Raw genomic sequence first — 56,644 nt, forward strand, 5'->3', positions numbered from 1 at the left:
GGACACGATCGTGCATTCGGACCGGGGCAGTCAGTTCAGGTCTCGGAAGTACGTCCACGCTCTGAAGAACGCTGGCCTGCGCGGCTCGATGGGCAGGGTCGGCGCGTGCGGCGACAACGCCGCGATGGAGTCCTTCTTCGCGCTGTTGCAGAAGAACGTCCTGAACCGGAAACGCTGGGAGACCCGCGAGGAGCTCCGCCTCGCGATCGTGGTCTGGATCGAGAAGACCTACCACCGACGACGACGCCAAGCAGCCCTCGGGCGACTGACCCCGATCGAGTTTGAGACCATCTACTCAGCAGCAGACGCTGCCTGAGAACCACCCACCCCGAGTGTCAACCAGAGCCTGGGCAGTCCCCTTCATGTTCATAGATTCTTCAGTGTTTACCTTCGTGTTCTGCTTCTGGTGACGTTTCACGGCAGGGGTTGGGTGCCGCGTGACGGTATGGGTCGCCTGCCCCGTAGCGGCAGCGGTCGTGCCGCGTGACAGCACACCTGAGCCGCGGTTGGTGTCGCGCAACAGCTTCTCCAGGGGTCCTCTACGAACCGTGTACGTGGTGGCTCCCCCGGGACTTTCGCTGGCGGCAAGGATGCCGCGCTCCTTAAGGGCACCGCGAACGTCGTAAAAGGACGTTCGGCCAAGCCCAGTCTGTTGTTGCAGCACGCCCGCGCGGGCGTAGGACTTTTGATTCTTGTGACTGACGATGACGAAGAGCAGGGTCTTTTCCTGGGTCGTCAACGGTGCCTCCCGGATCAGAGCGGGCAAGGGGTAATCACTGAACCTGAGCTTCGGCTTGCGCATTGACGTGGTCACGACGGTCCACTTGCTGACTGCACGTCCCCAGGCCCGTCGGCGATCAGACGTTGCAGTTCGCTGCGAGGAATGAGGGTTCGGCTGCCGATGCGGACGACCCGGATCTCGCCGCGCTTGGCCAGTCGCCAGATGGTGGTGCGGCTGACGTTCAGACGGCGGGCGACTTCCGCCTGATCGAGCAGGTCGGGTTCCACCGGTGGTCGGGGCAGGCCGGTGGTCATGCCCATCACCAACGGTTGGTGACGGCCGTGGCGCTTGGCGGTGGTGGCGGTTCTTCGCATGGTGCGGGTCCCTTCTTGAATGGCTGCTGGGCGGCTGTGGTTACAGGCCCAGGGCTTCTGCGACCGCTGCGGCGGCGGCCTGTGCGGCGGCGTCGGTGACGTGTCCATAGGTGTCTGCGGTGATCTGTATCGACGCGTGGCCCAGGTTGGAACTGACTACCTTCAGCGGGACGCCGTTCAGCAGGGCGGTGGTCGCATAGGTGTGGCGTAGGGCGTGCACGGTGACGTCCGGTAGCCCTGCGGCGGTGGCGGCCAACTGGACGGTCCGTAGGACGTTCTGGGGTTCCACAGGCCCGCCGAACGCGGTGGTGAACACGTACCCAGCCCGTGGGCCGCCGCCGTCGTCGTGCCACAGGTTGCCTGCCACCAGCCGTTCAGCGGCTTGGGCTGTCCGCCATCGCTGCAGCAGGGCGACCATGGCGGGGCTTAGGGCCACGCTGCGGCGACTGGCGGCGGTCTTGGGGGTGGACACCAGCAGGTGGCCGTTGCGGCGCACCAGGGACCCGTTGACGCGCGCTGTGCCCTGGTCCAGGTCGATGTGGGCCCAGGTCAGCGCTAGGGCTTCGCCGCGTCGTAGGCCGGTGCCCAGGATGAAGGACAGGATCGGGCCGTAGCGCAGTGTCGCGGCGGCGGCGATCAGGGCCGGAACTTCGTCGGGTCGTAGGAATCGGGCTTCGTGGCGGGTGACCTTGGGTTGCTTGACCCGGTGTACCGGGTTGGTGGCCAGCAGCCCGTTGACGACGGCGTCGTCCAGGGCGATGCGCAGGGTGGTGTAGCAGTTGCGGCGGGTGGCATCTGCGCGCCCGTCGGCTTTCATGGTCAGTATCAGTCGGTTGATGTCGTTGACGTTCAACTGGTCCAGCCGGACGTCGCCCAGGACGGGGATGATCCAGACGCGGGCGTACCCGGCGTGCATGGTCTTGGTGGATTCGGCGCGGTCACTGGCCTGCAGGAAGGTGGTCACCCATTCGCTCAGCCATTGGGCAAGGGTTCGCGATGAATCGCGGACCGGGCCGTCGCGGCGTAGCCGGTCACGGGCAGCATCGGCGTTGGCACGGGCTTCAGCCTGGGTGGACCCGTAGAAGTACAGACGTTTCCCTTCGTGACGGAACGTCACCGAATAGCGGCCATCAGTGCGCTTCTTGTTGCGTGGCACCTTGCCACCCCCCTTCGCATCTGATCGACGCTGCAGGGCGACACGATCTGACACCCCACGCGCCCGACGACCTAGGGGCAACCGGTTGTCAGGTTGGTGGTCTACGCCCGACGACCAGGCAGACGATCACTGCCGGGACCGCGGCTGGCGGGCCTGTGACCTGGGCTTTCACACGGTGGCAGCCTGGAACGGCAGGGGCGACCTGTGGGGTGCATGCCCACGAACCGATGGTTCACGCTGTTCGTGCTTGTTGCGGCCATGTGATCCGTACACCGAATCGCGCCCCGCCCCGGGTGCACCCCACCGCGGGGGCCTTGGCCTGCGCTGATTTAGTCGTGTGCCGTTGCGCCGTTAGCCGGAGAAAAGGTCCAACTGGGGTTCGTCGGCCTCGTCCGATTCCTCGCCTTCGGGCACCCACACTTCGATGTCTATGGGAAGAGCCGACAGGTGTCGCTCGATCAATGGCCAGACCTGCGACCAGGCCAGGCCACCGTTGCCGCAGCCGAGGGGTGGCAACGCGAGACTTTTGATGCCCCAGTCGCGATACTCCGCAGCAAGGACCTGCAGTCCGTTTTCCACCCACTCCAGGCGAGAAGGGTTACGCCAGTGGTCCTTCGTCGGGAAGTTCAGTACGAGTTCGAGGCTCGGCTTGTTCCGCTTCGGGTCCGCCGCGAAGACGTACGGCACGCCGGGGTGCACTTCATTGCGGCGGCAACGCTGTTCGTAATCCGCGAAGTTCGCCAGGTGGGCGTTCTTGAACTTAAGCGCTACACCCTTGCCCATGATGCCCACGCAGTTCACTGTGTTCGTGATCGTTTGCATGCGTGACTGCATGATCGTTTCACTACCGATTCGGCGTCTGCTGAGTGTCACTCGCACGTCTCCCTGATTGCCGCGCAGCAGCGGGTGGATACCTGGGTTAACCCTATCGACTCCGTCGCACCTGGGAGTTCGTTACAGGTGGTGGCCGTGGTTAGTCTTCGAAAAACAGTGTGCCGTCAACCTCTCCCGGCCACTGCGGTGCTGCTTGCCGCGCCTCGTGGAGGATGCGCCGTGACGGTGCGCGGACCCCCATCACGCACCGCGGTGGGATCGATCGGGGGACGAGCACTTCTGCCTGCATGATGCGCTTCGCCTCCTCGTGCACGTCCCCGTTGGGGGTGGTCCAGGACCGGGCGTAGATGCGATCAAGGTCGATGTGGGCCAGCCCTTCGAGCCCGGACCAACGCTGGGATCGGGATGAAGCGGCGTTCCCGTCCGAGACCAGCACACCTGGCAGGTCCAGCACTGCCGGGGAGACCCGCAGGACGACCAGTTCTCGATGTTCCCACTTGTGCAATCGGATCAGCATCGCGTTGCGCGGATTGAAGTACAGACTCGCGAAGCGGTGCAGGTCCTCGCGGTGTTCCTGAACTCCGAGATCAGAGACGTCGTCGTGATCGATTTTCGCCGCCTCGTCATGGCAGAGAATGCCCCGCGAAACGATGCTCTTCAGATTCTTGATTGACGTAATGTTGTACAGATACCCGATGCGGGCCCTGACCTCGACCGCACGCCTACGGTCTCGGTCCTCTTGACGGGCCTGTTCGGCATAACGTTCGCGCTCGGCCTCCTCATGCAGTTGTCGGAGTGCCGCTTCTTTTGCCCGTCGATCATTTTCCAGGGCCGCCGCCGCCGCTTGCCGAAGGCGCTTGGACTCCACTTCTGCGCGCTGCGCTGCCGCTTGGACGCGCTGCGCTGTCGCTGTGACCGCGTTGAGCCACAGGTCTAGAAAGTCTGTCGAGCCCGTGCCGGGATGGTCGCGCCACAGCATCTCGGCTGTCTCTTCGACCAAGTCGTTTGCGTGCGGGCCCAACAGCGCGACGCGCCGGTCAATGTTGAAGGCCATCTTCAACTGGGCGTTGCTGGCGTCGGTTCCTGAGAGCGAGCACCAGAGGTTCCACTCTCGGTTCAACGACTTGGCCCCCTACGCGCTCTGAGCACGGACTGAAGCCATGTTGCCATCGTGGTGCCGACTCGGAGGGCGAACCGGTTCGACACCATCGGGGAACGTCATCCGCCCAGGCCGCGGGCAGCCTGCCGTTCACTACGTGCCAACCGCTGCAGTATCTGCAATCTGGACGGCCCCGCCGCTGAAGGAGGGAGGGCTGACACTCGAGACCTGGTGCCCCGCGGAGGTCAGAGACCAGACGGTGGCCAGCCTCACGGGTTTGGGCACCTCTGTCGCCTATCGTCAGCCATGCTGACGAGTCGAAGGAGAAACAGTGAGCGATCTGAGTCAAGCCATATTCGCGCTCGCCCGAATTGGTCCGGGGGGCGCTCAGCCGTTGGGAACCGCGTTCGCATGCGGACCCCGTCACGTCGTGACCTGCTTGCACGTAACCGGCGGTGACGACCAAAACTTGATCATCATTCCCCCGCGATTGTCATCTCTTTCTGATTACCAGGACACGACTGACATGTCACTTCAACCGGCCCAAGTCAAGATTGTCGCAGCCGATCCGATCCATGATTTGTGCGTGCTAGAAGTGCCTCTCGAGGCGGACTGGTCTTTTTCGTACCAGATAATGTCGGCCGATGCTGTTCAGCCGGGTTCACCAGTCACGACGTTCGGCTTCCCTCATGCCGACTCGGGCCGCGTCGTTCTCACACGTCAAGACACGACGGTCGGTGCTCGAATACTGACCGGGAACCCCCAGATCAAGTCGAAGCACCTAATTTTGAATGTTCAGGCACGCCCTGGCCAGTCGGGTGGGCCCGTCTTCGACGCCGCCTCGGGGAATGTAGTCGCCGTTCTTGCAGGGAGCTATGCAGCCGGAGGCGGAGGCCAGATAAGCCTCGGCGGGGTAGACCCCGCAACTTTGCATACGACAACGCAGGCCATTTCTGCCGAGTACATAACAGGGATGGTTCCGTGAGCGCGCCAGTCCTTGACTTCCACGGCGACGTCGCCGAGTGGACGGCTGCGCTTCCCGAATATCAGCAGCACCTAATCGCGGAGATCGTGGCCGCTGACCCAACTCTGGAGTCCGCGATCGAGGTCTGGCTTTCGGCAGGGATATCAACCGACCTAGCACCCTTCGGCGCAGAAAGGGCTCGGTCGGCGTACTACGAAAAATTTCTGGACGAATTGCACGACGTCTTATGTGTACCCAACAAGTACGAACATGAGAAGGGTCAGCTGCAAGAGCAGGCCAAGATTGGTCAGGCGGCTGTGGTCTCGCTTCTGACTGCCGTGATTGTGCCAGTCCTGGGAGCGGCAGCTCCAATTATCGCGCCGGCCATTGCCATCACCATGATTCTAATTTCGCGAATGGGCCTAAATGCGTGGTGCGCCGTACAGACCGAACGACGCGAAGACAGGTCTACCAATTAAGTACATCGACCGCGTGCCTTCGATCCCCACCCCGACCTGAGGGGTGCCTCACCGTTCGGCGGGATGCAGGGCGTTTTTCCATGCGTTACGTCTGGTCGGTCCCACGCATGCGTCGTGAGCACCGCCAAGAGGTCCTTGGAACCTGGCCCATCCGCCACAGATTCGCCCCGTGCGGACGGCTCACGAACTGTTCAGGTGTTGCGTGCGGCCCTGCTTTGGGCGGGTCCAGACGCAGCGGAAGGCGCTCAGACTTGCTCCGAGCGCACGCCCTCAGCCTCTCGGGCAGCCAGGGCCAGTAGTGCAGCGAGACGGGCCTCGACACCTACGGCGTGCCGTCACGGTCGAGGGGTCGGCGTGGGAGGTCTGGTCGGCGGGTCATCTGGATTCCCTTCTCTGCTTCGGCATGGGCGTCTCGCGCCAGCGTCGTTGGCCCGCGGTGCGGCATGTCGGCTTAGGGGCCGGGGTCGCTTCATCGGTCATGCGTCGGGAGACCCGGACCGGGCTATCCACGAAGTCGCTTCCACTGCTCCGCACGCTCCGGAGTGACGGTGAAGTACATCTCGTTGGAGCGACTGGGGTTGAAATGAGCCGTCCCCCAGAGTCCCCAGTACGGGGCACTGCATCCAGGAAAGCGTGCGCCAAGACTTCGACCCATCTGGGTGGGCACGTTCTTCATCACGGAGTAACTCACGCCCAGCGCGTCGGCCAACTCGCGAGTGCTGAGTGCTGCGTCCTTTCCCGGATTCGCAGAGAGGTGATCGAGCATCTGAATCACGGTCTTACTCGATTTTGTGCCCATCTTCAGGAAGTCGATCAGTTTCTCATCAGTCCAGTCGTCCCTTGGGGCATCGGCACTCAAATCAGGAGGCGTCGGATCGACTGTTCGAACGGAATCAACGGTGGAGGCAGTGGAGCCCTGCGGAGCAAGCCGCTCCGCGATGAACGCGAGAACGGCGGGGACGTGCTCGTTCGGGACCGGAACGTACTGAAATGGTGAGGCGGAGTTGTTCTGCGGAGTGACCGACATGGCGTTTCCTTCGGCTGGAGTAGGTGTGTCAAACAGACTACCACTCTTTGGAGTACATATGGAATGCCTTCTCCATGCGATTTTGCTTCCGTTAGGCGGTAGTAGGCGTTCCCGCTACAAGTTTGGTCTGACCCACCACGAGCACGTGGCCAGTCCACTTCCGCGCAGCGCGTGCCTCGACCCAAGGGCCCCACCTGGTCGGCCGGGGACGTCGGTAGTCAGATTGGTAGTCAACGCGCCTAAGACATGCAGAAAGCCGCCCCCCGGATGTCCGGGGGGCGGCTTCTGACCTGCGGTTTTACCTTGTAGCGGGGGCAGGATTTGAACCTGCGACCTCTGGGTTATGAGCCCAGCGAGCTACCGAACTGCTCCACCCCGCGTCGCTGAACGCAACGTTAATGCATGCAGGGTGAGGCAACAAATCGGGCTACTGGGCGGCGCCCTCCGTGGCCCCATCGGCCGCGTCGCCGCCGGTCGCGCCGGTCGCGCCGGTCGCACCTGTGGGGCGGGTGCTGGCCAGGGAGACCGCGTCGGAGATCAGCTGACGGGCCTCCTGGACCTTCTCGGCGTAGGTGACGGGGTCACCGTCGGTCAGCGCCTGGTCGGCGTCAGCGAAGGCCGCCTCGGCCTGAGCCAGCAGATCCCGGATCTGCTGGTTGATGGTCTGCGTCGGCTCCGGGTCGCCCGGGTTGTCGGGACCCGGCGGGATCACCGGCTCCGGGTCGGTGACGGTCTCGGGGTCGACGTTGAGGGCGTCGGCCAGGGCCGCCGTCATGGTGGCGCCGATGCCGACCTCGTCACCGTAGGAGACCAGGACGAAGCGGAGGATCGGATAGCTCGACGTGGAGCCGGCGCGCACGGCGTAGACGGGCTCGACGTAGATGAGCCCGTCCTGGACCGGCAACGTCAACAGGTTGCCGAAGAGCGGCGGCGACTGGCCCGACTGGAAGGGCAGCAACGCCTCGCGGACGTTGTCGTCGTTGCTGAACTCGTTGGCGATCAGACCGGGACCCTTGGTGTTCTGGTCGGTCAGCTCGCGCACCGTGATCTTGCCGTAGTCGGGCGAGGTGGCATCGGAGTTGACCGACACGAACGACGCCAGGTTGCTGCGGCCGAACGGCACGAACGTGGAGGTCAACGACCAGGTCTCCTGGGACGTGGCGCCGTCGGCGCCGACGGCCTCGTCGACGAAAAGACGGTAGGGAGGCTGCAGGTCACCCTGGCTGTTGGGGTCCTCGGGGACCTCCCAGCGGTCGTCACCCTGGTACCACGCGGTCTCGTCGGTGATGTGGTAGCGGGCGTACTGGTAGCGCTGCACCTTGAACAGGTCCTCGGGGTAGCGCAGGTGCTCCAGCAGCTCGTCGGAGATCTCGGACTTCGCGACCACCGTGTCGGGGAAGGCGCCCATCCACGCCTTCAGGATCGGGTCCTCCTCGTCCCACTCGTAGAGCGTGACGGTGCCGTCGTAGGCGTCGACCGTGGCCTTGACCGCGTTGCGCATGTAGTTGATCTCGTCGGTCGGCAGCGTTGCCAGTCCGGTCGTGTTCTGGAGCGAGTCCTGCGTCATGGTCTCGAAGGACTCACGCTCGGCGCTCGCGTAGCGGTCGGTCGTGGTGTAGCCGTCGACGATCCAGACGACCTTGCCGTCCACGACGGCCGGGTAGACGTCGTCGTCGATGGTCAGCCACGGCGCGACCTTCTCGACCCGCTCGCGCGGGGTGCGGTTGTAGAGCACCTGGCTGTTCTCGTGGACCCGGCCCGACAGCAGGAAGTTGGGCTCGCCGAACTTCACCGCGTAGAGCAGCTGGCGGAAGGTGGAGCCGATGTCGACGCCACCGTCGCCGTCGTACGTCGTGGTCTGGTCCTCGTCCTGGTTGGGACCGGCCAGGCTCAGCTCGACGCTGCCGGAATCCTCGGACTGCTCGCCGACCACGGAGTAGTCGGGGCTGTCCTCACCGAAGTAGATGCGGCTCTCGTAGCCGCCCGTGGCCTGGCTGAGCTCGTCCTGACGCGAGCCGTCCGGGTTGGTCTGGTTGCCCTCGGCCCACTGGATGTCGGTGCCGGGGCTGTTGTCGTCGGACCCGCGCTGGTTGGCGTAGGCGGCGATGACGCCGTTGCCGTGGGTGTAGACGGTGTGCAGGTTGGACCAGTTCTGGTCTCCGGCGTTGAGACCCGACTGGTCGAGCTCGCGCACGCCGAGGACCAGGGCGCGGTCGACGCCGTTGACCTCGTAGCGGTCGACGTCGAGGACGTCGGCAACCGAGTAGTAGGCGCGACCCTGCTGGTTCTGCTCGAAGGTCTGGCGCACCAGCTGAGGGTCCACCAGCGGAACGGAGGCCGACTCGGCGCTGAGGGTGCTGGCGGCGTCGGCGTTGGCCGTGGAGTTGCTGGTGTAGGCCTCGCTGTCGATCGACTCGAGGTCGTAGGCCTCCCGCGTGGCCTCGATGTTGGCCGCGATGTAGGGCGCCTCGCGGTCGGCCTCGGAGGGCTTGACCTGGAACTGCTGGACGATGCCGGGCCAGATCATCCCGAGCAGGATCGCCGACAGGGCGAGCAGCGCGAGCCCGACCGACGGCAGCATCCAGGTGCGTCGCCAGACGTTGAGGAAGAACAGCACCGCGCAGATCAACGCGATCCCCATCAGGATGCTCTTGGCGGGGAGCACGGCGTTCTCGTCGGTGTAGGTGATGCCGGTGATCAGGCGCCCGCCCTGGTTGACCAGGTCGAAGCGGTCGAGGTAGTAGTCACCGGCCTTGGCCAGCACGAACAGTCCGAGCAGGACCGAGAGCTGGACCTGGGCGGCACCGGAGAGTCGGTCCCGGCTCGCCTGGAGCCGGACGCCGCCGTAGAGGTAGTGCGTCACCCCGGCGGCGATGAGCCCGACGACCAGGGCCGCCATCGTGAAGTCGACCATGAAGTGCAGCCACGGCAGGTCGAAGACGTAGAACCCGATGTCGCGCTTGAAGTAGGCGTCGGTGGTGCCGAAGTCCTGGGAGTTGCGCCACAGCATCCACGTGCGCCACTGGCCGGCCCCGGAGGTGCCGGCGAAGATGCCGAGCACCACCACGATGCCGACGACGAGCCAGGTGCGGATCGGGGTGACCGCGTCGCGGTAGCGGTCGAGGTTGGTCTGCTCCGGCGAGGAGGGACGAAACAGCGGTCGGAAGCGGTAGGCCAGCACGATGTTGACCGCCACCACCACCGCCATCAGGACCCCGAAGCCGAGGAAGAGCCCCGTGCGCGTCCAGAAGAGCGTGCTGAAGACGCTGCCGTAGCCGGCGGCGGCGAACCAGAGCCGATCGGTGTAGAGGGCCGAGAACGTCGTGAGCCCGAAGAAGGCGACGATGAGGACGACCGCGGTGATCACCAACGCGCGGGAACGCCGGGACGACGACCTCGTGGTCGTGTCGCGGGGGTCGTCGTCGAACAGCTCGCTCACTCGTTCTCCTCTTGTTCTGACGGTTCATCCGTCAGTGTCGCGCTCAGCAGTCCCAGCAGACCAGGGACCAGGTCGATGCCCCCGACGACGGATTGGTCGTCGTCGTGGGCACGCAGCCTCAGTGCACAGTACGTAGAACCGTCCCGAGTAGTTCCCGCGACGATGCGGACCTCTTGTCGGTCCGGGTGCTCACGGGCGAACTCCTGGGCGGCTGACCCCTCCTCCGGGATGTCGGCATCGACGTCCGGGGGCAGGACGAGCCGCTCCACCACGGCGGCACAGCCGTGGACCCCCGGCGGCCACACGATCGACTCCAGGGCCCGCTCCAGCTCGACCGCGGGGTCGAGCTGGTCCTGCTCGATCGCGGTGAGCGAACCCCGCTCGGAGGAGTGGTCCAGCCCCATCATCGAGGCCAGCGCGGGCTCGTGCTCGACCAGCTGGACGGTGGGGACGAGGGCGTAGAGCCGGGCCGGCTGGTCCCACCCGCCCTCGGCGATGTGGCTCTCGATCTCGAGCACGGCCGAGGCCAGCGCCGGGTCGGTGTCGAGGGGGTCGGTCATGCTCATGAGGCGTCCTCGCAGGAGGGCAGGTCGACGTCGGGATCCTCGACCCAGTCCTGGATCGCCTTCAGCGCGATGGGCATCGTGGTCGCCTTCACCAGGCGCATGTCCTCGTTGTTGGCACCGAGGGCTTCCTCGCAGTTGTCCGAGGGCACCAGGAACAGCTCGGCGCCGTCGTCACGGGCACCGGCGATCTTCTGCTGGATCCCCCCGATCGGGCCGACCGTGCCGTCGCCGGCGATCTCCCCGGTCCCGGCGACGACCTTGCCGCCGGTGAGAGAACCCGGTGTGAGGGTGTCGTAGATCGCGAGGGAGAACATCAGGCCAGCACTCGGTCCCCCGATGTCGGGATCGATGTTGACCCGCACGTCGAAGGGGAACAGGTAGCCGATGCCGGGCGTGATGCCGATCCGCAGCTCCCCGTCGACCTTGCGCGGGACGATGGAGACGTCGTAGTCGGTGCGCACCCGTCGTACCTTGAAGTCGACGGACTGCCCCGGCTCGGCGCTGTTGATGGCCTCGACCAGCTGCTGGGGGTCCTTCAGGGGCGCGCCGTCGACCTCGAGGATGATGTCGCGCACGAGGAGCTTGCCCTGCGAGGGAGATCCTGCCTCGACGAAGGCGACCTCGACGGCCGACTCCGGCTCGTAGCCGAGCTCACGCAGCGCGACGGCTGTCGCGGCGTCCTGGGAGGTCACCATCGACACGGCGCCCTCGCGGTCGTTGGACTCCGGCGTCTCGTCCTCGCCGTAGACCGCGTCGTAGGGGTAGACCGCGTCGTCGGACTTGGCCCAGACGAACATCAGGTCGAAGAGGTTCTTGCGCAGCTTGGGCACCGACACCAGCACCGTGGTCATGCGCAGCTGACCGTCGTCGCGGTAGGTCTTGGCGCCGTCGACCTGGATGATCTCGGCACCGGCGTCCTCCGCGAGCACGTCGACGGTGTAGCCAGGCGCGTAGGTGACGTAGGGCAGCGGCAGGAACGCGGCCGTGACGAGGAGCGCGAGCACCAGCGGTCCCGCGATCAACGCGGCGATCAGGCGCTGGCTCATGGCGCCCACCCTCTCATCCCCGCCAAGCACGGCAAGGAGCGGATCAGGGTCAGGAGACCCGTCGCCGCGACTGCTCGTCCGGCGGCTCGACGGCAGGCCGATCGGCGGCCACCACCGGCAGGACGGACGGCAGGACGGGACGAGGCGCGCTCGCGCGCGAGGGTCGTACGGCGATCCCCGTGCTGCGATCGGGCTGACGCGTGGGCGACGGGGTCGTGGCGCCGCGGCCAGAGCGGCCCGGCACAGGGCGACTCCGCTCGAGTGCCTCCCCCAGCCGACGCACGGCGACGTCGCGATCGACCTCACCGCGACCCTCACGCCCCAGCCAGCTCACCCACGCCATGGCGACGACCGTCACCACGGCGGGCGGCACGAGCCAGAGCAGGATGTCCATGCTCGTCAGGGTAGATCGCCCCTCGGAAGGATCCGCTAGGGCGCGCCGACCCATTCCTCGGTGCCGTCGACGAACGCCTGATGCTTCCAGATCGGCACCTCGGCCTTGAGGGTGTCGATCAGCGTGCGCGAGGCGTCGAACGCCTGGCCGCGGTGGGAGGCGGCGGTGGCGACGATCACCGCGATGTCGCCGATCTCGAGGTGACCGACCCGGTGGACCGCCGCGACCCCGTGGACGGGGTGGTCCGCGGCGACCTGCTCGCAGACTCCACGCAGCCGCTCCAGCGCGGTGGGATGGGCGGAGTAGTCGAGTCCCTGGACACCCCTGCCGCCGTCGTGGTCGCGCACGCGGCCGACGAACACGGTGACCCCGCCGTCAGTGGGGTCGTCCAGCACGGCCATGACCTCGTCGATGCTGAGGGCGGTGTCGCGGATCTCCACGAGCCGCACGACTGACGCGCCGACAGGTTCGCTCACGAGATCACTCACGGGGCGACCCTACGGCCTTGCCGGTTCGCAGTACCGTGGGCTCATGAGCACAGGATCAGGAAGCGGCTCCGGCGAAGGGCCCGACGACGGCCAGAACCCCTTCAAGGGCACGCCGTTCGAGCAGTTCTTCTCCGGAGGCATCCCCGGCCTCGGTGGCGCCGGTGGCGCCGGCGGAGCCATGCCCGACCTCAGCGCGCTCTTCGGCCAGATCCAGGCGATGATGCAGCCCTACGACGGCGCCCTCAACTGGTCCGTCGCGGAGGACATCGCCCGCAAGTCCGTGGCCCAGTCCCCCGACCCGACGCCGTCCCAGCGCGAGAAGGACGCGGTCGCCGACGCCATCCGCCTGGCCGATCACTGGCTGGACGAGGCGACCGGCTTCCCCTCGGCGGTCACCACTACCGCCGCCTGGAGCCGCGCCGACTGGATCGTCCAGACCCTGGAGGTGTGGAAGGTCCTCGTCGAGCCCGTCGCCGAGCAGTCCGTCAAGGGCGTCAGCAGCGCCCTGCCGCCCGAGGCCCAGGCGGCCGCAGGGCCGATCCTCGGCATGCTCGGCAAGGCGATCGGCGCCATGCTCGCCAACCAGGTCGGCTCCGCGCTCGGCGGCCTGGCCGGCGAGGTCCTCACGGCCTCCGACATCGGACTGCCCCTCAGCGCCCCCGGTCGCGCCGCTCTCGTGCCGGCCAACGTCGCGACCTTCGCCGAAGGCCTCGACGTCTCCGAGGACGACGTCGTCCTCTACCTCGCTCTGCGCGAGGCTGCCCACCAGCGCCTCTTCGCCAGCGTCCCGTGGCTGCGCGACCACCTGCTGGGTGCCGTCAAGGACTACGCCGGCGGGCTCGAGATCAACGCCGAGGGCCTCCAGAGCCGCATCGAGGAGCAGATGCGCGGCATCGACCCGAGCAACCCCGAGTCCATGCAGAAGCTCATCGAGGGCGGCCTCTTCGACCTGCCCAAGTCGCCCGCCCAGCAGGCGGCGCTGGAGCGCCTCGAGATCGCGCTGGCACTCGTCGAGGGCTGGGTCGACGAGGTCGTCGGCCAGGCCACGGAGTCCCGCATGCCCGCCGCACTGCGCCTCCAGGAGGCCGTACGACGGCGGCGAGCGGCCGGCGGTCCCGCTGAGGAGACCTTCGCCGCACTGGTGGGGCTCGAGCTGCGCCCACGCCGGCTGCGCGACGCCTCCACCCTGTGGGGCTCGCTGCGCCAGCGTCAGGGCACCGAGGCCCGCGACGGCGTCTGGACCCACCCCGACCTGCTGCCGACCTCGGCCGACCTCGACGACCCGCTGGGCTTCCGCGAGGACGCCGCCGCCCCCGAGCGCCTGACCGAGGACGACTTCGACACCGAGCTGCGCAAGCTGCTCGACGGCGAGTGACGCTCCACGCCGACGCGCTCGACACCCTGCGCGGCTGGTCGGCGCCGACGGCCGAGCAGGACGAGGTGCGTCGACGCTACGTCGCGCACCTCGAGGCCCGGCCGGACGCGATGACCCGTGTGTGCCGCCCTGACCACCTGACGGCCAGCACCCTCGTGCTCAGCGCCGACCACACCCACGTGCTGCTCACCCTGCACGCCAAGGCGCGTCGGTGGTTCCAGCTCGGCGGCCACTGCGAGCCCGACGACACCACCCTGGCCGGTGCGGCCCTGCGTGAGGCGACCGAGGAGTCCGGACTCAGCGACCTGGTGCTCGACCCGGTGCCGGTCCAGCTGAGCGAGCACGCCGTACCGTTCTGCGGCGAAGGACCTGACGGCCCGGTGCACCACCTCGACGTGCGCTTCGTGACGGTCGCGGCGCCCGACGCCCACCACGAGGTCAGCGACGAGTCGATCGCCGTGGGCTGGTGGCCCGTCGACGCGCTGCCCGAGCCGGACCCGGACCTCGTCGAGCTGGTCGTCCTCGCGCTGGCTCGGGTCACGTAGCGGCGCTCAGTCCGATCCCGGCGGCGGCTCCATGCGCACTGCCGCCGACCAGCCCTCGAGGTAGCCCTTGGCCTTCTCGGACTGCGGGTAGCGGTCGACCCAGCCCCAGAACGCCGCGTCGTGGCCCGCCTCCAGCAGGTGCGCGAGCTCGTGGACCAGCACGTAGTCGATGACCCACGCCGGCATGCCCTGGAGCCGCACCGAGAGCCGGATCGACCGGTCGGCGGGCGTGCACGAGCCCCAGCGGGTGTTCTGGTTGTCGACCCAGCGCACCGACTCCGGCACCGCCATGCCGCCAAGGTAGTCGTTGCTCAGCCTCCAGGCCCGCTCGCGCAGGTCGTCGTCGCTGAGCAGTCGGCGCTGCTCGGAGCGCGCGATGCGCTCCACCATCGTCTCGACCCACTGGGCCTCCTCGCGCCGGGTGAGCGAGGCGGGGATGAGCACCACGATGCGGTCGCCGTCGCGGTAGGCGGAGACCGTACGGCGGCGCCGACTGCTGCGGCGTACCTCCACCTCGGGCTGTCCCATGGAGGGAATCTACTTCCGAGCCCAGCTCAGGAGGCGCTCCTGAGGCCACGTGTTGACGATGCGATCGGGCTCGACCCCGGCCGCCTCGGCCCGCGCACAGCCCAGGACCAGGAAGTCCAGCTGGCCCGGTGCGTGGGCGTCGCTGTCGATGGAGAACACGCAGCCGGCGTCGCGGGCGAGCTCGAGGAGCCGGGTCGGCGGATCGCGCCGCTCAGGCCGGGCGTTGATCTCGACAGCCACGTCGTTCTTCGCACAGGCCTCGAAGACCGCGCGGGCATCGAACTGCGACTGGGGCCGCACCCCACGTCCACCCGTCACGAGCCGGCCGGTGCAGTGCCCGAGCACGTTGGTGTGCGGGTTGCGGACCGCACGGACCATCCGGCGGGTCATCTCACGCGCGTCCATCGCGAGCTTGGAGTGCACGCTGGCGACGCGGACGTCGAGCCGGTCGAGCATCTCGTCGGTCTGGTCGAGGGCCCCGTCGTCGAGGATGTCGACCTCGATGCCCTTCAGCAGGGTGAAGCCGCTGCCGGCCAGGTGGGTGTTGACCGCGTCGACCACGTCGAGCTGGCGGGTGAGCCGCTCGGCGCTGAGGCCGTGGGCGACCCGGAGCCGCGGGGAATGGTCGGTCAGCACCAGGTAGTCGTGGCCGAGCTCGATCGCGGTGAAGGCCATCTCCTCGATCGGCGAGCCGCCGTCGGACCAGTCGGAGTGGGAGTGCAGGTCACCGCGCAGCCGCGACCGGAGATCGTCGCCGGCCCCGCCGTCGGTCAGCGGGCCGGCCAGGTCGCGCTCCGCCTTGGCCAGCCGCTCCGGCACCTCCCCGCCCACCGCTGCGGCGACGACCTTCGCCGAGCTGGCCCCGATGCCGGGCAGGTCGGTCAGCGTCCCCTCGACGACGTGGCGCTCCAGCTCGTCGGGTGACAGCGGCAGGATCGTGGCGGCGGCCCCGCGGAACGCCTTGACCTTGTAGGTGTCCTCGCGGGCCCGCTCCAGCAGGAACGCGATCCGGCGCAGCGCGGCGACCGGCCCGGCGTCGTACGCGTTCATCGGACCCACCCTCCTCGACGGACTGATTCTCTTCCACAGCCCGTGGAAGACCATTGTGGCTGGTCAGGGCGTCGTACGCCGGCGTCCCGGGCGTGTCCTCCACAGGCTTCTCCCGCCGATTCGGCCCCTTCTCCACGGGCGATGGCTGTTCTCCACCTAGTTATCCACAGGTCTGTCCACAGGCGCTTCGCCGAAGTCGTTGACCTGGGACGGGTCGGGTCCTAGCGTTCGGGACAGTTGAGGCCCCCGGGCCGCAGGTCGACGTTCGCAAGGGGAAGGCGAACGTCGTGCCGGTGGACCGGGGGCCTCGTCTTCGTGCTCCTGCTCTGCTCGGTCAGGAGCTCAGTTGCCGGTGAAGACCGCCGGACGCTTCTCCTGCGCGGCGCGGATGCCCTCCTGCAGGTCGGCGGTCGCGAGCGTGATCGGCTGGGCCATCGCCTCCCACTGCAGGCAGGCCTCGACGTCCTGGTGACCACCGTCGGCCAGCGCCAGCTTGGTCAGCCTGCTCGCGATCGGCGCGGTGGCGGCGATCCCGGCGGCGACCTCGAGCGCGTCGTCGAGGAACGTCTCGCGCTCCATCACCCGCGACACCAGGCCCAGCGCCTGCGCCTCCTGGCCCTCGACGATGCGACCGGTGAGCAGCAGGTCCTTCGCGACCGCCTCCCCGACGACGTGAGGAAGCAGGTAGGTGCCGGCCATGCCGGGGTGCATGCCGAGCTTGACGAAGGGCAGCCCCATCTTGGCGCCGCTGGCCGCGAACCGCAGGTCGCAGGCCAGCGCCATGCAGAGCCCGGCCCCGATCGCGGCGCCGTTGATCGCCGCGATCGTCGGCACCTCCAGCCGGCGGATCGAGAGCCAGGCCCGGTAGAACGCCAGCATGCGGGTGCGCAGGTGGTCGACCGACGCGTCGGGCTCCGAGGCGATCCAGCTGGTGTTGCCCCCGGAGCAGAACGCGGCGCCCTCCCCCGTCACGACGACCGCCCGCACCGAGGCGTCGGCGACCAGCTCGTCGATGGCCTCGACCCACGACGTGGTCATCTCGTCGGACATCGCGTTGCGCATGTCGGGGTTGTCCAGGACCAGCAGGGCGACGCCCTCGGAGGGGCGCTCGAGGCGCAGGTGGGTGAGCTCAGTCATGGCCCGACCCTACTGAGCGGGGCCCCTCGGCGCCGTGAGGCGTTTCACGGGTGATCTCAGGCGCGCCGGGCGCCTGCTGCGCCTGCGCGCCCTCGTGTCGTAGGGTCGCATCGGCTCGAGGGCACCCGTCCACGAGCTTCCGGCGGGCTTCCCCATCCATCCCCGTCGCGACGACCGAGCGAAAACCTAGTCAAGGAGGCCGTCATGGCGGAGACCTGGAGCGGCGAGTTCTACTGCGTGAAGTGCAAGGAGAAGCGCGAGGCGGAGGGCGAGGTCAAGGTCAACGACAAGGGCACCCGCATGGCCAAGGCCGTGTGCCCCGTCTGTAGCACCAACCTCAACCGCATTCTCGGCAAGGCGTGAGCTCTTAGCGACACGCGCCACACGCTTCGCGGCGGTGCCACCCCTCCCGGGTGGCACCGCCGCTGGCATTGCGGGGAGCCCTGTCGAGGCGACCTGTGGAGGGGCGCCGCCGCTCGACGACCGGCGGTGCGAGGCTGGCTCGATGGCACTCCTCCCTTCCTTCGCCGGGCTGCCGGAGCAGCCTGCGCTGAGGCCCGGCATCTCCGTGACCCGTCACGACGACCACCACCTCCAGGTCGGGGTCGACCCACCCCAGCGGGTCGTCGTACCTGACGTGCCGGCGGTACGCCGCCTGCTCGATGCCCTGGCCGGGGCCACGGCGCTGCCGGGACCGGACGAGCAGACGTGGCCGGTCCTGCGGCGGTTGTGGGAGGCGGGCCTGCTGGTCGACGCCCGGAGCGTCGCCGCCTCGATCACCCACGGCCCCGCCGCCGCGGTGCGGGCGGCCTGGGCGCAGTTCGGGCTCGGGGCGGGCGACCGCCTCGGGGCGCGGGCCGCTGCCCGCGTGCGGGTGGCAGCCGAGGACGACGCACGTGCCGACGTCTCTCGGCTTCTGCGCGCCTCCGGGGTGCAGGTGGTCGAGGAGGGCGCTGCGGACGTCTGGCTGATAGTCCACGACGGCGAGGTCCCCCGCGCCTCGGTGGACGACCTGGTGCGGGAGGGCGTCGCGCACCTGCTCGTCTCCGGCGCTCTCGGCTCGGTCGTGATCGGGCCGTTCGTCCTGCCGGGGGTGACCGCGTGCCTGCGCTGCGTCGACGCCCACCGGGCGGAGACGGACCCGCGCCGGGCCCTCGTGGTCGAGCAGGTCGTCTCCCGACCACCTGCTGCTGTCCGCGACCCCGCGCTGCACGCTCTCGCCCTGGCCTGGGCGACACGGGACCTGCTGCGCTTCGTCGAGGGCGACCAGCCCTCGACCTGGTCCGCGTCCTTCGACCTGGGGCCTGTGGCCGCACCGGAGCGCCGTGCGTGGACCCGGCACCCGCACTGCGGCTGCTCCTGGGACGAGACGCTGGTCAGCCAGGCCGGCTGACGCGCCTACCAGTGCTCGCGGTCGAGCTGGCCCTCCATCGAGCGCACGTGCTCGCGCGAGCAGGCGGCGCAGTAGGCGACCGGACGGCCGCGCTCGACGGCTGTGGTCCAGGTCAGGGCAGCCGCGGCCTCCGCCTCATCGCGACCGCAGAAGTCACAGGTGCGCATGGGGTCAGGCTAGGGCGTTGCCGATCGCTCCTGGCAGGAACACGGTGAGAGCCGGGCACGACGAGGGTTCGTCGTGCCCGGCTCCCGTGGTCACCCGCGATCAGGGTGAGGGTGATCGGGGTCGATCACCCAGGTCCTACAGAGCGCGAGCGAGGGCGAGGCGGGCCTGCTGCGCTGCCCGCTCAGCCTTGCGGCTGAGCCGGACGGCACGGGCAACGCGGTTGCCCGTGCGCAACTGCTGCGCCTCTCCCAGGCGCGCGCTCATCTGTGCGCGGGCCAGGTCTTCGTGCATCAAGTGAAACATGTCGGTACTCCGGTTCAGGAAAAGGGGCATGGTGAGGGTGTGCTCCGAGAAGGTGCGCTGGAAGGGATGGCGAGCGCTTACGCGGCCGCCTCGTTCTTGCGGGGCCGCCCACGGGGACGCTTGCGGGGGATCACTACTCCTTGCAGGAACAGCTCACCTCCCCAGACGCCCCAGGGCTCACGCCGTTCGAGGGCTCCGCTGAGGCACAGGGCCTGGACGGGACAGTCCTGGCAGAGGGCCTTGGCGCACTCCACGTCGCTGGGCGACTCCGCGAACCACAGCTCGGGGTCGTTCACCCGGCAGAGCAGCAGGTCGTGGTCGACGTGACCGGCCTGGTCGTGCAGCAGACCCAGGGACAGGTCGGGCTGCTCGCTCTTCGAGAGAGCCCCAGCGGTGCGGTCGAGAACGCTGATGGTCATCATTTCACCTCCTTCTCGGTGACCTGATCGCGGTGCGTGGTGCGTGGTGCGGGATCTGGGGCCTGGGTGCGAGAAACACAAAGGCCGCGGATCCCTGGGTGGGATTCCGCGGCCTGGAGGTGCCGGTCTGATGAGGGTCAGACTGGTGGACTCCAGGCGTGGACTCCCGGGACGTAGGCGGCGATGCCCATGTGTCCCTTGGGTGCGACGGCGCGCAGGCGGGCGATGACCGGGATGCGGAGATCGACAGAGCGCTGGCCCGTCACCCAGGTGGTGCCGAGGACAACGTGGCCGCACACGGGCATGCCACAGTCGGACGCGGTCGTCTGGATGGACGGGTTCGTCGTGATGATGTTGGTGATCATGCGGGCCACCTCCTTCGGATCTTCAGGCGCCGACCTTGTCAAGGTCGTGCTGCGCGATTGCTTGGTGACGGAAAGTTACCCCGCCCCCGATGTCATGAGCAAACGATTTTATGACTATTTCCGAGCTTTTCTTCCGGGGCCGTTCTCGAACGGCCTCTCAGGCGACCCGGCCCGGCCACCGACCCTCAGGACGAGGCGTCCATCAGCGCGAGCACGTCGTCGCCGTAGCGCTCGATCTTGGAGGGACCCACGCCGCTGATGCTGAGCAGGTCGGCCTCCGAGCGCGGCTTGTGCTCCGCGATCAGCTGGAGCGTCGCGTCGGTGAACACGACGAACGCCGGCACCTCGTCGTCGCCGGCGCGCTCCTTGCGCCACTCGCGCAGGCGCTCGAAGAGGGCCTCGTCGTAGGACGCGGGACAGCCGCTGCACCTGCCGCGCTTCTTCTCGGGGCCGGTGCGCAGCGGCTTGCCGCACTCGCGACAGCTGGCGACCTTGCGGTTGACCGGAGCGTGCTCGACCCGGGTGGACGCCGGCAGCAGCGGGTCGAGGAAGCGGGACGGCTTGCGACGCGCCGCCTGCCCGGGGTTGCGAGCCTGGGCCCAGGAGAGCGCGAGGTCGATGCGGGCGCGCGTCATGCCGACGTAGAGCAGGCGGCGCTCCTCCTCGATCGCGGCCGGGGTGTCGGCGTAGGTGATCGGCAGCGTGCCGTCCTGGAGCCCGCACAGGAAGACCGAGTCCCACTCCAGCCCCTTGGCGGCGTGGAAGGTGGCGAGGGTGACGCCCTCGGCGACCGGAGCGTGCTGCTCGGTCGCGCGGCGGTCGAGGTCGTCGACGAAGGCGCCCAGCGTGGCACCGTCGGCCCGGGCGAACTCCTCGGCCTGGCTGACCAGTGCTTGCCAGGACTCCCAGCGGTCGCGGGTCTGGCCGCGCGAGCCCGGCGCCTCGACCGTCCAGCCCATGCCGGCCAGCGTCGCCTTGACGGTGTCGACGAGGCCGTCGTCGCCGGCCTCCCCCGACCGGGCGGTGCCACGGATGCGCGTGACGGCTTCGCGGACCTCGGGCCGGTCGAAGAAGCGGGCAGCTCCGCGGATGACGTAAGGAATGCCGAGGTCGGAGAGGGCCTCCTCGTAGGCCTCGGACTGGGCGTTGATGCGAAAGAGCACCGCAACCTCGGAGAGCGGGCGTCCCTGGTCGCGCAGGGCCTGGATGCGTCCGGCGATCTTCTGCGCCTCGGCCACCTCGTCGGGGGCGGGGGCATAGGTCACGGCGGGACCCGCCGGTCGCTGGGCACGCAGCTCGACGCCCTTGCTGGTCGAGCGGGCGAGCAGGATGTTGGCCGCCGTGACGATCTGGGGGGTGGAGCGGTAGTTGCGGACCAGCTCGATCGAGGTGGCCTGGGGGAACTTGGTGGTGAAGCCGGTGAGGTAGTCGGCGTTGGCGCCGGCGAAGGAGTAGATCGTCTGCGCCGGGTCACCGACGACGCAGATCTCGTCGCGACCCCCGAGCCAGAGGTCGAGCAGCGCCGACTGGAGGGGCGAGACGTCTTGGAACTCGTCGACGACGAACCACTTGTACTGGCGACGGACCTGGGCAGCGACCCGCTCGTCCTCGGCGAGGATCCCGGCGGTGAGGAGCAGCACGTCCTCCATGTCCATCCGGCCCTGGTCACGCTTGACCTCCTCGTAGGCAGCGAACACCCGACCCACCGTGTCGTGGGCCTGGCCCGTCACGGAGCGACCACGCTGCTCGGCGATGCGGGCGTAGTCGTCGGGCTGGACGTTGCTCACCTTGGCCCACTCGATCTCCGAGGCGAGGTCGCGCAGCAGCGCCTGGTCGGTGGAGAGCCGCTGTCGACGCGCAGCCGTGGCCAGCAGGCCGATCTTGGACTCGATGATGCTCGGCAGCTCGGTGCCGTGGACGTGAGGCCAGAAGTAGCGCAGCTGGCGCAGGGCCGCGGAGTGGAACGTGCGGGCCTGGACTGCCCCCGCGCCGAGCTGGCGCAGACGACCGCGCATCTCCCCCGCCGCCCGGGTGGTGAACGTCACTGCCAGCACCTCGGAGGGAGCGTAGACACCACTGTGGACGCCGTGGGCGATGCGGTGGGTGATCGCCCGGGTCTTGCCCGTGCCGGCACCCGCCAGGACCCGCACCGGGCCGCGCAGCGTCTCGGCCACGCGACGCTGCTCGGGGTCGAGCGCGGCGAGCAGGTCGGCTGCTCGGTCGATGCCCCTCTCGGTGTCCTGCGACATGGTGGAACAACTCCTGGTGCGAGGTGGTTGGATCGGGTGAACACGACCCTAGACGGCGGAGGCGACAGTCCCAGATGAGCAGCTTCACGATGTACACGACCCCCTGGTGCGGTTACTGCCACCGACTCAAGAGCCAGCTCGACCGCGAGGGGATCGCCTTCGACATCGTCGACATCGAGCAGCAGCCCGAAGCAGCCCTGATCGTAGAGTCGGCCAACAACGGCAACCAGACCGTGCCGACCCTGGTCTACACCGACGGCAGCGCCCAGACCAACCCGTCCCTGGCCCAGGTCAAGGCGAAGGTCGCTTCCCTGTGAAACGACTTCGTCGTTCCATTGGGAGTACTCGCTGCGCTCGTACTCCCAGGCCCAGCTAGTCACCAGCTCCCGGGGAGCGGGCCGCCGTACCAGTGCTCGACCAGTGAGCGGCTGATCGAGACGCCGCCGGGGAGCACGAGGGTGCCGCTCTCGGCCTGCTCGTGCATCTCGGTGCGAGTGAACCAGGCTGCCTCCTCGATCTCGTCCTGGTCGACCTCGATCACGGTCGACTCGGCGCGACCGATCATCGCGAGCATCAGGCTGGCCGGGAGCGGCCACGGCTGGTTGCCGAAGTAGGTCACCTCGCCGACCCGGACGCCGACCTCCTCCGCGACCTCACGGCGTACGGCGTCCTCGAGGGTCTCCCCCGGCTCGCAGAAGCCGGCCAGCGTCGAGAACCGGCCCTCGGGCCAGACCGACTGCCGCCCCAGCAGGCACCGCTCGTCGTCACTGCCGGGCTCCCCTGCGGTCACGAGCATGATGACCGCGGGGTCGGTGCGCGGGAACTGCGGCTTCCCGCACCGCGTGCAGTGCAGCTCGTGACCGGCAGCGGCTGAGACCAGGGAACCGCCGCAGCGCGGGCAGAAGCGCGTCGCCCAGTGCCACTCCGCGAGCCCGAGGGCGTGGAAGACCAGCGGGGCCATGTCGGTGGCCTCGCCGCCGAGCGCCGGCAGGAGCCCTCGCAGCGGGAGCCAAGCCCCCTGCTCGGCCTCGGCCAGCGCGGAGTCGGTGATGACGGCGAACCACGTCTCGTCGTCGCGCTCCCCCAGCAGCACCCGCACTCCCTCGGGCGCCTCCTCGGGGCGCACCCACGCGATCGCGCCATCGCGCGGGCGCACCCGGGTCCCGGACACCACGAGCACCCGCGTGCGCACGGCGGACCAGCGCTCGTCCAGCCATGCGTCGTCCTTGCGGCGCAGGCCGGAGCGGTCGTGGGCGGGCGTCGAGAGCAGGAGGTGGGGATACGTCACGGTGCCGAAGTTAGTCCTAGGGTCATCAGGCATGAGCACCCACATCGGCGCCGCGGCAGGCGACATCGCTCCCTTCGTCCTGATGCCCGGCGACCCGTTGCGCGCGCAGTGGATCGCCGAGACGTTCCTCGACGACGCCCGCTGCTACACCCAGGTGCGCGGGATGCTCGGCTTCACCGGCACCTGGCAGGGCCAGCGGGTCTCGGTGCAGGGCAGCGGCATGGGCCAGCCGTCGCTGGCGATCTACGTCAACGAGCTGTTCACCGACTACGCCGTGGAGTCGGTGATCCGGGTCGGCTCCTGCGGGGCGCTGACCGAGCGACTCGCGGTGCGCGACCTCGTCATCGCCTCCGGTGCGTGCACGGACTCCTCGATGAACCGGATCGCCTTCGAGGGCCTCGACTACGCACCCGTGGCCGACTTCGGGCTGCTGCGCGACGCGGCGGCCGCCGCCGCGGCCAGGGCCGCGACCAGAGGTCCGGGCGGTCCCGCTGTGCACGTGGGGCTGATCTTCAGCAGCGACTCGTTCTACGCCGCCCGGCCCGAGCTCGCCGCGCGGATGGTCGACTACGGCGTGCTGGCCGTCGAGATGGAGGCCGCCGCGCTCTACACGCTGGCCGCCAGGCACGGCCGTCGTGCGCTGGCGATCTGCACGGTCTCCGACCACATCGTCACCGGCGAGGAGACCACGTCCCACGAGCGCGAGCAGACCTTCGGCGAGATGGTCGAGATCGCGTTGACCGCGGGCCTGGTCTCCGGAGCCCCAGGGACCTCAGGGGCATAGTCGACGTTTCCAGGGTGTTGGGACGTGCGTGGAGATCCTCGACGCAGTGGTCATCGGCGCCGGCCAGGCCGGCCTGTCCGCGGCCTTCCACCTGGCCCGTCTCGGGATGAGCCATGTGGTGCTCGACGCCGACGAGGCACCGGGTGGCGCGTGGCAACACCGCTGGGACTCGCTGACGATGCACGACGTCCACGGGATCGCGGCGCTGCCCGGGTCGACCGCCCCCGGCGACTCGGGACTGCGCGCCAACACCGTGCTGCCGTCGTACTTCTCCGCCTACGAGCGCGTGCACGCGATCCCCGTCGTCCGTCCGGTCGCGGTCGACCGGGTCGAGGACCAGGACGGGTTGCTGGTGACACGGGCCGCTGACCGGTCGTGGACCAGCCGGGCGCTGGTCAACGCGACCGGCACGTGGAGCCACCCGTTCGTGCCGCACTACCCCGGCATCGCGACGTTCGGTGGGGAGCAGCTGCACGCGGCCGACTACCCCGGCCCGGAGCACTTCCGCGGTCGGCGCACCCTGGTGGTCGGCGGCGGTGCGTCAGCGGTCCAGCTCCTCGGGGAGATCGCGCCGGTCACCGACACGCTGTGGGTCACCCGCCGGCTGCCGCTGTGGCGCACCGACGACTTCACCCCCGAGGGCGGACGCGCTGCGGTGGCGCTGGTCGAGGACCGCGTCCGGCGCGGGCTCCCGCCGGCGAGCGTCGTCAGCGTGACCGGGCTCGCGCTACGCGAGCAGGAGCGAGAGGCCTCACTGCTGGGTGCCTACGAGCGGCGGCCGATGTTCGCCGAGATCCAGCCGGACGGCGTCCGGTGGGCCGACGGCAGCACCTCACGCGTCGACGTGATCCTCTGGGCGACCGGATTCCGCCCGGCGGTCGGCCACCTCGCTCCCCTGCGCCTGCGCAGCCCGCACGGCGGCATCCAGCTCGACGGCACCACGGTGGTCGCGAACCCCCGCGTTCAGCTCGTGGGGTACGGCCCGTCGGCGAGCACCATCGGCGCCAACCGCGCGGGGCGGCAGGCGGCACGCGGCGTTGCCGGCCGGCTCACCGCGGATCGCGCTGAGCCGGTCAGGGACGCAGGCTGAGGATCGCCTCGAGCTCCTCGCGCCCCGGCAGGTCGGGCGGCAGCACCAGCTCTTCGTTGCGGACGTAGTAGAACGCCGCGGCGACCCGCTCGAGCGGCACGTCGTGGAGCTCGGCCCAGGCCAGGCGGTAGATCGCGAGCTGCAGCGCATCGGCGGTCTGGGCCCGGTTGGTCTTCCAGTCGACGAGCAGGAACCCCTCGCCGGCTGCCGTCGTCTCGGCGTAGACGGCGTCGATGCGACCGCGCACCACCTGGCCGCCGAGCACCAGCGAGAAGCCGCTCTCGATGGCGAAGGGGGTGCGGTCGCCGAAGGGGCCCTGCTCGAAGGCCTCGATCAGCTGGTCGAGGTCGGCCTCGTCGTCGATGCCAAGGTCGCCGCGACCGGGCAGGTCATCGGGGTCGAGCAGCGGCTGCTGGCCGAACCGCGCCTCGACCCAGGCGTGGAAGAGGGTGCCGAAGCGGGCCGCCGGGGACGGTGGCCGCGGCATCGGTCGGACCAGGTCGCGGGCGAACCCGTCGGGGTCGTCGCGCAGTCGCGCGAGCGCGGTGGCCGACAGGCTGGAGGGCAGGGGGACGGCCACGTCGGTCGAGCGCTCGCGGCGGGCCTCGGCGACCAGCCGGTCGAGCTCGTCGTCCCACGTGCCGATCCGGGACAGCGCCACGAGGTCGAGCTCCTCGTCCTCGACTGCCACCTTCTCGGGGTCGGCGAGAGCCTCGGCCACGAGCTCGGCCGCCGCGATGCGGCGCAGGGCCTCGGCGGTCCGCTCGGTGACCGGCCAGGGGAACTCCCGCCGGCCGAGGCGCAGGGGGTTGGGGGTGCCTTTGGGCGGGGTGTCGCGCCACTCCAGCGGTGCGACGCCCCAGGACGCCATGGTCGCGCGGATCGTGAGCTGGTAGGGCGAGGGACCCAGCGGGCTCTTGCGCTCCTCGTTCCACACGTAGGAGGACACCGCCAGCCGGTGCCGGGCTCGCGTCAGGGCGACGTAGGCGAGCCGGAGCTCCTCGGTGGCCTCGTGCTCCTTGGTGTCCTGCTGGAGGCGGGTGAGCCCGGCCTTGTCATGGGTGCGGAGCACCGGGAGGTCACGCGCGTCGCCGCGCAACGGGGTCGGGAGCAGCTCGAGGCGCGTCGGCCACAGGCCGCGGCTTCGGGTGACGGGGAACTTCTCGAGGCAGGCGCCGACGAGGAACACGATGTCCCACTCCAGGCCTTTGGCGCGGTGCACGGTGAGGAGCTTGACCGAGTCGGCCTCGCTCGGGGTGGCGACGTCCATGCCGTTGCCGAGCTCGTCCTCGGCCTCGAGCCAGGCCAGCAGCGACGGCAGCGTGACCGTGCCGTCGATGGCCTGGAAGTCGGCGACCGCTTTGACGAAGAGGTCGAGGTTCTCCCGTCGGGCGCGGGCCGCCTCGCTGACCGAGGACGCCAGCTCCACGTCGATGCCGCAGGTGTCGATGATGCGCCGGACCAGCTCGAGCAGCGGCTCGCCGGCGTGGGCACGCAGCTGGCGCAGCTCGGTCGAGAGCAGGGCGAAGCGCTCGCGCGCGGACCCGGAGTAGGCGGCCTCGCCGGGGTCGTCGAGGGCGTCGGAGAGGGCAACCACCTCGGTGGGATCGGCACCGGCGACGGCCTGGGTCAGCTCGTCGGCCAGGCTCAGCCCGGCACGGGCGGGGCGTCGGGACCCGGCGAGCAGCTGAGCCCGCTTGCCGAGCAGTGCGAGGTCGCGTGGTCCGATCGCCCAGCGGTGGCCGGTGAGCAGCGTGAGCACCTCCGCGTTGGCGGTGAGGTCGTCGATGAGCGTCAGCGTGGCGAGGACCTCGGAGACCTCCGGCAGGCGCAGCAGCCCCTTGAGACCCACGATCTCGACCGGGATCCCTGCCGACGACAGGCTGTCGAACACGTCGGCAGCATGGTTGTTGTCGCGCACGAGGACACCGATCTCGCGCCAGTGCGACCCGTCGGCGTCGCCGCGGGAAGCGATCACCTGGTCGGTCAGCCAGGCGAGCTCGTCGGCGTAGGTCTCGTGGACCAGGGTCTGCACCGCGCCCTCGGCGTCGGTGCCGCTCTCGAGCGGCTCGACCTGGGGGAACTGGCGGTAGAGCGGCTCGGCGATCCGGTTGGCGACCTGGAGGATCCGCTGGTCGGAGCGACGGTTGACCGTGAGGTGGAACGTCGTGACGTCTCCCCCGTTCTCGCGGCCGGCAGGCGGGAAGTCCTCGCCGAAGCGCAAGATGTTGGAGACCGACGCACCCCGCCAGCCGTAGATCGCCTGGTTGGGGTCCCCGACGGCGGTCACAGGATGGCCGTCGGCGAAGAGCCGGCGCAGCATCAGGGCCTGGGCGACCGAGGTGTCCTGGTATTCGTCGAGCAGGACGATGCGATATTTGCCGCGCTCGACCTCGCCGACGACGGGGTGCTCGTCGGCCAGCCGCGCCGCCAGGGCGATCTGGTCGGAGAAGTCCATCAACCCCAGGGTCGCCTTGAGCCGGCGGTAGTCGTCGACCAGGAACAGGGCCTCGGCCCGCCGGGCGACGGCGCTCGCCACCTTGGCGTGGTCACTCTTGTTGCCGGCGAGACCGACGTCGAAGCGCGGCCACTGGTCGGCGTCGAAGGCCCGCAGCCGGTCGACGTCGACCAGGTGCTCGCTGAGCGCCGACTCCAGGCGCAGGATGTAGTCGATGACGTGCTTGGGGCTGTCGGAGAGCTGCTCGACCGACCCCGTGTGCCGGTCGATCACGCGAGCCGCCAGCTGGTAGCGGGAGGCGTCGGCCATGACGCGGGTGTCGGGCTCGTGACCGATGCGCAGGCCGTGCTCGGCCAGGAGGCTGGAGGCGTAGGCGTTGTAGGTCGCCACCATCGGCTCGAGCACCTCCTCGGCGCCGTCCTCGTCGATGGTGACGCCCCGACCGTGCCCGGCGTCGGCGAGCGCGGCACGGATGCGGTGGGCCAGCTCGCTGGCGGCCTTGGTCGTGAAGGTGAGGCCCAGGACCTCGTCGGGCCGGACCTGGCCGGTGGCCACGAGGTAGACCACGCGGGCGGCCATCAAGGACGTCTTGCCGGAGCCGGCACCGGCAATCACGACGGCCGGCTCCAGGGGGGCCGACACGGCCGCCCACTGCTGATCGCTCACGGCGTAGTCGGTGCCCATCAGCCGCTGCAGGTCGGCCGGGGAGTCGAGGGTGACGGGCTCGACGGCGGGAGCAGTCACGTCGGTCGTCGTCGTCACGAGAGCACTGTCCCGGAGTGCTTGGACGGGCACAGGCTGTGGAAGTCGCAGTAGTCGCAGTGGCCTCCGGGCCTGGCGGGGAAGGTCTCTGCGCGGATGGCGTCGACGGCCGCCATCAGCTGGACCTCGATAGGCCGGCGGCCCTCCTCGTCGGGCTCCTGTGGCTCCTGCCGCTGGACCTTGAGCTTCTGGTAGGCCTCGTGACGCAGCTGCCAGAGCTCGGCACCGCCTGCCTCGGCGGGCGCCGTCACGCCGTCGATCTCGTCGACCGCGCCGTGCTCGACGGCCAGCTGGTAGAGGCCGAGCTGGGGGTGGACCTTGACGTCGTCGCCGGTCGGGGTCTGCTTGCCGGTCTTGAGGTCGATGACGACCACACGCCCGTCGGCGTCCAGCTCGAGCCGGTCGGCGTAGCCGTGGAGGCGGACCTCCTCGCCGTTGGGCAGCGGCACGATCGCGCTGAGCTGCTTCTCGGTGTCGAGGACCTGGCGCGCCTCGGGGCGCTGGTGCCAGGCCAGGAACCGCAGCAACGCCTTGGCGACCTCGACGCGCTCGCGCTGACCCGACCAGGGCGTGCGGAAGGGCACCTGGGCCCAGACCGAGTCGACGTGGTCCATCAGGCCCTCGACCACCTCGGTGGGCGGGGCACTCGTGTCGATGTCGCCGCGGCTGATCCGGTCGGCGAGGGCGTGCACGACGTTGCCGAACCCCTGCGCCTGGGTCGAGGCCCGCTCTCCTCCGGCCTCGGCCTCAAGGAACCACTTGGCCGGGCACACCTCGAGACTGGTCAGGGCCGTGGCCGAGAGGCGCACCGGCTCGTCGACCGGACGCAGCGGCTGGTCGGAGACGCTGGACGCGCGGGTGCCCCACCACGAGGCGGGGTCGGCGGTGGGGATCCATGCGGCGCCGGCGCGGTGCTCGGTGACCAGGCGCGCGAGGCGGCGGGCGGCGGCCCGTCGCAGCGGCTCGGCGACCGTCTCGTCGGCGGCCGTGCGGCGCAGCTCGGCGACCAGGCCGGGCAGCGACAACGGCCGGGCGGGACGGCCCTGACGGTGCTCGACGCGGATCCCGAGCTCGTCGAGGAAGCGCGAGGCCTGCTCGCCGTCGTCGTCGGTGGAGGCGACCGCACTGACGACGAGCCGCTCGCGGGCGCGGGTGCACGCGACGTAGAACAGCCGGCGCTCGTCGGCCAGGAGCTCACGGGACGTGGTCGGCGGCACCAGCCCGTCGGTGCCGATGCGGTCGGCCTGGAGCAGCGTGGCCCGGCGTCGCAGGTCGGGCCAGCCCTCCTCCTGGACGTGGGCGACCACGACCAGGCGCCACTCGAGTCCCTTGGAGCGGTGAGCGGTGAGCAGCCGGACCGACTCACCGCGGATGCCCTGCTCGGCCAGGGTGTCGCCCGGGATCTGCTGGGCGACCAGGGTGCTGAGGAAGGACGCCAGACCGGTGTGGCCCCGCCTCTCCTCGACGCGGGCGGCCTCGTCGAACAGCGCGCACACCGCGTCGAGGTCGCGGTGGGCACTGCGGGCCTGGGACCCGCCGCGACCGACCTGGGTCTGCAACCGGTCGGGCCAGTCGGTGCCGGACCACAGCAGCCAGAGGATCTCCTCGGTCGTCGCGCCGTCCTGGAGCCCGGCGTGGGCGCGGTGCACCAGGGTGGTCAGCGCTCGCGCCTTGCCGACCGCCCGGACGTCACCGGCCGGGTCGAGCCCCGCCAGCACGCTGGGGACGGCCAGGGCTGCGCGCAGGAGCTCGGGTGAGCTCGTGGGCTGACGCTCCTCCAGGGTGGCCAGCACCCGGTCGCGGGCCCGCAGCAGGCGGGCCAGCACCCGCACGTCGGCGGCGTCGAGCCCGGCGAGCGGCGACTGGAAGAGCCCCTGGGCACGCTGCGGGTCCACGAATCCGTCGGCCTGGGGGTCCGCCACGGCGAGGTGCAGCACGGCGGAGAGCGCGTCGACCAGGACGTGGACGGCCGGCTCCTGCACCAGGGGGGTCTCGTCACCGGCCACCTCAACCGGCACCCCGGCCGCGGCGAGCGAACGGCGCAGCGGAGGGATCGACGTGCGGCCGGAGCGGACGAGGACGGCCATCTCCGACCAGCCGATGCCGTCCTCGAGGTGGGCACGGCGCAGGAGGTCGGCGAGGTGCTCTGCCTCGGCGCGCTCGGTGTCGAAGGTGAGCACGTGGACCCGACCGTCGCCGTGGTGACCGCTGGCCTGCGGGCTGAGGAACTGCTCGCGGGCCGTGGTGTCGATCGATCCCGGCATCGGGAGGCGGGACGCCACGCGCTGGGAGGCGCGCAGCAGCGCAGGACCGAAACGACGCGTGGTGCGCAGGACGACCACGTCGGCTCGAGCCCCGTCGGTGCGGGGGAAGGCGGTCGGGAAGTCGAGGATGCCGCGAATCTCGGCCCCGCGGAAGGAGTAGATCGACTGGTGGGGGTCGCCGACGACCGTGAGGTCCCGACCGTCGCCTGCGAGCGCACGCAGCAGCGCGACCTGGCCGGGGTCGGTGTCCTGGTATTCGTCCACGAAGACGTGGCGGTAGGTGCGACGCAGCTGACCGCGGTGCTCCTCGGCGACGAGGACCGCGCGGCGGATCAAGTCGGCGTAGTCGACGGCGCCGCGGGAGTCGAGGACCGTGAGGTATTGCTCGAGGAAGGCCCCGGCTGCGACGTAGGCCGGCAGGTCGTGCTCGCGCCCGAGCGCGATCAGGTCGTCTCCCTCGAGCCCCTTCTCCCGCGCCCGGGAGAGCACCGCCTGCACCTCGACCGCGAAGCCGCGGGTGCCGACGGCGCGGCGCAGCGACTCGGGCCAACGCACCGACTCGGGCGCGTCGGTGAGGAGCTCCTGCAGGACGACGTCCTGCTCGGGGGCGGTGAGCAGGCGCAGCGGGCCTTCGTAGAGCTCGTCGGGCGCGTGCTGACGGATCAGGCCGTAGGCGAAGGAGTGGAACGTCGAGCCGATGCTGGTCGTCATCGTGCGACCCAGGCGGGCCGTGACCCGGTCGCGAAGCTGCTCGGCGGCCTTGCGGGAGAAGGTCAGCGCGAGGATCTCGTCGGGCTGCGCACCGTCCTCGACGCGCCGGGCGATCGCCTCCACCAACGTCGTGGTCTTGCCCGTGCCCGGCCCGGCCAGGACCAGCAGCGGCCCGCCTGCGTGGTCGACCACCTGCTGCTGGTGCGCGTCGAGGGTGGGCACCGCTGCACGGGCCTCGGGGCGGACGAGGTGGTAGGTCGGCGAGGGCACGAGGTCACCTCATCACATGGTGCCGACAGTGGGGGGCGGGGTCGGCACCGCGTCACGCGAGCTCGAAGTCGGCGAAGTCGAAGCCCGGCGAGACCAAGCAGCTCACGAGCGCGTCGTCGGGCGAGAGCACCGTGCGCTGCCAGACGCCGTTCGGCACGAGCGCCTGCGGTCGGCCCGCATCCACGACCACGCTCGGCCCGGCCACGGGCAACGGGCCGTCACCGCCGAGCTCGATGGTGACGACACCGGTGTGGACCAACCAGAGCTCGTCGGAGGCCACCCGGTGCCAGGCCGAGGACTCCCCCGCGGGCAGCAGGAAGTAGATCAGCGTCGCCGTCGGACGGATCCGGCCGTCGGGGAGGGTGACGGAGACCGGCGAGGCCCAGGTCTGGCGGTACCAACCGCCCTCGGGATGCGGCTGCAGGTCGTGTACGACGGCGAGAGCGGGCCGTCGTAGGTGCCTGACGTAGCGGTGGTTGGGCACGAGGATCGGGCCATCGGGGCCTTCGGCCGCGTAGTCGACGACCCCCTCGTCGACCCACCCCTCACGTTCGTAGAAGCGACGGGCTCGGGCGTTGCCGACGGCCGCGACCAGCCAGGCCCGCTCGTGGCCGGTGGCGGCGACCCGACGCAACCCGGCCGCCATCAACGCGGCGGCCACGCCCGTGCCCCGGTGGCGTCGGTCGACGAAGACCTGCTCGAGCTCGGCGTCGACCACCGTCACGAAGCCGGCCACCGCGCCGTCCACCACGGCGAGGGTCGTCTGGGCGATCCGGTCGGCGGTGCGAGTGCGGAAGGAGGCCGGCGTGCGCACGGCCGTCAGCTCGTCGGGGACGTGCCCGTCGTGGCCGTCGTGCCAGCCGGTGTCCCAGATCGATGCCACCGCCTCGACGTCGTCGGGGGTGGCCGGACGCAGCACGAGCTCGCTCACCCGTCCAACCTAGGGCGTGCCTGGTCGGCGGCCCTCGACGCGGGTGGCTCGGAGTCCTCCGAGTCCGACCTCGCCGTGGCAGGGCCGCCAACCTCGCGGCCTCAGCCCAGGTCGACGATCGCGGCGACGGGGCCGCCGCCGTCGGGTCCCTGGTGGGCGGCAGAGACCGAGACGAACACGGCGGGGTCACCGGTGACGGCTGCGGTGACGCCACCGACGGCGGCCTTGATCTGGCGGTGCCAGTGCACGTCGGAGTCGTCGAGCATCGCGTTGCGACGGCCGCGGACGCTGCCGTCCTGCGAGACCTCGCACTTGAGGAAGACGTTGACCAGTCGGCCGTCGAGGTCGGAGGTGTGCGGACGCTCCGGCAGGTTGAGCCCGGCCGAGCGGATCGCGTCCCAGATGCCGTCGGAGTCGAGGGCGTCCTTCATCACGGAGTGACCGACGCGGTAGCGACCACCGATGCCCTGGGCGTTACCGACCACGACGACCTGCGCCACGTCGAGCTCGACGCCAGAGGAGCAGGAGGCGACGGCGGAGTAGAGCGAGCGGTCGTGCATGACGTCGGCATCGGTCGGCATCTCGATCTCGCCGAGGGCGACCGCGATCCCGAGGGCGGTGCACCCGTTCGAGAGGTCCATCGACTCGTGGGTGTGCTCGGTCCACACGCTCTTGCCGCGCGACTTGGCGTCGCGGATGGTGTGGACGGTCAGCAACGGCGTCTTGGTCTGGACGTAGTGGACGTCGGCGACGTCGGTGATGCCGGCCTTGGCCATCGCCTCCTTCACCGCGACGGCAACCTTGGAGACCATGGCGACACGACCGATGTCCTCGGGGAGCAGCTGCTCGCTCATCGCGAACCCGACCGTGAGACGCGCCTCGTCGCTCTGGACGGCGTCCTCCTTCGGCACGGTCGCGAAGATGGTGGCGTGGGGGCTGATCACCCCGTCGGTGCCGCCGGACCACACGATCGGGACCTGCTTGACCTGGTCGGCCGGGGCGCCCTTCTCGATGAGCACCTCACGGAAGGCGCGGTCGGAGATGATCCGGGTGTAGTCGTTCACCCCGCCGTTGCCCTCGGTCTTGCCGATGATCGCGATCACGCGGTCGGCGGCCATGACGCCGTCGTCGATGAGCTTCGCGAGCTCGGAGGCGTCGGAGACGGAGTGGATCGGGACCTTGCGTACTTCGATGGCGTCGGGCATGTGGCTGCTCTCCTGGTGGGGGCTAGTTGGGTACGACGACGGTGCCGGCGTTGCCGGCCACGGCGTCGACGATGTTGTCGAGGTTGGTGATGACAGCGCGCCGGCCGCCCTGCTCCACGAAGCGGCAGACGGCGTCGACCTTGGGGCCCATGGAGCCGCTGGCGAAGTGGCCCTCGGAGCCGTAACCGCGCATCTGGTCCACGGAGACGGTCCCGACCTGCTCGGCACTGGGCTGGCCGTAGCGCAGCACGGCGTTCGAGACGTCGGTGGCGACCACGAGGACGTCGACCTCGACCGAGCGGGCCAGCAGGGCTGCCCCGAGGTCCTTGTCGATGACCGCCTCGACGCCGTGCAGGACGCCGTCAGCGTCCCTGACCACGGGGATCCCGCCCCCACCGTTGGCGACGACGACGAAGCCGGCCTCGACCAGGGCGTGCACGGCCGGGGCGTCGAGGATCTCGAGCGGCTCGGGCGAGGCGACCATCCGGCGCCACCCCTTCTCGCCACGGTCCTCCCAGATCTCTCCGTGCTCGCGGAGCACGCGTGCCTCCTCGGCCGGCAGGAACCGGCCGATGGGCTTGGTGGGCCGGGTGAAGCCCGCATCGCCGGCGTCGACGCGGGCTCGGGTCACGACGGCGGCGGATCGCTTGTCGATCCCGCGCTCGGCGAGCGCGGCGTCGAGGGCGTTCATCAGCACGAAGCCGAGGGTGCCCTGGGTCTGGGCGCCGCACCAGTCCAGCGGGACCGGGGGTACGACGCTCGCGGCCAGCTCGTTCTTGACCAGGAGGTTGCCGACCTGGGGACCGTTGCCGTGGGTGATGACGACGTCGATCCCCTCGGAGACGAGGCCGGCGACGGCCTGCATGGCGACCTGGGCAGCGGCGATCTGGTCCTCGACGCGTGCCCGCCCGTCACGGTTGGTCATGGCGTTGCCGCCGAGTGCGAGTAGGACCTTCATGATCTCGACGGTAGTGACCGCGGGGAGCCCGGACACCAGCAACTACGGCCAACGAAGAGGCCGACCACTGGCAGGAGTTGCCAAGACCCGGTCAGCGGTCGGCCACTCGGTCGCCCTGCAGGAGCCAGGCCAGCACCCGGGTCCCGACGGGCAGCCCGTGGGCGTCGTAGTAGGAGAACATCGCCTGCAGCCATGCCTCCTCGCGCCCGGCGGGTTCCTTGTTCGGCCGTTCGACGAGCACCTCGACCCCGGCATCTGCGGCCAGCGCTGCGACGGTCGTCGCAACCGAGGCGAGCTCGTAGGTCGCGCCCTGGTGCCCGTCCTCGAGGAGCACCACGCCCGCCGCCCGGCCGACGTCGTCGAGGTCGGCGAACCCGAACGGCGCCGATGCGCTGTAGGGCAGGCGCACGGTCGTGCTCAGGTCGAGGTTCTGCAGGTAGGCGCCCGGCTGCAGGATCGTCCAGGCCGACCCCGAGGACCGCACCAGCTCCTCGGCCCGCGCCTTCGCCAGGTGGTGCGGCATCGCAGAGATGCCGGGTGAGGCGACCGAGTGGTAGACCACCCGCTCCACGCCGGCGTACGTCGCCGCGGCCAGCGTCGCGGCGACGTACGCCGGCTCGTCGGGGTGCAGGTTGGGCGCGATGACGTAGGCCGCGTCGCAGCCTTCCAACGCGCCGGGGAGGTCGGTCCAGGCAGCGCGACCGAGGGGCAGGGCCGGGTGGCCGCGCGCCTCGAGAGCCACGCAGACCGCGCGCCCGGTCTTGCCGGTGCCACCCACCACTGCGACCCTCATGGCGCGCAACCTACGTCGCCGCTGCTTCAGACCAGGTCGACGTCGGCGTGCAGCGCGCCGTCGGCCAGCTGCGCGTAGCCCGGCCCGCGGTCGAAGAACGCCTCGCTGGCCTCGGGACGCGAGGCGCGCTCGGCCGCCGTCGCCTCGGCGTCGAAGCTGAGGGAGTCGCCGTCGAGCGAGCCGGTGAGCACCACGCCGTAGGACGTCAGGGCCGCTTCGACCGAGACCTTGTGCCAGACCACGTCGCGGACGACGAGGGCCGGGTCGCGTTCGAGTGCGCTGCCCCAGCCGCCACCACCGGTGGTGCGGATGCGGACCACCTCACCGGCTTCGATGGGCTCGGCGTCGGCAAGAGCGTCGACCTCGCGCTCGTGCGGGCCGCCCGGGTCGATGACGACCGAGAACGGCTGACCGGCCAGGCCACCCTTGACGCCCCAGCAGGCCAGGATCGACCGGTCGGCGATCGACATGAAGTGCGCGTCCTTGAGCATCCGGATGTGCTTCTCGTAGCCGAGCCCGCCGCGGAACTTGCCGGCGCCACCGGAGTCCTTGGCCAGGCCCAGGCTCTCGACCCGGAACGGGAAGCGCGCCTCGGTGAACTCGCTCGGGAGGTTGCGGGAGTCGGGCACCACGTGGATGGTGTCCTCCCCGTCGGCGTAGTAGCGACCTCCGGAGCCACCGCCCAGCACCTCACGCATCAGGTAGGGACGACCCTCGAGGTCGTCGCCGTAGACGCCGGTGTAGCGGATGGTCTCCTGGTCGGCCGGCATCTTGCCGTCGACGGCCTTGGCCACGACACCGGCGAGCACGCCGAGCAGCCGCAGGATCACGAAGGTGCGGGCGTTGGTGGGCGCCGGGAAGACAGGGGTGAGCAGGGTCCCCGGCGGCGGGAACCGCATCTCGATGAGCGGCACGATGCCTTCGTTGACGTCGAGCTCGGCCATCCGCTCGGGAGTCTCGGCCAGGTTGCGCAAGATGGGCGCGAGCCACTTCTTGAGGAAGACGCCGTCGCTGTAGTCGCCGCAGTGGTTGATCGGACCCTTGGCCTGCGGCGAGGTGCCGCCGAAGTCCAGGATCAGCCGTTCGCCGTCGGGGTCGTCGGCACCGGTGCGGGTCATCGTGATCCGCTGCGTGTGGAGCTGCGGCTCGTCGACCCCGTCGTGCTCGGCGTAGTCCTCCCACACCCACTCCCCCTCGGGGATCTGGGAGAGGATCTCGCGGCGGTACGTCGTGGTGGTGCGGTCGATGATCGCGTCGAAGCAGGACTCGACCGTGGCGATGCCGTAGCGGTCGAAGAGCTCACCGAGCCGGCGCGCACCCATCAGGCAGGCGGAGCACTCGGCGTCGAGGTCGGCGGAGAGCGACTCGGGCATCCGCGAGTTGCGGGTCATGATCGACAGGGCAGCCTTGTTGGGCACCCCGGCATCCCAGAGTCGGATCGGGGGGACCATCAGGCCCTCCTCGAAGACGCTGGTGGCGTTGGAGGGCATCGAGCCGGGGACAGCCCCGCCGATGTCGTCGTGGTGACCGAAGGCCTGGACGAAGGCGACGACCGTGCGCTCGCCCGCGGGGCCGGCGAAGACCGGCACGGTGACGCAGAGGTCTGGCAGGTGCCCGATGCCGCCCTCGGAGCGGTAGACGTCGTTGTGGAAGAAGACGTCGCCCTCGCGCATCTCCTCGAGCGGGAAGTCCCGCGCGATCGGGTGCACCAGCGCCGAGTAGGAGCGACCCGTGAGCTTGCGCAGCAGGCGGTCGTGGATCCCGGCGCGGAAGTCGTGGGCGTCGCGGATCATCGGGCTGCGGCTGGTGCGGCCGATCGCGGTCTCGACCTCCATCTCGACCGAGGCCAGGGAGCCCTGGACGATCTCGACGAGGACCGGGTCGGCGCTGGCGCCCTTGTCGTCGGTCAGGTGGCCGAAGGGGAACTGGGTGGGAGCCCGGCGGCTGGTGGTGTCACCGGGACCGTCCTGGGGTGCGGTGAGGACGACACCGGCCGAGTTGGTGCACATCAGTTGTTCTCCTCGTTCGTGCCGGGGGTGGTCTCGACGCGGGTGACGATGACGTTGAGGTACTGGTCGATGCGGGCCGTGAAGCCGGGGTGCAGCGGCACCGTGGAGCCGAACTCCTCGATGATCGCCGGGCCGGTCACGACCATGCCGGGCTGGAGGTCGTTGCGCCACAGGACCGGGGTGTCGACGTAGCCGTCGGCCGGCTCGAAGCAGACCGGGCGGCGGCCCTTCTCGTCCGGAACTCTGCCGTCGCCCACGGGTGAGCGGGCGATCTCGGGCCGCTGGATCGGGCCGACGCCGGAGACCCTCAGGTTGACCCACTCGACCTGCTGGGCCGCGTCGCCTGCAAAGTCGTAGCCGTAGAGCGCCCTGTGCTCGGCGTGGAAGAGGTCGGCTACGGCGTCGAGCGCCGCGGCTTCGATCGCGCCCTCGGGCACCGCGACGCGCACCTCGAAGGCCTGGCCGAAGTAGCGCAGGTCGGCGGTGCGCACGAAGGAGTGATCGCTCTCTGCGAACCCCTCCTTGGTGAGCGCCTCGCGGGCGTTGCCGGTCAGCGTCTCGTACATCGCGGTGACGGTGGCCGGGTCCAGGGCATCGGCGAGCGAGACATGGGTCTGCACATAGTCGTTCTTGACGTCGACGGTGAGCAGGCCGAAGGCCGAGACGTTGCCCGGGTTCGGCGGGACCAGGACGGTGGGTATGCCGAGCACGTCGACCAAGCGGCACAGGAGCAGCGAGCCCGAGCCGCCGAAGGTGGTGAGGGCGAAGTCGCGGACGTCGAGACCACGCTTGACCGTCACCTGGCGCAGCGCGTTGGCCTGGTTCCACGCCGAGATCTCCAGGACGCCGGTGGCACAGGCCTCCGGCGTCATGCCGAGCCGGGCGGCGAGCTCGTTGATGCCGACGCGGGCCGCGTCGACGTCGAGCGGGATCTCACCGCCGAGCAGGTGCGGGGGGATCCGTCCGAGGAAGACGTGGGCGTCAGTGATGGTGACCTCGGTGCCGCCCTTGCCGTAACAGATCGGACCCGGGTCGGCGCCGGCCGACTGGGGACCGACCTTGAGGGTGCCCTCGGGCGAGAGCCAGGCGATCGAGCCGCCGCCGGCACCCACCGTGACGACATCGATCATCGGGATCTTGGACGGGAACGCCCCGACCGAGCCCTCGGTGGTCAAGGTCGGCTCACCGTCGATGACGACCGACACGTCGGTGGAGGTGCCGCCACCGTCGCTGGTGAGCACGCGGTCGAAGCCGGCGACCTTGGCGATCAGCGCCGCGCCGAGCGCACCGGCAGCCGGCCCCGACAGGACGGTGGTGATCGGCTGGTGGACGACCTCGTCGGCGCTGAGCACGCCGCCGTTGGACTTCATCACGTAGAACGGGACGTCGCGCTCGCCGGCGTACTCGGAGAGACGGGTCTTGATGTTGGTGACGTAAGCCGAGAGGCGCGGCTTGACCGCGGCGTCGACCAGGGTGGTCATGGCTCGCTCGTACTCGCGGTACTCGCGCAGCACCTGGCTGGAGAGCGAGACGACGGCGTCGGGGTGCTCCTCGAGCAGCACCTCGCGCATCCGCTCCTCGTGCTCGGCGTTGGCGTAGGAGTGCAGGAAGCAGACACCGAGGGTGTTGATGTCCTGGTCACGGAACCAGCGGGCCGCCGCGCGCGCGGACTCCTCGTCGAAGGGGCGGACCTCGGCACCGGTGAAGTCGAGGCGACCCCCGACCCCCTTGACCCGGTCGCGGGGGACGATCCGGTCGGGCTTGACCCAGAAGTAGGAGTTGCCATAGCCGTCGGGGACCGACTGGCGGGCGATCTCGAGCATCGCCTCGTAGCCCTCGGTGGTGATGAAGCCGAGGCGGTCGACCTTGCCCTCGAGCAGCTGGTTGGTCGCCACCGTGGTGCCGTGGCTGACCGCGGCGATCGCCTCACCGTCACCCTCCGGTAGACCGAGGAGTGCCAGGACCTTGTCGATGCCGGCCATGAAGCCGTCAGCAGGGTTGCCGGGTGTCGAAGGGGTCTTGGTCGTGACGAGCTCGCCGGACTGCTCGTCGAAGGCGACGACGTCGGTGAACGTGCCGCCTGTGTCGATGCCGATCCGGATGCTCCGCGAGCTGGGGGGTGCCATGGCACCGATTCAACCCGCACCGCCACCACCGAGCCACGGCATATCTTGCCGACCAGACGCGCGTTCGTCGGCAACCTCTGCTAGACGGGCTGTCCTGTCGCGGCCTCGAAGGCCGCCGCCACCTCGAGCAGTCGCCGCTCACCGCCGTGCGGCGCCACGATCTGGATGCCCACGGGCAGCCCGTCGGCGGTCAGCCCGGCCGGCACCGAGATGGCCGGGCAGCCGGTGACGGTGATGAGATATGAAGCACGCATCCAGTCGAGGTAGGTCGCCATGGGACGACCGTTGATCGCCGAGGGGTACTCCTGATCGGCCGGGAACGGCGGCACCTGGGAGGTCGGCAGCACCAGCACGTCATAGGAGGTGAAGAAGTGCCGCATCTGCTCCGAGAGCGCCGTGCGCTGGGTGTAGGCGCGTGCGACATCAGCGCCACTGAGCGTCTCCCCCAGCCTGATGTTGTCGGCGAGCGACTGCTTGAAGGAGCCGGGATGCTCCGCCAGGAGCCGGCCGAACTTCGCCTGCAGGTGCCAGGCGCGCAGCGTGCGGAACGTGTCGTCAGCCTCGACCAGGTCGGGGTGCGCGGCGCTCACCGAGGATCCGCCCGCGGTGAAGGCGGCACCCGACCCCTCGACGACGGCTGCGACCTCGTGGTCGACCTCGAAGGCGCCCCCCAGGTCGGTGGAGAGCGCCACACGGAGCCCGACCAGGGAGCCGGCCAGCGGCTCGGCGAACGCGGCTGCCGGGTCCCGCAGTGCCTGCGGCGTGCGTGGGTCGGGACCGGCCATCACCGAGAGCAGGAGCGCCAGGTCGCCGACGTTGCGGGCCATCGGGCCGCCGACCGAGGTCGACTCCCACTGGTTGTAGAGCGGCCACTCGGGGACGCGACCGAGCGAGGGGCGTAGCCCCACGACCCCGCAGAACGACGCAGGGTTGCGCAGCGAGCCGCCCATGTCGGAGCCGTCGGCCAGCGGCACCATGCCCGAGGCGAGAGCGCAGGCGGCACCGCCGGACGAGCCGCCGGCGGACCGGCTCGGGTCGACCGGGTTGCGGGTGAGCCCGAAGACGGTGTTGAAGGTGTGCGACCCGGCCGCGAACTCGGGCACGTTGGTCTTGCCCACCACGACGACGCCGGCACGGCGTACGCGCTCGACGAGCAGCTCGTCGGCCTCGGGGACGTGGTCGACGAAGAGCGGGGAGCCGTAGGTCGTGGGCCAACCGCCGACCGCGTGGGTGTCCTTGAAGGCGAACGGGAGCCCGTGCAACGGACCGACCGCCTCGCCGGAGGCCAGCGCCTCGTCGGCGGCCGCGGCGCCGGCGCGGGCCCGCTCCTCGTCGAGCGAAACGATCGCGTTGAGCTCGGGGTTGCGCTCGGCGATCCGGGCCAGGTGCAGGTCGAGCAGCTCCCGGGCCGAGATGGCGCGACCACGGACGGCGGCCACGAGCTCGCGTGCAGTCGAGTCGACGCTCAGGGCGCTCATGTCGCCGTCACTCGCTGACGTTCACGGACAGGCCGTGCGTGTCGGCCCTCATCGCCGACGGCCGAGGAGCGAGCCGGCGAGGACGCCGAGCAGCACCAGGCCGGCGCCCACGGCGATCCCCTTGAGGAGATCCTCCTGGGAGCTGACCCCGCTCTTCCTCGCGGGCGCGGTGAACACCGCGGCACCCGAAGGCGTCTCCGACAGGGTGACGGGAGCCCCGACGGCGACAACACCGGGAGCAGCGACTGTCGCGGCGATGCCGGTGAGCACCGCGTCGAGGTTTGCGAAGAATTCGCCGGCCATGCGACGCGAGACGCTGCTGAGCATCCGTTGGCCCACGCCTCCGACCATGCCGCCGACGACCGCGTCGGCGTCGTAGGTGATCGTCGTGGTGCCATCACCACCATCGACGAAGCCCACGACCACGTCGGCCCCGATCGTCCCGGGCGCACCTGCTCCCTGGAGCTTCATCATCAGGGAGCTGTGCTCGTCCAGGTCGGACAGCGCACACGAGCCCGAGTAGGTGCCCTTGATCGCGGCGACCCCGGCGGTGACGGTCATGGCATAGGCGTTCTCGCCGGTCGCCTCCAACCGCTCGCAGCCGGGGATGGTCCGCACGAGCACGGTCGGGTCGAGGATCGCGGACCAGACCCGGTCGACCGGGGCGTGCAGGACGGCGTCGCCGGTGAACTTCATGACTTCTCCTCGGCACGCTGCTGGCGCAGCGCGAACAGCTCGGACGGCGAGATCGGCATCGCCGTGATGGGAAATCCTTCGGCATCCTCGATCGCGGACGCGAAGACGGCCGCTGACGGGATCACGCCGGCCTCACCCGCGCCCTTGATGCCGAGGGGGTTGAGCGGGGACGGGGTCTCCAAGTGGTCGATGTCGATACCGTCCGGGACCTCGGTGACGTAGGGCATCAGGAAGTCCATGAACGAGGCATTGAGCAGCTGGCCCGACTCGTCGTAGGCCATCCGCTCGTAGAGCGCGCCCCCGATTCCCTGTGCGACGCCGCCGTGGATCTGGCCCTCGACGATCATCGGGTTGATCAGGTGGCCGCAGTCGTGGACGACGGCGTACTTGAGGATGGTGATCTCTGCGGTCAGTGGGTCCGTCTCGACGATCACGGCGTGCATGCCGGAGGCGAAGGTGGCCCGCTCGGGGGAGTAGAAGTCCTTGCCCTCCAGGCCCGGCTCCTCGTCCTCAGGCACTGGCGCCTTGCCGGGGTCACCCACGGAAAACTGGGTCGCGGCCTGGGAGGCCTCGTCGAAGGCGTAGCGCAGCGGGTTCGACAGCACCGCGACGGTGCCCAGGTCGATCGAGGACCCCGGCGAACCCTTGACCGAGACGACGCCCGCGATGATCTCGAGGTCGGACTCATCCGCCTCCAGGGCATCGGCGGCGATCCTGAGCACCTTCTCCTTGGCCCGCTTGGCGGCCAGGTGGATCGCGGATCCGCTCATTACCGCGGCGCGTGAGGCGAAGGTGCCGACGGCGTAAGGCATCCGGCGGGTGTCACCGGTGACCACCTCGATGTCCTCGAAGCGGCAGCCGAGCTCGTCGGCGACCAGCTGGGCGAAGACCGTGGCGTGCCCCTGGCCCTGCGTGGTCAGCCCGGTGGCGACCTTGACCTTGCCGGACGTCTCGATGTGGACGTGCGCGCCCTCGTAGGGACCGACGCCGGTGCCCTCGACGTAGCAGGCGAGGCCGATGCCGACCTTCCGACCGACGGCGGCCATCTCGGCCTGGTAGGCCGGGAACTCGTCCCAGCCGACCAGCGCCTTGATCTTCTCCAGCGATGCCGGGTAGTCACCGGAGTCGTACTCCAGCTCGCGGCCGTCCTGGAAGATCAGCCCCTGGTCGAACGGGAACTCGTCGGGCTGGATGAAGTTGACCGCACGCACCTCGGCGCGGTCCTTGCCGAGGTAGGCGGCGATGGCGTCCATCGTGCGCTCCATGGTGTAGCAGCCCTGGGGCCGCCCGGCGCCCCGGTAGGGCGTCACCATCACGGTGTTGGTGTAGAGCGACTCGAAAACGACGCGGTAGTTGTTCGGCTTGTAGGGCCCGAGAAGCTGGGTCGAGGTGATGATCGGGACGATCAGTCCGTAGGGCGAGTAGGCGCCGTGGTCGTGCCAGAATTCCACGTCGAGCCCGCACAGCCGACCATCGTCGTCGAAGCCGACCTCGACGTGGTGCACCTGCCCCCGCTCGTGCGCGGAGGAGATGAAGTGCTCGCGCCGGTCCTCGGTGAACTTCACCGTGCGACCCAGGGCGCGGGCCGCGAGCGGCACCAGCAGCTCCTCGGGCCAGGGGTGGACGATCTTGACGCCGAAGCCACCACCGACGTCGGGGGTGATCACGTCGACCTGACCGAGGTCGAGACCGAGCTTGACCGCGACAGCAGCGCGGACGCCGGTCGAGGTCTGGGTGGAGGTCCACACCTGGAGCCGGTTGATGTCGGCATCCCAGCGCGCGACGGTCCCCCGGCCCTCCATCGGCATGCAGGCGCTGCGCTCGACGGTCAGGTCGAGCTCAAGGCGGTGCGGCGCCGCGGCGATCGCGGTCGGCGCGTCGCCGACGTTCTGCTCGAGGCGGGCGCCGATGTTGCCGGGCACGTCCTCGTGGACGAGGTGCTGGGCGGCGCGGGCGTTGTCGATGCCCACGACCGGCTTGAGGAACTCGTAGGAGACCTTGATCAGGCCCACGGCGTCCTCGGCGACGTAGCGGTCGTCGGCCACGACGAAGGCGATCGCCTCGCCGACGTAGTTCACCTCGTCGCGGGCCAGGGCGTACTGGGTGCGGCCGTGGGTCAGCGCCGGGTGCGGGATGAGCAGCGGCAGCGGCTCGGCCATCGGGCCGGTGAGGTCGTCGTAGGTCCACACCGCGTGCACGCCGTCGAGGTCGAGGACCTCATCGACATCGATGTCGATGATCCGCGCATGGGCGTGCGGCGAGCGGAGCACCGCAGCGTGCAGGGTGCGGCCGTCGACGGCGATGTCGTCGACGTAGCGGCCCTCGCCGCGCAGGAAGCGCTGGTCCTCGACACGTTGGACCGCAGTGCCCATCAGCTTGGTGGTCACGAGGTGCGCTCCTCGATCAGGACGGCGGCGCGCTCCACGGCCTTGACGATGTTCTGGTAGCCGGTGCAACGACACAGGTTGCCGGCGATCATGTCGCGCGCCTCGTCGTGGGTGGGGCACGGGTTCTCCGCGAGCCCGGCCGTGATCGTGGTGAGGAACCCGGGGGTGCAGAAGCCGCACTGGAGGCCGTGACACTCCGCGAACGCCTGCTGGACCGGACCGAGTGAGCCATCGGGCTCGGTGAGCCCCTCGACGGTGGTGATCTCGGTGTCGATCGCGGAGACCGCGAAGATCAGGCAGGAGCGCATCGGCTTGCCGTCGACGAGAACCGTGCAGGCGCCGCAGACGCCGTGCTCGCAACCGACGTGGGTCCCGGTGAGCGCCAGGTCGTGGCGCAGCGCGTCGGACAGCAACCGTCGTGCGGGCACCTGGGTGTGGTGGGTCGTGCCGTTGACGACGAGTCGTACGTCGTGCAGCTCTTCGCTCATCGGGCGTTCCTCTCGCAGGCGTCCTCGTAGGCCGCGCGCAGGACGCGGCTCGTCAGGACCCGCACCAGCTGGGCGCGGTATTCGGGGGTGGCGTGGATGTCACCGTCGGGCTCGAGCTGGGCCACGGCAGTCTCGGCGCTCGCGGCCAGGGATGCCTCGTCGACCACGCCGGCCAGGTCGGCCGTGAGGTCGAGGACGGTCGGGAGCTCGTTGACCGACACGTAACCGGCTCTGGCCTCCACGACCCGGTCGCCCTCGAGCCGGACCAGCGCCGCCACCCCGCACAGGGCGTAGTCGCCGTGACGTCGGGCGATCTCGTCGAAGGCAACCCCCGCGCCCTCCGGGAGAGCCGGGAAGTAGGCCGACAGCGCGATCTCGTCGGGACGGAGCGAGGACTCGAGGGGGCCCAGGAAGAGCTCCTCCGCCGGGATCGTCCGTGGACCGGCGGTGGACTCGACGTCGACCGAGCCGCCCAGCAGGGTCAGGACGACCGGCATCTCGGCCGCGGCGTCCGCGTGGACGATCGAGCCTACGGTCGTACCGCGATTGCGGATCGTCGCGTGGGCGACGTGCTGCAGCGCCATCGCCAGCAGTGGCTGGACCCGCCGCGCCTCGGAGCTGGACAGGACGTCGGCGTGACGGGCGAGCGCACCCACCCGGACGCCGGCGTCCGTGACCACGATCTCGGCCAGGCCCGGGAGCCCGTTGATGTCGACCAGCAGGGCTGGTGCGGCGAGCCGCATCGACAACAGCGGGACCAGGCTCTGGCCACCTGCGAGCACCTTGGCGTCCGGTTCTCCGGCGAGGTCTGCCAGTGCTTGCTGCAGGGTGTCCGGCCGGCGGTACGCGAAGGGTGCTGGCTTCATAGTGCTTCGGTCACCTCATCTGCGCCACGGTTGGAGGCGCTCTCGTGTCCGCGGTTGATCATGTGGAAGAAGACGATGACCAGGATCGTGCCGAGGGCGATGCCGCTGAGCTCGAAGTTGTCACTGAACTTCATCGTGACGCCGCCGATGCCAGCGATGAGGCCCGCCGAGAGCCCCACCAGGTTCACCGGGTTGCCGAAGTCGACGCGGTTCTCGACCCAGATCTTGGCGCCGACGAGACCGATCATGCCGTAGAGGACGACCGTGATCCCGCCGAGGACGCCGCCGGGGGTCGCGCTGACGACGGCACCGAACTTGGGGCACAGACCGAGCAGGATCGCGACCGCGGCGGCGACGTAGTAGGCCGCTGTCGAGTAGACCTTGGTGGCACCCATGACACCGATGTTCTCGGCGTACGTCGTGGTGGGCGAGCCACCGAACGCGCTGGCGATGGCGGTGGCGAAGCCGTCGGCTCCGATGGCCCGACCCATGTAGGGGTCGAGGTCCTCGCCGGTCATCTCCGCGACGGCCTTGACGTGACCGGTGTTCTCGGCGATCAGTGCGATCACGCCGGGCAGCACGAGCAGGATGAACGTGAGTGAGAAGCTCGGGCCGTGCACGACCGAGACACCGTCAGCGAGGTTCCCCGACGGCAGGCCGACCCAGTCGGCGGCCTGAACGCCGGTCCAGCTCACGCGGTCGTGAGCCACGGCTTCCGTAGCCCCGCCCGGCACCGAGGTGATCTGGCCGAAGACGCCGTCGAAGACCCAGGAGAGCAGGTAACCGAAGATCAGGGCGAGGAAGACCGCGATGCGGCTCCAGAAGCCCGGGAAGAGCACCGCAGCGCACACCATGAAGGTGGCGGTCAGCAGAGCGACCCACTGGTCCTGGGGCCAGTAGATGCCGGCCACCACGGGAGCCAGGTTGAAGCCGATGAGCATGACGACCGCGCCGGTGACGGCCGGCGGCAGGATCTTGTGGATCAGGTGTGCGCCAGCGAAGTGCACGAGCACGCCCACGAGCAGCAGCACGACACCGGCGACCATGATCGCGCCGGTCACGTCGGCAGAGTCGCCGCCCAGTCCGCGGATGGCGGCCACGCTGGCCACGAAGGAGGCGCTGGTGCCCAGGTAGCTCGGCACCTTGTTGTTGCAGATGAGCAGGAACAAGATGGTGCAGATGCCCGAGAACAGGATCGCCAGGTTGGGGTCGAGCCCCATGACCAGCGGGAAGACGAAGGTGGCACCGAACATGGCGACCACGTGCTGGGCGCCGAGTCCGGCGGTCTTGCCCCAGGCGAGGCGCTGGTGGGGCATCACGGCCTCACCGGGTTTCGGATCTACGAGATCCCACTTGAACATCGACATTGACGGTCCCTCCCTGGCGCTCTGATTGGCCCCGAGACCTCACAAACTAGTGATCTTCATGACACACCGACGACAGCGACAACTGCCGAAGGAACGCCGGATCGACTGGCACTAGTTGCACGCACGCCGCCCCGCGTCGTGTCAGCATCAGCCCGCGATCTCGAGCACCCGGAGCGCGACCGCGACGTCGAGACGCAGGTGCGGATCGTTGGACAGGGGACCGAGCAGCCGCTCGAGCTTGCCGACGCGGTAGCGCATCGTGTTGTAGTGGAAGAACTGCAGGCGTGCGGCCTCGGCCACGTTGAAGTTGGTGTCCAGCAACACCTGGAGCGTCTCGCGCAGGTCGACGGCCTCCTCGGTGGGCTCGGCCAGCGGCCCGAGGACGTCGCGCACGAAGGAGCGCAGCTCCCCGGCATCGGGGATCAGCGCGATCAGCCGGTGCAGCCCGAGCTGGTCGAAGAAGGTGATCGAGCCTCCGCCGTTGACCCGACGCCCGACCTCCACGGCACGGCGTGCCTGGACATAGGCCTCGGGCAGCTCGTCGAGCGAGTGCGCCACCCGGCTGACCCCGACGGAGAAGGGTCGGCGCCCACCACCGCGGTCCCCCGACACCGCCGTCACCGTGCGGCGAACGACGCGGTCCCCGGCGACCGGGTCGTCGTCCCCGTCAGCGAGTGGCAGCAGCGTGACCACCTCCGAGGAGAAGTCGGCGCTGGGGATCCCGGAGTCCAGGTTGCCGCTGACCTGCTGCCAGGCGGCGGCGAACCGCTCCTGCCACTGGCGTCGCTGGGCGCGGGACGGATCCTCGTCGGCGCCGGGCGGGTCGATCTCGGCGGCCACCACGACCACCGGACGCCGCAGGTCCCAGCCGAAGGTATCGGCATGCTCCGCGACGTACTCCTCGTGGCCGGCACGGCGCAGGAAGAGGTCGCGCAGGAAATCGCCCCGGTACTTGTTCTCGACCGCGATGACGGCTTCCTCGCGGGTGATCAGCAGGGCTGCCACGGCCGCAGCCCGCTCGAGGGCGTGCACGTCGTCGGAGGAGATCGCGGCAGCCGAGCGGACGCAGACCAGTCGCGCCAGGTCGACGCCGCCGGCCGCCACCCGCAGGCAGCGCACCTCCCCCGGCCCCACCGAGACGGCGTCGTTGCCGATGCGCTCGACCCGTAACCGCCCCGTGGGGTCGAGCAGGTCGTCGCTCATCAGCTGGGTGCGCAGCTCAGGAGTGAGCGCCGCCGCCCGCTCCCGTCCGTCGGTGGAGGTGAAGAGCACGCCCACCTCCAGGACGCGGGCCACCTCGGCAGCGATGCCGTCCAGGTTCCCGCCCTCGAGCACGATGGTGGTCAATCCCGTGTGCAGGGCGTCTACGCGCGCCAGAGCAGCACTGGCATCGTCAGCGACTATCAACACTTGCGCTCCTCCTGAGAGATCGTTGGCACAACCTCACATCGGCAACCGTAATCCAGCCCACTAGCGTCGGTGTGGTGACCCCAGCCCGCGCGATCCCCGTGAGTGCGTCACCACGCGTCCGGGACCGCCTCGCGGTGGCAGCGGACGGTCCGGTACGGGTCCTCCACCGCGGGAGGCACGCGATCTACCTCGATCTCGAGGGGTGGTGTGTCGGGGTCGTCGGCAGCGCCGCGGTCGCCGTGCCGTGCGCTCTCAGGCTCGGAGCATCCGACCTGTCATGGCTGGTCTCGGTCTCGGTCTCGGCCCCGGTGCAGGTGCAGGTGCGCGACGGGATCCTCCACCTCGACGATGCGCCCCTCACGATCGGACGCCTGGTCGAGGTCAGGGCCCCCGCACTACGCCTCGCGCAGCTCCACCGGAGCCTGGCTGCCTCGGCCCGACGACACAGGTCTCTCCGGCCCGAGGTGGCCGAGCTCGTCGCCGACGTCGGCGGCCGGCCGCTGGAGCCAGCCGCTGTCGGTCGGCTCGTGGGCCGCGGTGACGGTCTCACCCCCCTCGGCGACGACCTGCTCTGTGGCTGGCTGGCCCTGCACCGCGCCGCCGGCATGACCACCCCCGCGATCGATGCGGCCGTCCTCGCGCTGCTCCACCGCACCACACTGTTGTCGGCCACCCTGCTCGACTGCGCCCTGCACGGCGAGGTGCTGCCGCAGTTCGCGGCGTACGTCGCGGCGCTGGGCACCCCCCACGAACCCACCGCCGCCGCGGCACTCGCCGCGGTGGGACACACGTCCGGCGCCGGTCTCCTGCACGGCGCCCACCTGGCGCTGACAGAGCTCGGCGCCTCGATCGGAGCTGCTGCATGAACACCCTCAGTCACGTCGAGCTGCGCCCCGGCGCCTATGCCGACTCGGTGACCCTGCTCCAGGTGAGCCGCGCGGTCCAAGGCCTGAACGGCGTCCTCGCCGCCCAGGTCGCCATGGCGACCGGTCTCAACGTCGAGGTCCTCACCGAGATGGGCTTCGAGGTGCCGCCCGACGCCACCACCAACGACCTCGTGGTCGCGCTCCGGCTGGCCGACGCGAGCGCGCTCGAGGCGGCCCTCGCCGGCGTCGAACGCGCACTGAAGGACGCCAACCGCCGCGAGTCGGGCCCCAGCGAGCTGGCCGCGCCGCGCACCACGGCGAGCGCCCTGCGCCGGGCCCCCGAGGGCCTGGCGCTGATCTCGGTGCCGGGCGCGAGCGCCCTCGTCGAGGCGATGGATGCCCTCGACGCGGGCCACGACGTGATGATCTTCAGCGACAACGTGCCCCTCGACCAGGAGCTCACGCTCAAGCGGACGGCGACGGAGCGCGGACTGCTGGTCATGGGCCCCGACTGCGGCACCGCGGTGGTCGGCGGCCTGGGCCTCGGCTTCGCCAACACCGTGGAGCCCGGCCCGGTCGGCATCGTCGCTGCCTCCGGCACCGGCTGCCAGCAGCTGCTGGCGCTGCTCGACCACGCCGGCGTCGGGGTCACCTCCGCCCTAGGTGTCGGTGGGCGCGACCTGTCGGCCGAGGTGCGGGGCCTGTCGACCCGCGAGGCACTTCGCCGTCTCGACGCCGACCCGGCCGTCGAGCTGATCGTGGTCGTCTCCAAGCCTCCGGCCAAGGAGGTGGCCACCGAGCTGCGCGCTTACTCCGACGGCCTGGACACGCCGGTCGAGCTCGCCCTGCTGGGCGCCGGCCGGCCCGACCTGACCGCGGCCACCGAGAGGGTGCTGACCCGCCTCGGGCGCGAGGTACCGACCTGGCCCGTGACCGGGAAGGCGACGGCCGCGACCTCCGGGCAGTTCCTGCGCGGCCTCTTCGTCGGCGGCACCCTCTGCGACGAGGCGATGCTGATCGCGAGCTCCGTCCTGGGCCCGGTGCGCAGCAACATCCCCCTCTCCCCCGAGCTGGCCCTGGGCGCCGACCTGACCGCGGCCGACCACACGATGGTCGATTTCGGTGACGATGCCCTGACCGCGGGTCGGGCGCACCCGATGATCGACGCCACGCTGCGACTGGACCACCTGGCTCGGGCTGCCGCGGACGAGACCACGGCCGTCATCCTGCTCGACGTGGTCCTCGGCCACGGCTCCGAGCCAGATCCCGCCGCCCTGCTCGGTCCTGCCATCGCCGCGGTGCGCCAGCCCGTGGTCGTGGCCCTCGTCGGCACCGACGCCGACCCCCAGGGTCTCGAGGGTCAGGTGCGCGCACTCGTCGCCGCCGGCGCCGAGGTTCACCTGTCCAACGCCGGGGCCACCCGACGCGCGATCGAGCTCATGAAGGGCCAGTCATGACGACCCCCACCCACGTCGTGTCCGCCGGTGTGGACCTCTTCGCTGACGCTGTGGCTGCCCAGGCCGTCGACGTCACCCGTGTCGACTGGCGCCCGCCGCTGCCCGGGACCGAGGCCGACCTCGCCGCCGTCGTCGGGGACCCCCGACGACACGCCGCGAACGAGCGGGCCGTCGCGGCGATGCTCGGTGTGACCGCTCGTCTGGTGGACGTGGCCCCGGCCAGCGAGGTGCTCGGCCTGCAGCGCGGGCAGTTCCTGCACGCGGGCCCCCCGATCACGTGGGACCGCGCCTCCGGACCGATGCGTGGCGCTCTCATGGGTGGCGCAGCGCTCGAGGGCCTGGTCACCGACCCCGAGGACGCAGTCGCGCTCTTCGAGTCCGGCAGCGGGGTCGAGCTCGAGCCGTGCCACCACCGCCGGACCGTCGGCCCGATGGCCGGGGTGGTCACCCCGAGCATGTGGATGTTCGTCCTCGAGGACACCACAACCGGCGCACGCACCCACTGCTCCCTCAACGAGGGGCTCGGCAAGGTGTTGCGCTACGGCGCCTATGGCCCCGACGTCCTGACCCGGCTGGGTTGGATGCGCGACGTGCTCGGCCCGCTGCTGCAGAGTGCCGTGCGTAGCGTCCGGGACAGCACCGGCCCGGTCGACGTGACCGGCATCCTCACCCAGATGCTCCAGATGGGCGACGAGGCCCACAACCGCAACCGGGCCGGCACCCTGATGATGCTGCGCGACCTCGCCCCGGCCATGGTCGCCAGTGGCCGCGACAGCACCGACGTAGCCGAGGCGCTGCGCTTCATCGGCAGCAACGACCACTTCTTCCTCAACCTCGCCATGCCTGCCTGCAAGCTCGCGCTCGACGCCGCACGCGACATCGACGGCTCGACCATGGTGGTGGCGATGGCGCGCAACGGCACCGACTTCGGGATCCAGGTCTCGGGAACCGGCAACGAGTGGTTCACCGGCCCGGCACAGGTCGCCGACGGCCTCTACCTCGGCGACTTCGGCCCCGAGGACGCCAACCCCGACATCGGCGACTCGGCCATCACCGAGACGGCCGGGATCGGCGGCTTCGCGATGGCCACCGCACCAGCCATCGTCCGTCTCGTCGGCGGCAGCGTCCCCGACGCACTCGCGACGACTCGTCGCATGCACGAGATCACCCTCGAGGAGAACCCCCGCTGGACGGTCCCGGTCCTGGAGTTCCAGGGCGTCCCGACCGGTATCGACGTCACCCTCGTCTGCCGGACCGGGATCCTGCCGCAGATCAACACCGGCATGGCCGGAGCCAAGGCAGGGGTCGGACAGGTCGGCGCCGGCCTGGTCAACCCTCCTCTGGAGATCTTCCCGAAGGCCCTGACCCGGCTCGCCGAGCGCGCCCGCGTCGCTCGGGTCGACTGATCGAGGGCACCTGCGCCGGGTCGAGTCGTGTGTCGGCGGCAGCGCCGCAGCCTGCTGTGCGGCACACGACCCGAGGTCAGAGGCAGGCCCCGCCGTTCAGGCCTCAGCCGGCCGCTCGTTGTAGACGCCGGCCGGCTGCTGGCCCGAGAGCTCACCGATGGCGGCCATGATCTCGTCGGTGACCTCGCGGCGCGCACGCCCGGAGGGCACGCCCTCGAAGCGTCCGGCCACGTGGATCGGCGCGCCGAAGGACACCGTGACCCGCGCCATCGTGGGGAACCTTGCCCCCACCGGCTGCAGGTGCTCGGTGCCGACCAGCCCGACGGGCACGACGGGCACGCCCGCAGTCAGCGCAAGGTGCGCGACGCCGGTGCGGCCGCGATAGAGCCGGCCGTCGCGCGAGCGGGTGCCCTCGGGGTAGATGCCGAACGCCCCGCCGCGACCCAGCACCTCCAACGCCGTTTCCAGGCTGGCGATCGCGGCCCTCGAGTCGTCACGGTCGACGGGCAGCATGCCGAGCCCCTCGAACCAGCCGCGCTGCAGCACGCCCCGCACCCCGGTGCCGGTGAAGTAGTCGGACTTGGCGAGGAACACCACGGGACGGGGAGCCACGATCGGGATGATCATCGAGTCGGCGAAGCTGAGGTGGTTGCTGGCGAGGATCACGCCGCCGCTGCTCGGGACGTGCTCGAGGCCGTGGACCGTCGGTCGCCACACGGCCTTCGCCAGCGGCGGGACGACGGCGTGCAGCACGTGATACATCACGCCGCCCAGTGTGCTGGTTACCCGCCGGTCCGCCGATTCGCCCTGCAGGTGGGCCCTATCGGCGGCTCAGGGGCCGTGCCACACGTAGGGCGTGGACGTGGTGACCCGGCGCAGGCCGGACCGCTCGAGGATCGGGCGCGACATCTCGGTGCAGTCGCTGTGCAGGTAGCGCACACCCCGCGCCATCGCCGACTCGGCCCGCGCCCCGGTCAGCGCCCGATAGATCCCCAGGCCGCGCCAGCCGGGAAGGGTCGCACCGCCCCACAGCCCCGCACACTGGGTCCCGGGCACCATCTCGAGCCGCCCCGCGCTGACCACCACACCGTCGGCGGACTCGGCCACCCAGACCTCGGTCAGTCCCTCGCTGCGCTCGACCCGCGCCAGGAGGTCGGCCCCGCTGCCCCCGCGCCCGAACACGCTGACCTGCATGTCGGCAGCCGCCTCGAGCAGCGCGACCCGGTCAGCGAGCCGGTCCACCCGTCGTACGACGATCCCCGCGGGCGGCTCCACGGCCGCGGCGAGGAGCGCCTCAGCCTCACCGAGCATGATCGTCTCCTGCTCCTCCGGCTCGAAGCCGGCGCGGAGCAACCGACCGTGGAGGTCGTCGGTGACGTCGTGATCCCGGGTCTTCCACTCCACCGAGTCCACCGCCGGGTCTGCGGAGAAGTGCTCCACGCTGCGTCGGATCAGCCCGTCCAGCTCGGCGCCCGCGACGTGCGTCAGCGACCGGTAGCTGACCAGGCCTCCGAAGCCGTAGGTGGCCCGCCACACCGGCCCGTCCTGGTCCCAGGCAGTGCTGCCGATCACCTCGGACTCCCCGCGCAACTGGTGGTCGTAGATCTCGAGCAGGTCGTCGGTCATGTGCCCATCATCACCCCGGCGCCGAAGAGGCGGCGCTCACCAGTCGAGCAGCGCCGACACCTGCTGCGCCAGGGTCATGGGGTCGAACGGCTTCGGGATCACCCCGGCGATCGGCAGCCCGTCCCACACCTGGTGCTCGTCAGCCTGCCGCTTGGCGGTGACCAGGATGACGGGGATGTGCTGCGTGCGCTCGTCGGCCCGCAGCCGGTGGAAGGTCTCGATGCCGTCCATGACGGGCATCATCACGTCCAGCAGGATCGCATGAGGACGATGCTCAGCGGCCTGCTCCAAGGCGGACGCTCCGCCCCCGGCGGCGAGCACCTGCCACCCGCCCACGAGCTCGAGCGAGAGCTGGGCGATCTCACGGATCGAGTCGTCGTCGTCGACGACCAGCACGAGAGGCATCGGCGCCGTCACCCGGCCCTGACTGGTCCTGCGAAGGTGCCGGCGTAGTAGGTCTGGCGGTCGATCTTCTCGACCGTCACCTCTGCCTGACCGTGCAGGAAGTGCTCGATGGCGGCACCGAAGCCGAGGGAGTCGTCGTTGAACGCACAGATGTCCCAGGCGCAGACGGCGCGCTCCGCGACCAGGACCTCGACGACCCGCTCGATCATGGCCTGGAAGACCCGTGAGCGCCGGTGCTCGGCACGCACGAGGGTGAAGCCGAGGTAGAAGACCGCCCGACGGGCGGTGTGCTCGGGGAAGTGGTGCGCGAAGTAGTCAGGGCTGATCCAGGGCACCGTCTCGAGGTCGGCGGTCAGCGTCGAGATGCCCACGATCTGCTCCCCGACGCGAGCGACGTACTTGTGCACCCGCGGGTCCCGCATCTCCTCCATGAACTCCGACTCGTGCAGGACCTGGCGGGCCACGGCCCGGGTCGCCAGCTCCCCGAAGGTCTGGCGGTAAAGACCGAAGTAGTCCTGGGCGGTCTGATCGTCGACGGACTCCTCGATCGTGACGGTGGGGCGGTGCCTGGTCTCAGCGCGCATCGGCGCCCCAGGAGACGACGGAGTAGGCGGCCAGGACGAGGGCACAGACAGGTCGGTCCACGCAGTGCGCCGACGCCACCAGGGTCTCCACCCCGCCGAAGCCGCCACCCCTGCTCTCGACCATGTCGCCCAGGGTGAGCGCGATCATCTCGCCCAGGGACTCCTCGCTGCCGGCGTGGTGCTCCACGAAGAGCCCGGCACCCGTGTCCGGGTCCGTGACCCAGCCCAGCCCCGCCCAGACGATCTCCCCCGGCTGCTCGGCGTGGGCTGCGGACAGCACGCAGTAGAGCCGGTCCCCGTGGATCCCGCCGAGATCGTCCTGGACCAGCCGGACGGCACTGCCCGGGGGGATCACGGACGACAACGTGATGAGGTTGAAGTTGGACACCCCGGCGTCGAGCAGCGCCCGGTCGAAGGCGGCCAGGGCTGTCCGCCCGACCCCGCTCCCGCTGCGGACGGTGATGTCCGGCGCGGAGCCGTCTGAGATCGTGGAGGGGACGTGGTTCACGCAGATGACTCCTTCTGGGGGGACTCAACCCGAGGCAGGCTGAAGTACAGGGTCGTGCCGTGTCCGAGCGAGCTCTCGGCCCAGATCCGGCCACCGTGACGTTCGACGATGGAGCGGCTGATCGCCAGCCCGAGGCCGGTGCCGCCCTTGACGCGGGCATCGGAGGAGTCGACCTGCTCGAAGCGCTCGAAGACCGCCTCCAACTTGTCGGCGGGGATCCCCCGCCCCTCGTCGCGGACCCGGAAGACTACAGCGCCAGGGACGGCGTCCGGGCCGGTGGCAGGGGCGGTGTCGGCGAGCACCTGGCCTCCCTCGTCGGAGAACTTGATGGCATTGCCGAGCAGGTTGGTCAGGGTCTGGATGATCTGGTCCTCGTCGGCGCGGACCACCCCGATGCAGGAGCCGATCTCGACCTCGATGCGCATCGAGCGCGCCAGCCCGTCGATCTGCGCGACCGCTGCGGACACGAGATCTCCCGCATCGATCGAGGCAACCTCGATGGCCCGGGTCCCCGACTCGATGCGCTCCAGGTCGAGGACGTCGTCGATCAGACGGGTCAGCCGCTCGCTGCTCTGCACCGCGATGGTGAGCACCGAGCTCGCGCTGGGGGTGAGCTCACCGAGGACCCCGCCGGCCAGTAACCCCAACGAGCCCCGGATCGACGTGAGCGGGGTGCGCAGCTCGTGGCTCACCACGGAGAGGAACTCGTTCTTCATCCGGTCGACCTCGCGGCGCTGCGTCACGTCACGGAACACCACGACGGCTCCCTGGACGAGCCCCTCGTCGACGACCGGGCTCGCGGTGATCTCGACGGGGAACCTCGTCCCGTCCGCGCGGACGTAGCTGTCCTCCTCAGCGTTCGTCACGATGCCGGTGATGGCCTCGGTGACGTAGCAGCCGCTCCACGGGTAGGGCAGCCCCTGCAGGTCCGGGGCGTGGAAGTGGTCGTGGGCGTGGCGACCCAGGAGGGCGTCGGCGCGGTGTCCCAGGGCGGCCGCTCCCGAGGGGTTGATGAAGGTGACCCGACCGTCGACGTCGACGCCGTAGATGCCGTCGCCGACCGAGGTCAGGAGCACCTCGGTCTGGCGGGCGAGGCGCCGAAGGTCGGTCGTCTGCTCCGCCACCCGGCGCTCCAGGCCCCGCCGCAGCTGGGCGTTGTCGCGGGCGAGCAGCGCCTGCCGAGCCCCCGCGGCAACGATGAGCACCAGCCACAGGACCGCCTGCGGGCGCTCGAGGCGGCCGTCCCCGGCCGCCACCTGGACCGCGCCGGCGACGAGGAAGGACGCGACGACCAGGGTCGTGCCCCAGGCCTCGGTCGTGTCGGCGTCGTGG

The 56,644-nt window shown here is 70.2% G+C and carries 54 protein-coding genes and 1 tRNA gene (1 of these 55 cut by a window edge); 13 read left to right on the forward strand and 42 right to left on the reverse strand.

What is annotated here, in order from left to right; translation table 11 throughout:
• On the forward strand, positions 1-316 hold a 316-nt coding region (locus tag BM204_RS15150; protein ID WP_143099782.1), incomplete at its 5' end, for an integrase core domain-containing protein.
• Here the strand turns inward: BM204_RS15150 and BM204_RS22275 are convergent.
• The 5 genes from BM204_RS22275 to BM204_RS15170 form a co-directional block, all read right to left on the reverse strand.
• Positions 296-814 carry a hypothetical protein gene (locus tag BM204_RS22275; RefSeq protein ID WP_143099783.1) on the reverse strand — a complete coding sequence of 173 codons (519 nt, stop codon included), beginning with the start codon at positions 812-814 and terminating at the stop codon, positions 296-298. The two genes, BM204_RS15150 and BM204_RS22275, sit on opposite strands and share 21 nt — an antisense overlap.
• Positions 811-1,035 (reverse strand): helix-turn-helix domain-containing protein, encoded by a 225-nt coding sequence (locus tag BM204_RS22695; protein ID WP_170259186.1) that lies wholly within the window; start codon positions 1,033-1,035, stop codon positions 811-813. Before BM204_RS22695 ends, BM204_RS22275 begins: the two co-directional genes overlap by 4 nt.
• A gap of 100 nt (positions 1,036-1,135) precedes the next feature.
• Complete coding sequence (locus tag BM204_RS15160) at positions 1,136-2,251, reverse strand: tyrosine-type recombinase/integrase (RefSeq protein WP_143099784.1); 1,116 nt, start codon at positions 2,249-2,251, stop codon at positions 1,136-1,138.
• A gap of 351 nt (positions 2,252-2,602) precedes the next feature.
• On the reverse strand, positions 2,603-3,085 hold the full coding sequence (locus tag BM204_RS15165) for a macro domain-containing protein (protein WP_091114994.1): 483 nt from the start codon (positions 3,083-3,085) through the stop codon (positions 2,603-2,605).
• Between the two features lie 139 nt (positions 3,086-3,224).
• A complete protein-coding gene (locus tag BM204_RS15170; RefSeq protein ID WP_091114997.1) occupies positions 3,225-4,139 on the reverse strand; it encodes a DUF4433 domain-containing protein in 915 nt (304 codons plus the stop codon).
• A 376-nt stretch (positions 4,140-4,515) separates the two neighbouring features.
• Between BM204_RS15170 and BM204_RS23565 the strand changes: the two genes are divergently transcribed.
• Both BM204_RS23565 and BM204_RS15180 read left to right on the forward strand, forming a co-directional pair.
• Complete coding sequence (locus BM204_RS23565; RefSeq protein ID WP_091114999.1) at positions 4,516-5,169, forward strand: S1 family peptidase; 654 nt, start codon at positions 4,516-4,518, stop codon at positions 5,167-5,169.
• On the forward strand, positions 5,166-5,627 hold the full coding sequence (locus BM204_RS15180) for a hypothetical protein (RefSeq protein WP_091115001.1): 462 nt from the start codon (positions 5,166-5,168) through the stop codon (positions 5,625-5,627). Before BM204_RS23565 ends, BM204_RS15180 begins: the two co-directional genes overlap by 4 nt.
• A gap of 502 nt (positions 5,628-6,129) precedes the next feature.
• Here BM204_RS15180 and BM204_RS22280 read toward each other — a convergent pair.
• The 7 genes from BM204_RS22280 to BM204_RS15210 form a co-directional block, all read right to left on the reverse strand.
• Complete coding sequence (locus tag BM204_RS22280) at positions 6,130-6,654, reverse strand: hypothetical protein (RefSeq protein ID WP_143099786.1); 525 nt, start codon at positions 6,652-6,654, stop codon at positions 6,130-6,132.
• A 306-nt stretch (positions 6,655-6,960) separates the two neighbouring features.
• Positions 6,961-7,034: transfer RNA gene (locus tag BM204_RS15185), tRNA-Met, on the reverse strand.
• Positions 7,035-7,081: 47 nt separating this feature from the next.
• Positions 7,082-10,093, reverse strand: a complete 3,012-nt coding sequence (locus BM204_RS15190) for a UPF0182 family membrane protein (RefSeq protein WP_091115003.1) — start codon at positions 10,091-10,093, stop codon at positions 7,082-7,084.
• A complete protein-coding gene (locus BM204_RS15195; RefSeq protein ID WP_091115005.1) occupies positions 10,090-10,659 on the reverse strand; it encodes a PPA1309 family protein in 570 nt (189 codons plus the stop codon). The genes BM204_RS15190 and BM204_RS15195 overlap by 4 nt, the downstream gene beginning before the upstream one ends.
• On the reverse strand, positions 10,656-11,705 hold the full coding sequence (locus tag BM204_RS15200) for a YlbL family protein (RefSeq protein WP_091115007.1): 1,050 nt from the start codon (positions 11,703-11,705) through the stop codon (positions 10,656-10,658). The genes BM204_RS15195 and BM204_RS15200 overlap by 4 nt, the downstream gene beginning before the upstream one ends.
• Before the next feature lie 49 nt (positions 11,706-11,754).
• Positions 11,755-12,099: a hypothetical protein gene (locus tag BM204_RS15205; protein WP_246166301.1), complete on the reverse strand. Its 345-nt coding sequence runs from the start codon at positions 12,097-12,099 to the stop codon at positions 11,755-11,757.
• Between the two features lie 35 nt (positions 12,100-12,134).
• A complete protein-coding gene (locus BM204_RS15210; protein WP_256215734.1) occupies positions 12,135-12,587 on the reverse strand; it encodes a molybdenum cofactor biosynthesis protein MoaE in 453 nt (150 codons plus the stop codon).
• Positions 12,588-12,630: 43 nt separating this feature from the next.
• Here BM204_RS15210 and BM204_RS15215 point away from each other — a divergent pair, with 43 nt between their 5' ends.
• Entirely contained in the window at positions 12,631-13,962 is a 1,332-nt protein-coding gene (locus tag BM204_RS15215) for a zinc-dependent metalloprotease (RefSeq protein ID WP_091115009.1), read from the forward strand.
• A complete protein-coding gene (locus BM204_RS15220) occupies positions 13,959-14,507 on the forward strand; it encodes an NUDIX hydrolase (protein WP_091115012.1) in 549 nt (182 codons plus the stop codon). Before BM204_RS15215 ends, BM204_RS15220 begins: the two co-directional genes overlap by 4 nt.
• A gap of 6 nt (positions 14,508-14,513) precedes the next feature.
• On the opposite strand, the gene BM204_RS15225 is transcribed toward BM204_RS15220, so the two are convergent.
• From BM204_RS15225 to BM204_RS15235, 3 genes are all read right to left on the reverse strand, one after another.
• The gene (locus tag BM204_RS15225; protein WP_091115015.1) at positions 14,514-15,035 is read right to left on the reverse strand and encodes a M48 metallopeptidase family protein; all 522 of its coding nucleotides are present in this window, start codon (positions 15,033-15,035) and stop codon (positions 14,514-14,516) included.
• A gap of 9 nt (positions 15,036-15,044) precedes the next feature.
• Complete coding sequence (locus tag BM204_RS15230) at positions 15,045-16,085, reverse strand: PHP domain-containing protein (protein WP_091115018.1); 1,041 nt, start codon at positions 16,083-16,085, stop codon at positions 15,045-15,047.
• 342 nt (positions 16,086-16,427) lie between these two features.
• Positions 16,428-17,222, reverse strand: coding sequence for an enoyl-CoA hydratase/isomerase family protein (locus tag BM204_RS15235; protein WP_091115020.1), 795 nt, complete (start codon positions 17,220-17,222; stop codon positions 16,428-16,430).
• A gap of 204 nt (positions 17,223-17,426) precedes the next feature.
• Between BM204_RS15235 and BM204_RS22700 the strand changes: the two genes are divergently transcribed.
• Together BM204_RS22700 and BM204_RS15245 are read left to right on the forward strand one after the other, a co-directional pair.
• Positions 17,427-17,585, forward strand: coding sequence for a DUF5679 domain-containing protein (locus BM204_RS22700; protein WP_091115022.1), 159 nt, complete (start codon positions 17,427-17,429; stop codon positions 17,583-17,585).
• Positions 17,586-17,727: 142 nt separating this feature from the next.
• Complete coding sequence (locus BM204_RS15245; protein ID WP_091115024.1) at positions 17,728-18,615, forward strand: hypothetical protein; 888 nt, start codon at positions 17,728-17,730, stop codon at positions 18,613-18,615.
• 5 nt (positions 18,616-18,620) lie between these two features.
• Here BM204_RS15245 and BM204_RS22705 read toward each other — a convergent pair whose 3' ends face one another.
• The 5 genes from BM204_RS22705 to BM204_RS15265 form a co-directional block, all read right to left on the reverse strand.
• Positions 18,621-18,782 (reverse strand): hypothetical protein, encoded by a 162-nt coding sequence (locus BM204_RS22705; RefSeq protein WP_170259183.1) that lies wholly within the window; start codon positions 18,780-18,782, stop codon positions 18,621-18,623.
• A gap of 136 nt (positions 18,783-18,918) precedes the next feature.
• A complete protein-coding gene (locus BM204_RS15250) occupies positions 18,919-19,116 on the reverse strand; it encodes a putative WhiB-interacting protein (protein ID WP_091115026.1) in 198 nt (65 codons plus the stop codon).
• A gap of 47 nt (positions 19,117-19,163) precedes the next feature.
• Entirely contained in the window at positions 19,164-19,505 is a 342-nt protein-coding gene (locus BM204_RS15255; protein ID WP_091115258.1) for a WhiB family transcriptional regulator, read from the reverse strand.
• 137 nt (positions 19,506-19,642) lie between these two features.
• A complete protein-coding gene (locus tag BM204_RS15260) occupies positions 19,643-19,870 on the reverse strand; it encodes a hypothetical protein (protein ID WP_091115029.1) in 228 nt (75 codons plus the stop codon).
• Positions 19,871-20,055: 185 nt separating this feature from the next.
• Positions 20,056-22,119, reverse strand: coding sequence for an ATP-dependent DNA helicase UvrD2 (locus BM204_RS15265; protein WP_091115030.1), 2,064 nt, complete (start codon positions 22,117-22,119; stop codon positions 20,056-20,058).
• Between the two features lie 74 nt (positions 22,120-22,193).
• Here BM204_RS15265 and BM204_RS15270 point away from each other — a divergent pair, with 74 nt between their 5' ends.
• Complete coding sequence (locus BM204_RS15270; RefSeq protein WP_091115033.1) at positions 22,194-22,436, forward strand: mycoredoxin; 243 nt, start codon at positions 22,194-22,196, stop codon at positions 22,434-22,436.
• A gap of 59 nt (positions 22,437-22,495) precedes the next feature.
• Here the strand turns inward: BM204_RS15270 and nudC are convergent, their stop codons facing one another.
• Positions 22,496-23,407, reverse strand: coding sequence for an NAD(+) diphosphatase (gene nudC, locus BM204_RS15275; protein WP_091115034.1), 912 nt, complete (start codon positions 23,405-23,407; stop codon positions 22,496-22,498).
• Between the two features lie 31 nt (positions 23,408-23,438).
• On the opposite strand from nudC, the gene deoD reads away from it, so the two are divergent.
• Positions 23,439-24,191: a purine-nucleoside phosphorylase gene (deoD, locus tag BM204_RS15280; protein ID WP_091115037.1), complete on the forward strand. Its 753-nt coding sequence runs from the start codon at positions 23,439-23,441 to the stop codon at positions 24,189-24,191.
• A gap of 28 nt (positions 24,192-24,219) precedes the next feature.
• Positions 24,220-25,281 carry an FAD-dependent oxidoreductase gene (locus BM204_RS15285; protein ID WP_091115038.1) on the forward strand — a complete coding sequence of 354 codons (1,062 nt, stop codon included), beginning with the start codon at positions 24,220-24,222 and terminating at the stop codon, positions 25,279-25,281.
• Here BM204_RS15285 and BM204_RS15290 read toward each other — a convergent pair.
• The 15 genes from BM204_RS15290 to BM204_RS15360 all read right to left on the reverse strand — a co-directional run bounded on the left by BM204_RS15290 (position 25,265) and on the right by BM204_RS15360 (position 48,397).
• Positions 25,265-28,501 carry an ATP-dependent helicase gene (locus tag BM204_RS15290; RefSeq protein ID WP_246166299.1) on the reverse strand — a complete coding sequence of 1,079 codons (3,237 nt, stop codon included), beginning with the start codon at positions 28,499-28,501 and terminating at the stop codon, positions 25,265-25,267. The two genes, BM204_RS15285 and BM204_RS15290, sit on opposite strands and share 17 nt — an antisense overlap.
• Complete coding sequence (locus BM204_RS15295; protein WP_091115041.1) at positions 28,498-31,746, reverse strand: ATP-dependent helicase; 3,249 nt, start codon at positions 31,744-31,746, stop codon at positions 28,498-28,500. The genes BM204_RS15290 and BM204_RS15295 overlap by 4 nt, the downstream gene beginning before the upstream one ends.
• Before the next feature lie 52 nt (positions 31,747-31,798).
• Positions 31,799-32,677 carry a GNAT family N-acetyltransferase gene (locus BM204_RS15300; protein ID WP_218031252.1) on the reverse strand — a complete coding sequence of 293 codons (879 nt, stop codon included), beginning with the start codon at positions 32,675-32,677 and terminating at the stop codon, positions 31,799-31,801.
• A gap of 101 nt (positions 32,678-32,778) precedes the next feature.
• Positions 32,779-33,882 carry a barbiturase gene (bar, locus tag BM204_RS15305; protein WP_091115043.1) on the reverse strand — a complete coding sequence of 368 codons (1,104 nt, stop codon included), beginning with the start codon at positions 33,880-33,882 and terminating at the stop codon, positions 32,779-32,781.
• Between the two features lie 22 nt (positions 33,883-33,904).
• Positions 33,905-34,840: a carbamate kinase gene (locus BM204_RS15310; protein WP_091115265.1), complete on the reverse strand. Its 936-nt coding sequence runs from the start codon at positions 34,838-34,840 to the stop codon at positions 33,905-33,907.
• 91 nt (positions 34,841-34,931) lie between these two features.
• Positions 34,932-35,633, reverse strand: a complete 702-nt coding sequence (locus BM204_RS15315; RefSeq protein WP_091115045.1) for an SDR family oxidoreductase — start codon at positions 35,631-35,633, stop codon at positions 34,932-34,934.
• A 26-nt stretch (positions 35,634-35,659) separates the two neighbouring features.
• Positions 35,660-37,642: a hydantoinase B/oxoprolinase family protein gene (locus tag BM204_RS15320; RefSeq protein ID WP_091115047.1), complete on the reverse strand. Its 1,983-nt coding sequence runs from the start codon at positions 37,640-37,642 to the stop codon at positions 35,660-35,662.
• The gene (locus tag BM204_RS15325; RefSeq protein WP_091115049.1) at positions 37,642-39,768 is read right to left on the reverse strand and encodes a hydantoinase/oxoprolinase family protein; all 2,127 of its coding nucleotides are present in this window, start codon (positions 39,766-39,768) and stop codon (positions 37,642-37,644) included. Before BM204_RS15325 ends, BM204_RS15320 begins: the two co-directional genes overlap by 1 nt.
• 80 nt (positions 39,769-39,848) lie before the next feature.
• A complete protein-coding gene (locus BM204_RS15330; protein ID WP_091115051.1) occupies positions 39,849-41,246 on the reverse strand; it encodes an amidase in 1,398 nt (465 codons plus the stop codon).
• A 48-nt stretch (positions 41,247-41,294) separates the two neighbouring features.
• Positions 41,295-41,942: an SRPBCC family protein gene (locus tag BM204_RS15335; RefSeq protein WP_091115053.1), complete on the reverse strand. Its 648-nt coding sequence runs from the start codon at positions 41,940-41,942 to the stop codon at positions 41,295-41,297.
• Positions 41,939-44,329, reverse strand: a complete 2,391-nt coding sequence (gene cutA / locus BM204_RS15340) for an aerobic carbon-monoxide dehydrogenase large subunit (RefSeq protein WP_091115056.1) — start codon at positions 44,327-44,329, stop codon at positions 41,939-41,941. The genes BM204_RS15335 and cutA overlap by 4 nt, the downstream gene beginning before the upstream one ends.
• A complete protein-coding gene (locus tag BM204_RS15345; protein ID WP_091115058.1) occupies positions 44,326-44,817 on the reverse strand; it encodes a (2Fe-2S)-binding protein in 492 nt (163 codons plus the stop codon). The genes cutA and BM204_RS15345 overlap by 4 nt, the downstream gene beginning before the upstream one ends.
• On the reverse strand, positions 44,814-45,683 hold the full coding sequence (locus BM204_RS15350; protein WP_091115060.1) for an FAD binding domain-containing protein: 870 nt from the start codon (positions 45,681-45,683) through the stop codon (positions 44,814-44,816). Before BM204_RS15350 ends, BM204_RS15345 begins: the two co-directional genes overlap by 4 nt.
• Entirely contained in the window at positions 45,680-46,999 is a 1,320-nt protein-coding gene (locus BM204_RS15355; protein WP_246166297.1) for a uracil-xanthine permease family protein, read from the reverse strand. The genes BM204_RS15350 and BM204_RS15355 overlap by 4 nt, the downstream gene beginning before the upstream one ends.
• Positions 47,000-47,197: 198 nt before the next feature.
• Positions 47,198-48,397, reverse strand: a complete 1,200-nt coding sequence (locus BM204_RS15360; protein ID WP_218031250.1) for a PucR family transcriptional regulator — start codon at positions 48,395-48,397, stop codon at positions 47,198-47,200.
• A 137-nt stretch (positions 48,398-48,534) separates the two neighbouring features.
• Here BM204_RS15360 and BM204_RS15365 point away from each other — a divergent pair, with 137 nt between their 5' ends.
• Genes BM204_RS15365 through BM204_RS15375 form a run of 3 tightly spaced genes read left to right on the forward strand, consistent with a single transcriptional unit; the run spans position 48,535 to position 52,189 of the window.
• Positions 48,535-49,326 (forward strand): oxamate carbamoyltransferase subunit AllH family protein, encoded by a 792-nt coding sequence (locus tag BM204_RS15365; RefSeq protein ID WP_218031249.1) that lies wholly within the window; start codon positions 48,535-48,537, stop codon positions 49,324-49,326.
• On the forward strand, positions 49,323-50,783 hold the full coding sequence (locus tag BM204_RS15370) for an AllF/FdrA family protein (protein WP_091115066.1): 1,461 nt from the start codon (positions 49,323-49,325) through the stop codon (positions 50,781-50,783). The genes BM204_RS15365 and BM204_RS15370 overlap by 4 nt, the downstream gene beginning before the upstream one ends.
• Positions 50,780-52,189 carry a YlbE family protein gene (locus tag BM204_RS15375; RefSeq protein ID WP_091115068.1) on the forward strand — a complete coding sequence of 470 codons (1,410 nt, stop codon included), beginning with the start codon at positions 50,780-50,782 and terminating at the stop codon, positions 52,187-52,189. Before BM204_RS15370 ends, BM204_RS15375 begins: the two co-directional genes overlap by 4 nt.
• A 96-nt stretch (positions 52,190-52,285) precedes the next feature.
• Here BM204_RS15375 and BM204_RS15380 read toward each other — a convergent pair whose 3' ends face one another.
• The 6 genes from BM204_RS15380 to BM204_RS15405 form a co-directional block, all read right to left on the reverse strand.
• Positions 52,286-52,951 carry a lysophospholipid acyltransferase family protein gene (locus tag BM204_RS15380; RefSeq protein ID WP_091115070.1) on the reverse strand — a complete coding sequence of 222 codons (666 nt, stop codon included), beginning with the start codon at positions 52,949-52,951 and terminating at the stop codon, positions 52,286-52,288.
• Between the two features lie 69 nt (positions 52,952-53,020).
• Positions 53,021-53,815 carry a C2 domain-containing protein gene (locus BM204_RS15385; RefSeq protein ID WP_091115120.1) on the reverse strand — a complete coding sequence of 265 codons (795 nt, stop codon included), beginning with the start codon at positions 53,813-53,815 and terminating at the stop codon, positions 53,021-53,023.
• A gap of 36 nt (positions 53,816-53,851) precedes the next feature.
• Positions 53,852-54,220 carry a response regulator gene (locus BM204_RS15390; RefSeq protein WP_091115269.1) on the reverse strand — a complete coding sequence of 123 codons (369 nt, stop codon included), beginning with the start codon at positions 54,218-54,220 and terminating at the stop codon, positions 53,852-53,854.
• A gap of 8 nt (positions 54,221-54,228) precedes the next feature.
• Complete coding sequence (locus tag BM204_RS15395) at positions 54,229-54,804, reverse strand: hypothetical protein (RefSeq protein ID WP_218031248.1); 576 nt, start codon at positions 54,802-54,804, stop codon at positions 54,229-54,231.
• Positions 54,794-55,312, reverse strand: coding sequence for a pyruvoyl-dependent arginine decarboxylase (locus BM204_RS15400; protein WP_218031247.1), 519 nt, complete (start codon positions 55,310-55,312; stop codon positions 54,794-54,796). Before BM204_RS15400 ends, BM204_RS15395 begins: the two co-directional genes overlap by 11 nt.
• Positions 55,309-56,644, reverse strand: partial view of an ATP-binding protein gene (locus BM204_RS15405; protein WP_091115123.1) — the 3' portion only. The gene runs 791 nt beyond the window's last position; only the last 1,336 of its 2,127 coding nucleotides appear in the window; its start codon lies off the right edge, out of view — the gene reads right to left on this strand; its stop codon occupies positions 55,309-55,311. The genes BM204_RS15400 and BM204_RS15405 overlap by 4 nt, the downstream gene beginning before the upstream one ends.

The sequence above is a fragment of the Nocardioides psychrotolerans genome (assembly GCF_900113685.1).
GTDB classification, from domain to species: Bacteria; Actinomycetota; Actinomycetes; order Propionibacteriales; family Nocardioidaceae; genus Nocardioides; species Nocardioides psychrotolerans.

What these genes read in the sequence shown, in the direction of transcription:
- BM204_RS22695 (WP_170259186.1), bottom strand. Translation starts at nt 1,035, where the DNA reads ATGACCACCGGCCTGCCCCGACCACCGGTGGAACCCGACCTGCTCGAT.
- BM204_RS15165 (WP_091114994.1), bottom strand. Translation starts at nt 3,085, where the DNA reads ATGCAGTCACGCATGCAAACGATCACGAACACAGTGAACTGCGTGGGC.
- BM204_RS15170 (WP_091114997.1), bottom strand. Translation starts at nt 4,139, where the DNA reads ATGGCCTTCAACATTGACCGGCGCGTCGCGCTGTTGGGCCCGCACGCA.
- BM204_RS22280 (WP_143099786.1), bottom strand. Translation starts at nt 6,654, where the DNA reads ATGTCGGTCACTCCGCAGAACAACTCCGCCTCACCATTTCAGTACGTT.
- BM204_RS15195 (WP_091115005.1), bottom strand. Translation starts at nt 10,659, where the DNA reads ATGAGCATGACCGACCCCCTCGACACCGACCCGGCGCTGGCCTCGGCC.
- BM204_RS15200 (WP_091115007.1), bottom strand. Translation starts at nt 11,705, where the DNA reads ATGAGCCAGCGCCTGATCGCCGCGTTGATCGCGGGACCGCTGGTGCTC.
- BM204_RS15205 (WP_246166301.1), bottom strand. Translation starts at nt 12,099, where the DNA reads ATGGACATCCTGCTCTGGCTCGTGCCGCCCGCCGTGGTGACGGTCGTC.
- BM204_RS15215 (WP_091115009.1), top strand. Translation starts at nt 12,631, where the DNA reads ATGAGCACAGGATCAGGAAGCGGCTCCGGCGAAGGGCCCGACGACGGC.
- BM204_RS15225 (WP_091115015.1), bottom strand. Translation starts at nt 15,035, where the DNA reads ATGGGACAGCCCGAGGTGGAGGTACGCCGCAGCAGTCGGCGCCGCCGT.
- BM204_RS15230 (WP_091115018.1), bottom strand. Translation starts at nt 16,085, where the DNA reads ATGAACGCGTACGACGCCGGGCCGGTCGCCGCGCTGCGCCGGATCGCG.
- BM204_RS15235 (WP_091115020.1), bottom strand. Translation starts at nt 17,222, where the DNA reads ATGACTGAGCTCACCCACCTGCGCCTCGAGCGCCCCTCCGAGGGCGTC.
- BM204_RS22700 (WP_091115022.1), top strand. Translation starts at nt 17,427, where the DNA reads ATGGCGGAGACCTGGAGCGGCGAGTTCTACTGCGTGAAGTGCAAGGAG.
- BM204_RS15245 (WP_091115024.1), top strand. Translation starts at nt 17,728, where the DNA reads ATGGCACTCCTCCCTTCCTTCGCCGGGCTGCCGGAGCAGCCTGCGCTG.
- BM204_RS22705 (WP_170259183.1), bottom strand. Translation starts at nt 18,782, where the DNA reads ATGCGCACCTGTGACTTCTGCGGTCGCGATGAGGCGGAGGCCGCGGCT.
- BM204_RS15250 (WP_091115026.1), bottom strand. Translation starts at nt 19,116, where the DNA reads ATGCCCCTTTTCCTGAACCGGAGTACCGACATGTTTCACTTGATGCAC.
- BM204_RS15255 (WP_091115258.1), bottom strand. Translation starts at nt 19,505, where the DNA reads ATGACCATCAGCGTTCTCGACCGCACCGCTGGGGCTCTCTCGAAGAGC.
- BM204_RS15260 (WP_091115029.1), bottom strand. Translation starts at nt 19,870, where the DNA reads ATGATCACCAACATCATCACGACGAACCCGTCCATCCAGACGACCGCG.
- BM204_RS15265 (WP_091115030.1), bottom strand. Translation starts at nt 22,119, where the DNA reads ATGTCGCAGGACACCGAGAGGGGCATCGACCGAGCAGCCGACCTGCTC.
- BM204_RS15270 (WP_091115033.1), top strand. Translation starts at nt 22,194, where the DNA reads ATGAGCAGCTTCACGATGTACACGACCCCCTGGTGCGGTTACTGCCAC.
- deoD (WP_091115037.1), top strand. Translation starts at nt 23,439, where the DNA reads ATGAGCACCCACATCGGCGCCGCGGCAGGCGACATCGCTCCCTTCGTC.
- bar (WP_091115043.1), bottom strand. Translation starts at nt 33,882, where the DNA reads ATGCCCGACGCCATCGAAGTACGCAAGGTCCCGATCCACTCCGTCTCC.
- BM204_RS15310 (WP_091115265.1), bottom strand. Translation starts at nt 34,840, where the DNA reads ATGAAGGTCCTACTCGCACTCGGCGGCAACGCCATGACCAACCGTGAC.
- BM204_RS15315 (WP_091115045.1), bottom strand. Translation starts at nt 35,633, where the DNA reads ATGAGGGTCGCAGTGGTGGGTGGCACCGGCAAGACCGGGCGCGCGGTC.
- BM204_RS15320 (WP_091115047.1), bottom strand. Translation starts at nt 37,642, where the DNA reads ATGTGCACCAACTCGGCCGGTGTCGTCCTCACCGCACCCCAGGACGGT.
- BM204_RS15325 (WP_091115049.1), bottom strand. Translation starts at nt 39,768, where the DNA reads ATGGCACCCCCCAGCTCGCGGAGCATCCGGATCGGCATCGACACAGGC.
- BM204_RS15330 (WP_091115051.1), bottom strand. Translation starts at nt 41,246, where the DNA reads ATGAGCGCCCTGAGCGTCGACTCGACTGCACGCGAGCTCGTGGCCGCC.
- BM204_RS15335 (WP_091115053.1), bottom strand. Translation starts at nt 41,942, where the DNA reads ATGAAGTTCACCGGCGACGCCGTCCTGCACGCCCCGGTCGACCGGGTC.
- BM204_RS15345 (WP_091115058.1), bottom strand. Translation starts at nt 44,817, where the DNA reads ATGAGCGAAGAGCTGCACGACGTACGACTCGTCGTCAACGGCACGACC.
- BM204_RS15350 (WP_091115060.1), bottom strand. Translation starts at nt 45,683, where the DNA reads ATGAAGCCAGCACCCTTCGCGTACCGCCGGCCGGACACCCTGCAGCAA.
- BM204_RS15355 (WP_246166297.1), bottom strand. Translation starts at nt 46,999, where the DNA reads ATGCCCCACCAGCGCCTCGCCTGGGGCAAGACCGCCGGACTCGGCGCC.
- BM204_RS15370 (WP_091115066.1), top strand. Translation starts at nt 49,323, where the DNA reads ATGAACACCCTCAGTCACGTCGAGCTGCGCCCCGGCGCCTATGCCGAC.
- BM204_RS15375 (WP_091115068.1), top strand. Translation starts at nt 50,780, where the DNA reads ATGACGACCCCCACCCACGTCGTGTCCGCCGGTGTGGACCTCTTCGCT.
- BM204_RS15380 (WP_091115070.1), bottom strand. Translation starts at nt 52,951, where the DNA reads ATGTATCACGTGCTGCACGCCGTCGTCCCGCCGCTGGCGAAGGCCGTG.
- BM204_RS15385 (WP_091115120.1), bottom strand. Translation starts at nt 53,815, where the DNA reads ATGACCGACGACCTGCTCGAGATCTACGACCACCAGTTGCGCGGGGAG.
- BM204_RS15390 (WP_091115269.1), bottom strand. Translation starts at nt 54,220, where the DNA reads ATGCCTCTCGTGCTGGTCGTCGACGACGACGACTCGATCCGTGAGATC.
- BM204_RS15395 (WP_218031248.1), bottom strand. Translation starts at nt 54,804, where the DNA reads ATGCGCGCTGAGACCAGGCACCGCCCCACCGTCACGATCGAGGAGTCC.